Annotated in this window: 51 protein-coding genes and 1 riboswitch (1 of these 52 running past the window's edge); of the genes, 28 read left to right on the top strand and 23 right to left on the bottom strand. The window is 62.2% G+C overall.

The window, feature by feature from the left end:
- Positions 1 to 8: 8 nt before the first annotated feature.
- Positions 9 to 785, bottom strand: coding sequence for a transporter substrate-binding domain-containing protein (locus GGR30_RS12075; protein WP_183486571.1), 777 nt, complete (start codon positions 783 to 785; stop codon positions 9 to 11).
- Between the two features lie 55 nt (positions 786 to 840).
- Entirely contained in the window at positions 841 to 1,638 is a 798-nt protein-coding gene (locus GGR30_RS12070) for an ABC transporter ATP-binding protein (RefSeq protein WP_183486569.1), read from the bottom strand.
- 184 nt (positions 1,639 to 1,822) lie between these two features.
- Here GGR30_RS12070 and GGR30_RS12065 point away from each other — a divergent pair, with 184 nt between their 5' ends.
- The 4 genes from GGR30_RS12065 to GGR30_RS12050 are packed head-to-tail and all read left to right on the top strand — an operon-like array spanning position 1,823 to position 6,096.
- Positions 1,823 to 2,671, top strand: coding sequence for a dimethylarginine dimethylaminohydrolase family protein (locus tag GGR30_RS12065; RefSeq protein ID WP_246413795.1), 849 nt, complete (start codon positions 1,823 to 1,825; stop codon positions 2,669 to 2,671).
- Between the two features lies 1 nt (position 2,672).
- Positions 2,673 to 3,308, top strand: a complete 636-nt coding sequence (locus tag GGR30_RS12060; protein WP_183486565.1) for a TetR/AcrR family transcriptional regulator — start codon at positions 2,673 to 2,675, stop codon at positions 3,306 to 3,308.
- 5 nt (positions 3,309 to 3,313) lie between these two features.
- On the top strand, positions 3,314 to 4,510 hold the full coding sequence (locus GGR30_RS12055) for a pyridoxal phosphate-dependent aminotransferase (RefSeq protein ID WP_183486563.1): 1,197 nt from the start codon (positions 3,314 to 3,316) through the stop codon (positions 4,508 to 4,510).
- Positions 4,507 to 6,096, top strand: coding sequence for a 5-guanidino-2-oxopentanoate decarboxylase (locus GGR30_RS12050; RefSeq protein ID WP_183486561.1), 1,590 nt, complete (start codon positions 4,507 to 4,509; stop codon positions 6,094 to 6,096). The genes GGR30_RS12055 and GGR30_RS12050 overlap by 4 nt, the downstream gene beginning before the upstream one ends.
- Positions 6,097 to 6,197: 101 nt before the next feature.
- Here GGR30_RS12050 and GGR30_RS12045 read toward each other — a convergent pair whose 3' ends face one another.
- The 4 genes from GGR30_RS12045 to fabA all read right to left on the bottom strand — a co-directional run bounded on the left by GGR30_RS12045 (position 6,198) and on the right by fabA (position 10,349).
- Positions 6,198 to 7,268, bottom strand: a complete 1,071-nt coding sequence (locus GGR30_RS12045; RefSeq protein ID WP_183486559.1) for a porin — start codon at positions 7,266 to 7,268, stop codon at positions 6,198 to 6,200.
- Positions 7,269 to 7,745: 477 nt separating this feature from the next.
- Positions 7,746 to 8,555, bottom strand: a complete 810-nt coding sequence (gene fabI / locus GGR30_RS12040) for an enoyl-ACP reductase FabI (protein WP_183486557.1) — start codon at positions 8,553 to 8,555, stop codon at positions 7,746 to 7,748.
- A gap of 7 nt (positions 8,556 to 8,562) precedes the next feature.
- On the bottom strand, positions 8,563 to 9,783 hold the full coding sequence (gene fabB / locus GGR30_RS12035) for a beta-ketoacyl-ACP synthase I (RefSeq protein ID WP_183486555.1): 1,221 nt from the start codon (positions 9,781 to 9,783) through the stop codon (positions 8,563 to 8,565).
- A gap of 56 nt (positions 9,784 to 9,839) precedes the next feature.
- Positions 9,840 to 10,349 (bottom strand): 3-hydroxyacyl-[acyl-carrier-protein] dehydratase FabA, encoded by a 510-nt coding sequence (fabA, locus tag GGR30_RS12030; RefSeq protein ID WP_183486553.1) that lies wholly within the window; start codon positions 10,347 to 10,349, stop codon positions 9,840 to 9,842.
- Between the two features lie 304 nt (positions 10,350 to 10,653).
- Here fabA and irrA point away from each other — a divergent pair, with 304 nt between their 5' ends.
- The gene (gene irrA, locus GGR30_RS12025; protein WP_183486551.1) at positions 10,654 to 11,070 is read left to right on the top strand and encodes an iron response transcriptional regulator IrrA; all 417 of its coding nucleotides are present in this window, start codon (positions 10,654 to 10,656) and stop codon (positions 11,068 to 11,070) included.
- Positions 11,071 to 11,165: 95 nt separating this feature from the next.
- On the opposite strand, the gene GGR30_RS12020 is transcribed toward irrA, so the two are convergent.
- Positions 11,166 to 11,957, bottom strand: coding sequence for a crotonase/enoyl-CoA hydratase family protein (locus GGR30_RS12020; protein WP_183486549.1), 792 nt, complete (start codon positions 11,955 to 11,957; stop codon positions 11,166 to 11,168).
- 94 nt (positions 11,958 to 12,051) lie between these two features.
- On the opposite strand from GGR30_RS12020, the gene GGR30_RS12015 reads away from it, so the two are divergent.
- Positions 12,052 to 12,651: a TetR/AcrR family transcriptional regulator gene (locus GGR30_RS12015; RefSeq protein WP_183486547.1), complete on the top strand. Its 600-nt coding sequence runs from the start codon at positions 12,052 to 12,054 to the stop codon at positions 12,649 to 12,651.
- A gap of 97 nt (positions 12,652 to 12,748) precedes the next feature.
- Here the strand turns inward: GGR30_RS12015 and GGR30_RS12010 are convergent, their stop codons facing one another.
- The 4 genes from GGR30_RS12010 to GGR30_RS11995 all read right to left on the bottom strand — a co-directional run bounded on the left by GGR30_RS12010 (position 12,749) and on the right by GGR30_RS11995 (position 16,525).
- On the bottom strand, positions 12,749 to 13,546 hold the full coding sequence (locus GGR30_RS12010; RefSeq protein WP_183486545.1) for a YdcF family protein: 798 nt from the start codon (positions 13,544 to 13,546) through the stop codon (positions 12,749 to 12,751).
- Between the two features lie 27 nt (positions 13,547 to 13,573).
- Positions 13,574 to 14,596: an aldose epimerase family protein gene (locus GGR30_RS12005; protein ID WP_183486544.1), complete on the bottom strand. Its 1,023-nt coding sequence runs from the start codon at positions 14,594 to 14,596 to the stop codon at positions 13,574 to 13,576.
- Between the two features lie 67 nt (positions 14,597 to 14,663).
- Entirely contained in the window at positions 14,664 to 15,596 is a 933-nt protein-coding gene (locus tag GGR30_RS12000; RefSeq protein ID WP_183486543.1) for a homoserine O-succinyltransferase, read from the bottom strand.
- A 67-nt stretch (positions 15,597 to 15,663) separates the two neighbouring features.
- A riboswitch (SAM riboswitch) is annotated at positions 15,664 to 15,741 on the bottom strand.
- A gap of 148 nt (positions 15,742 to 15,889) precedes the next feature.
- Entirely contained in the window at positions 15,890 to 16,525 is a 636-nt protein-coding gene (locus GGR30_RS11995; protein ID WP_183486542.1) for a LysE family transporter, read from the bottom strand.
- Positions 16,526 to 16,689: 164 nt separating this feature from the next.
- Here GGR30_RS11995 and GGR30_RS11990 point away from each other — a divergent pair, with 164 nt between their 5' ends.
- The 3 genes from GGR30_RS11990 to adhE all read left to right on the top strand — a co-directional run bounded on the left by GGR30_RS11990 (position 16,690) and on the right by adhE (position 22,449).
- Positions 16,690 to 16,899 (top strand): heavy-metal-associated domain-containing protein, encoded by a 210-nt coding sequence (locus GGR30_RS11990; protein WP_183486541.1) that lies wholly within the window; start codon positions 16,690 to 16,692, stop codon positions 16,897 to 16,899.
- Positions 16,900 to 16,938: 39 nt separating this feature from the next.
- Positions 16,939 to 19,416, top strand: coding sequence for a heavy metal translocating P-type ATPase (locus GGR30_RS11985; protein WP_183486540.1), 2,478 nt, complete (start codon positions 16,939 to 16,941; stop codon positions 19,414 to 19,416).
- Between the two features lie 366 nt (positions 19,417 to 19,782).
- The gene (gene adhE, locus GGR30_RS11980) at positions 19,783 to 22,449 is read left to right on the top strand and encodes a bifunctional acetaldehyde-CoA/alcohol dehydrogenase (RefSeq protein ID WP_183486539.1); all 2,667 of its coding nucleotides are present in this window, start codon (positions 19,783 to 19,785) and stop codon (positions 22,447 to 22,449) included.
- Positions 22,450 to 22,512: 63 nt separating this feature from the next.
- Here the strand turns inward: adhE and GGR30_RS11975 are convergent, their stop codons facing one another.
- Positions 22,513 to 23,373: a C40 family peptidase gene (locus tag GGR30_RS11975; protein WP_183486702.1), complete on the bottom strand. Its 861-nt coding sequence runs from the start codon at positions 23,371 to 23,373 to the stop codon at positions 22,513 to 22,515.
- 5 nt (positions 23,374 to 23,378) lie between these two features.
- On the bottom strand, positions 23,379 to 24,764 hold the full coding sequence (locus tag GGR30_RS11970; protein ID WP_183486538.1) for a leucyl aminopeptidase family protein: 1,386 nt from the start codon (positions 24,762 to 24,764) through the stop codon (positions 23,379 to 23,381).
- A 129-nt stretch (positions 24,765 to 24,893) separates the two neighbouring features.
- On the opposite strand from GGR30_RS11970, the gene GGR30_RS11965 reads away from it, so the two are divergent.
- Complete coding sequence (locus GGR30_RS11965; RefSeq protein WP_183486537.1) at positions 24,894 to 25,697, top strand: tetratricopeptide repeat protein; 804 nt, start codon at positions 24,894 to 24,896, stop codon at positions 25,695 to 25,697.
- 117 nt (positions 25,698 to 25,814) lie between these two features.
- On the opposite strand, the gene GGR30_RS11960 is transcribed toward GGR30_RS11965, so the two are convergent.
- Positions 25,815 to 26,381 (bottom strand): nuclear transport factor 2 family protein, encoded by a 567-nt coding sequence (locus tag GGR30_RS11960; RefSeq protein WP_183486536.1) that lies wholly within the window; start codon positions 26,379 to 26,381, stop codon positions 25,815 to 25,817.
- 110 nt (positions 26,382 to 26,491) lie between these two features.
- On the opposite strand from GGR30_RS11960, the gene GGR30_RS11955 reads away from it, so the two are divergent.
- Entirely contained in the window at positions 26,492 to 26,944 is a 453-nt protein-coding gene (locus GGR30_RS11955; protein ID WP_183486535.1) for a MarR family winged helix-turn-helix transcriptional regulator, read from the top strand.
- Positions 26,945 to 27,007: 63 nt separating this feature from the next.
- Here GGR30_RS11955 and GGR30_RS11950 read toward each other — a convergent pair whose 3' ends face one another.
- Positions 27,008 to 27,367 (bottom strand): hypothetical protein, encoded by a 360-nt coding sequence (locus GGR30_RS11950; RefSeq protein WP_138747434.1) that lies wholly within the window; start codon positions 27,365 to 27,367, stop codon positions 27,008 to 27,010.
- Between the two features lie 619 nt (positions 27,368 to 27,986).
- On the opposite strand from GGR30_RS11950, the gene GGR30_RS11945 reads away from it, so the two are divergent.
- From GGR30_RS11945 to GGR30_RS11890, 12 genes are all read left to right on the top strand, one after another.
- The gene (locus tag GGR30_RS11945) at positions 27,987 to 29,045 is read left to right on the top strand and encodes a TRAP transporter substrate-binding protein (protein ID WP_246413792.1); all 1,059 of its coding nucleotides are present in this window, start codon (positions 27,987 to 27,989) and stop codon (positions 29,043 to 29,045) included.
- Entirely contained in the window at positions 29,045 to 29,560 is a 516-nt protein-coding gene (locus tag GGR30_RS11940) for a TRAP transporter small permease (protein ID WP_183486534.1), read from the top strand. Before GGR30_RS11945 ends, GGR30_RS11940 begins: the two co-directional genes overlap by 1 nt.
- The gene (locus tag GGR30_RS11935) at positions 29,557 to 30,846 is read left to right on the top strand and encodes a TRAP transporter large permease (protein WP_183486533.1); all 1,290 of its coding nucleotides are present in this window, start codon (positions 29,557 to 29,559) and stop codon (positions 30,844 to 30,846) included. The genes GGR30_RS11940 and GGR30_RS11935 overlap by 4 nt, the downstream gene beginning before the upstream one ends.
- A 150-nt stretch (positions 30,847 to 30,996) precedes the next feature.
- The gene (locus GGR30_RS11930; protein WP_183486532.1) at positions 30,997 to 32,169 is read left to right on the top strand and encodes an amidase; all 1,173 of its coding nucleotides are present in this window, start codon (positions 30,997 to 30,999) and stop codon (positions 32,167 to 32,169) included.
- Positions 32,159 to 33,307: an acyl-CoA dehydrogenase family protein gene (locus GGR30_RS11925; RefSeq protein WP_183486531.1), complete on the top strand. Its 1,149-nt coding sequence runs from the start codon at positions 32,159 to 32,161 to the stop codon at positions 33,305 to 33,307. The genes GGR30_RS11930 and GGR30_RS11925 overlap by 11 nt, the downstream gene beginning before the upstream one ends.
- Positions 33,308 to 33,353: 46 nt before the next feature.
- Positions 33,354 to 34,622 carry an aromatic ring-hydroxylating oxygenase subunit alpha gene (locus GGR30_RS11920; RefSeq protein ID WP_183486530.1) on the top strand — a complete coding sequence of 423 codons (1,269 nt, stop codon included), beginning with the start codon at positions 33,354 to 33,356 and terminating at the stop codon, positions 34,620 to 34,622.
- A complete protein-coding gene (locus GGR30_RS11915) occupies positions 34,619 to 35,116 on the top strand; it encodes an aromatic-ring-hydroxylating dioxygenase subunit beta (RefSeq protein ID WP_183486528.1) in 498 nt (165 codons plus the stop codon). The genes GGR30_RS11920 and GGR30_RS11915 overlap by 4 nt, the downstream gene beginning before the upstream one ends.
- The gene (locus GGR30_RS11910; protein WP_183486526.1) at positions 35,116 to 35,877 is read left to right on the top strand and encodes an SDR family NAD(P)-dependent oxidoreductase; all 762 of its coding nucleotides are present in this window, start codon (positions 35,116 to 35,118) and stop codon (positions 35,875 to 35,877) included. Before GGR30_RS11915 ends, GGR30_RS11910 begins: the two co-directional genes overlap by 1 nt.
- A 17-nt stretch (positions 35,878 to 35,894) precedes the next feature.
- Positions 35,895 to 36,854, top strand: a complete 960-nt coding sequence (locus tag GGR30_RS11905; protein WP_183486524.1) for a PDR/VanB family oxidoreductase — start codon at positions 35,895 to 35,897, stop codon at positions 36,852 to 36,854.
- Positions 36,855 to 36,869: 15 nt separating this feature from the next.
- Entirely contained in the window at positions 36,870 to 37,370 is a 501-nt protein-coding gene (locus tag GGR30_RS11900; RefSeq protein WP_183486522.1) for a flavin reductase, read from the top strand.
- 86 nt (positions 37,371 to 37,456) lie between these two features.
- A complete protein-coding gene (locus GGR30_RS11895) occupies positions 37,457 to 38,533 on the top strand; it encodes an NAD/NADP-dependent octopine/nopaline dehydrogenase family protein (RefSeq protein ID WP_183486520.1) in 1,077 nt (358 codons plus the stop codon).
- Positions 38,533 to 39,552, top strand: a complete 1,020-nt coding sequence (locus tag GGR30_RS11890; RefSeq protein ID WP_246413789.1) for a 3-hydroxybutyryl-CoA dehydrogenase — start codon at positions 38,533 to 38,535, stop codon at positions 39,550 to 39,552. The genes GGR30_RS11895 and GGR30_RS11890 overlap by 1 nt, the downstream gene beginning before the upstream one ends.
- A gap of 29 nt (positions 39,553 to 39,581) precedes the next feature.
- On the opposite strand, the gene GGR30_RS11885 is transcribed toward GGR30_RS11890, so the two are convergent.
- The 8 genes from GGR30_RS11885 to GGR30_RS11850 all read right to left on the bottom strand — a co-directional run bounded on the left by GGR30_RS11885 (position 39,582) and on the right by GGR30_RS11850 (position 51,647).
- Complete coding sequence (locus tag GGR30_RS11885) at positions 39,582 to 41,690, bottom strand: beta-galactosidase (RefSeq protein WP_183486696.1); 2,109 nt, start codon at positions 41,688 to 41,690, stop codon at positions 39,582 to 39,584.
- Between the two features lie 189 nt (positions 41,691 to 41,879).
- Complete coding sequence (locus GGR30_RS11880; RefSeq protein WP_183486518.1) at positions 41,880 to 42,749, bottom strand: 2-hydroxy-3-oxopropionate reductase; 870 nt, start codon at positions 42,747 to 42,749, stop codon at positions 41,880 to 41,882.
- A complete protein-coding gene (hyi, locus tag GGR30_RS11875; RefSeq protein WP_183486516.1) occupies positions 42,746 to 43,537 on the bottom strand; it encodes a hydroxypyruvate isomerase in 792 nt (263 codons plus the stop codon). The genes GGR30_RS11880 and hyi overlap by 4 nt, the downstream gene beginning before the upstream one ends.
- 10 nt (positions 43,538 to 43,547) lie before the next feature.
- Positions 43,548 to 45,269 carry an ABC transporter ATP-binding protein gene (locus GGR30_RS11870; protein WP_183486514.1) on the bottom strand — a complete coding sequence of 574 codons (1,722 nt, stop codon included), beginning with the start codon at positions 45,267 to 45,269 and terminating at the stop codon, positions 43,548 to 43,550.
- Between the two features lie 12 nt (positions 45,270 to 45,281).
- Complete coding sequence (locus tag GGR30_RS11865) at positions 45,282 to 46,454, bottom strand: ABC transporter permease (RefSeq protein ID WP_425488358.1); 1,173 nt, start codon at positions 46,452 to 46,454, stop codon at positions 45,282 to 45,284.
- A 23-nt stretch (positions 46,455 to 46,477) separates the two neighbouring features.
- Entirely contained in the window at positions 46,478 to 47,467 is a 990-nt protein-coding gene (locus tag GGR30_RS11860) for an ABC transporter permease (protein ID WP_183486510.1), read from the bottom strand.
- A 16-nt stretch (positions 47,468 to 47,483) separates the two neighbouring features.
- On the bottom strand, positions 47,484 to 49,622 hold the full coding sequence (locus GGR30_RS11855; RefSeq protein ID WP_183486508.1) for an alpha-amylase family protein: 2,139 nt from the start codon (positions 49,620 to 49,622) through the stop codon (positions 47,484 to 47,486).
- Positions 49,623 to 49,721: 99 nt separating this feature from the next.
- Positions 49,722 to 51,647: an ABC transporter substrate-binding protein gene (locus GGR30_RS11850; RefSeq protein ID WP_183486506.1), complete on the bottom strand. Its 1,926-nt coding sequence runs from the start codon at positions 51,645 to 51,647 to the stop codon at positions 49,722 to 49,724.
- 179 nt (positions 51,648 to 51,826) lie between these two features.
- Between GGR30_RS11850 and GGR30_RS11845 the strand changes: the two genes are divergently transcribed.
- The 5 genes from GGR30_RS11845 to GGR30_RS11825 form a co-directional block, all read left to right on the top strand.
- Positions 51,827 to 52,801 (top strand): substrate-binding domain-containing protein, encoded by a 975-nt coding sequence (locus tag GGR30_RS11845; RefSeq protein WP_183486504.1) that lies wholly within the window; start codon positions 51,827 to 51,829, stop codon positions 52,799 to 52,801.
- Positions 52,802 to 52,938: 137 nt separating this feature from the next.
- On the top strand, positions 52,939 to 53,940 hold the full coding sequence (locus GGR30_RS11840) for an alpha/beta hydrolase (protein ID WP_183486502.1): 1,002 nt from the start codon (positions 52,939 to 52,941) through the stop codon (positions 53,938 to 53,940).
- A gap of 134 nt (positions 53,941 to 54,074) precedes the next feature.
- Positions 54,075 to 55,031: a tripartite tricarboxylate transporter substrate binding protein gene (locus GGR30_RS11835; protein ID WP_183486500.1), complete on the top strand. Its 957-nt coding sequence runs from the start codon at positions 54,075 to 54,077 to the stop codon at positions 55,029 to 55,031.
- A gap of 24 nt (positions 55,032 to 55,055) precedes the next feature.
- Positions 55,056 to 55,484, top strand: a complete 429-nt coding sequence (locus GGR30_RS11830; protein ID WP_183486498.1) for a tripartite tricarboxylate transporter TctB family protein — start codon at positions 55,056 to 55,058, stop codon at positions 55,482 to 55,484.
- 10 nt (positions 55,485 to 55,494) lie between these two features.
- Positions 55,495 to 56,605, top strand: the 5' portion of a protein-coding gene (locus GGR30_RS11825) for a tripartite tricarboxylate transporter permease (RefSeq protein ID WP_183486496.1). The gene runs 410 nt beyond the window's last position; only the first 1,111 of its 1,521 coding nucleotides appear in the window; it begins with the start codon at positions 55,495 to 55,497; its stop codon lies beyond the right edge, outside the window.

Here is a 56,605-nt window from a genome sequence, read left to right as displayed (position 1 = left end):
TGCCTTGATCAATCGCCGTAGATGTCGAAGTCGAAATACTTCTTCGAGATCTCTGCATAGGTGCCGTCTTCACGAACGGCGGCGATCGCGGCGTTGAACTTCTCAAGCAGTTCGGTGTCGCCCTTGCGCAGGCCGACGCCGATGCCGGGGCCGTAGATCTGGACATCCTGCGCGACAGTGCCGACCATTTCGCAGCAGGCCTTGCCATTGTCGCTTTCCAGGAAGGGCTGCAGGGTCACGAGATCGGCGATTTCCGCGTCGATGCGGCCGGCATAAAGGTCCTGGTTGACCTCGTCCTGGGTCTGGTAGGTCTTGATCTTCGCATCAGGGAAATGCTTTTCGGCATAGGCCTGGTTGGTGGTCGAGACCTGGACGCCGAGCACCTTGCCCGACAGGCTTTCATTGGTCGGCTTGATGTCGGAGCCGGCCTCGGCAACGATGGCGCCGGGCGTGCTGTAATATTTGTTTGAGAAAGCGATTTCCTTTTCCCGCTCCGGCGTGATCGACATGGACGACATGATCGCGTCGATCTTGCCAGCGGTCAGGGCCGGGATGATGCCGTCCCAGGCAATCGGGGTGACAACGCAGTCAAGCTCGGCCTTGTCGCAGACGGCGTTCATGAAATCGATTTCCCAGCCGGTCCAGTTGCCCGAAGCGTCCGGCACGGTAAAGGGCGGATAAGGCTCGGCTGCAACGCCAACCTTCACGGTTTCAGCCGATGCCGCGCCGGCCATCAGCGTGAAGCAGGCGGCGGCGCCGAAAAGTGCGGATGTCAGTTTCTTCATGTTTGCGGTTCCCTCTTTGTTGGGTCTGGCCGGCTCGGGATGCTTCCCGTTCGGCCTATTGGACGGAGCTGATGAATTTCCTCAGCCGATCGGATTCCGGATTGTCGAAGACGGTTGCGGGCGCGCCTTGTTCCTCCACGCGTCCATCATGCAGAAAGACGATTTCGCTGGCGACCTCGCGGGCAAAGCCCATCTCATGGGTGACGAGCAGCATGGTGCGGCCTTCCTCGGCCAGGTCGCGGATCACGGTCAGCACCTCGCCGACAAGTTCGGGGTCGAGGGCGGATGTCGGTTCATCGAACAGCATGGCTTCCGGCTGGATGGCAAGCGCTCTGGCGATCGCCGCGCGCTGCTGCTGCCCGCCGGACAAGAAGGCGGGATAGGCTTCGCGTTTCTCGTAGAGCCCGACGCGACGCAGGAGCGTTTCGGCCTCGGCGATCGCCTCGTCGCGCTTCACGCCGAGAACGTGGACCGGCACTTCGATGACATTCTGCATCAGCGTCATGTGCTGCCAGAGATTGAAGCTCTGAAACACCATGGCAAGACGGGTTCGGATGCGTTGGATCTGCTTGCGGTTGGCCGGCATCAGCCCGCCATGGCCATCGGCCTTCATGGCGATTTCCTCGCCATGCACGCAGATGCGGCCGCGTGTCGGCCATTCAAGCATATTGATGCATCGCAAAAGTGTGGATTTGCCCGAGCCGGATCCACCGATGATGGCGATGACCTCGCCCTGGCGGGCCTTGAGCGACACGCCCTTCAGCACTTCGAAATCCCCGAAGGATTTATGAAGATCGTCGATGGTGACCGCTTCTGCGAGGTCGCCATCCTGCGGATTGTTTTCAGCCTTCATTAAAACGCTTTGCCGTTCCCGGTGTGCCGGCGCTCATGCACTTCTTCCGGTGCGATCAAGCCGACGATCAAAAATCGTTCCTTGTGTTCATTACTACACTTGCGAGCTTATTATGCAAGTGTATAACTAGCAAAGATTTCGCATAAGCGTGGAGATGAATGGAATGAGTTTCGGAGCGCAAACCATGGCGCAGCCCATCAAACGGGTGATCATGCGCCAGCCCGGTGAAAGCCTGCTCAAGGCCGAGCCCGCCATCTGGCATTACGGCAAGACCTTCGATGCCAAACGCGCGATCGACCAGTATGCGGCCTTTGCCGATCTGGTGGCCGCTTCCGGGGCCGAGATCCTCTGGTATGAGGACAAGGGGGACGGGCTCGCCGACGCGATGTTTACCCATGATCCTTCGCTTGTCGCTGACAGCGGCGCCATCCTGCTCAACATGGGCAAGCCCTTGCGCAAGGGCGAGGTCGACGGTCACGAGGCGATCTACCGTGAAGCCGGCATTCCGATTCTTGGACGGCTTTCCGGTTCGGGCACGGTAGAAGGCGGAGATTGCGTCTGGGTCGACGAGCGCACGCTCTGCATCGGCCGCGGCGTGCGCTCCAACGCTGAAGGCATTGATCAGGTGCGCAGGCTTTTGGCCCCGCATGGCATTTCTGTCCTGAGCTTCGATCTGCCGCTGTGGCAGGGCGAGGAGGCCTGCCTGCATCTGATGAGCGTGATCTCGCCCTTGGCCGACAAGCTGGCGCTGGTCTATGCGCCGCTTCTGCCCGCGCCGTTCTATCAGTTGCTGAAGGAAAAGGGCTATAGGCTGGTGGAGGCGCCGGAGGACGAATTCATGGCGTCCAACGGCCTCAATCTCAACGTGCTTCCGACGAAGCCGCTCGACGTGATCGCCGTTGCTGGTTTTGACAAGACAAAGGCAGCGATGGAAAAAGCCGGTTGCACCGTCGCGACATTCGAGGCCGATGCGCTCTGCATCGCCTGCGAGGGCGGACCGACCTGCCTGACGCGGCCGATCCTTCGAGGCTGAGATGAGCCGCAAGCCCTTCCGTCGCGCCTCCGACGCCGAACGGCGTGCCGATCTTATCGAGGCGATGCTGGACTGCATCGCCGAGGGCGGCATCCAGAACGCGACGGTTCGCGAGGTGGCGGATCGGGCAGGCGTCTCCGGCGGGTTGATCCGCCATTATTTCGCGACCAAGGAACAGCTTCTGCACGCCGCCTATCGCCAGACCATGGCGGCGATGACAGAGATATCCGCAGAGGCGGGCATGGCGGACGGCAAGAGCGCCCGGCAGAAGCTCGCCGGTTTCGTCGCCGCCTGCCTGATGCCGCCGATGATCGACGCAAGGCGACTGTCGCTCTGGGCGGCCTTCATCGCCATGGCGCGGATCGACCCGGCCATGGGGGCGATCCACCGGGAAAGCTATCTCGAATACCGGACGCTGATCGAACGCCTTCTCGCCGGCGCCTTTCATGAAGCGGGCCGGAACGTCGATGACGCAGACATCCGGCGGCTGGCGATCGAGATCAACGCCGTTCTCGACGGGCTCTGGCTCGAGGGCTCGCTTGCCGGCGACATTTTCGAAGACAGGGAATTGCTGAAAGCGGGGCTGCATTCGGTGGGATCGATCACCGGCCTCCGGCTTGATGACATTGAAGGATGACAGACATGCATTACGCCAGGATTTCCAACCGCCTCGGCGGGCTCGGCTCCGACAAATGGGCCGTGCACCTGAAGGCGCGTGCGATGAAGGAAGCCGGTACGCCGATCCTGGAACTGACGATCGGTGAGCCCGACGTCGATCCCGACCCCGTGCTGGCGGATGTCGTTGCCAGGGCCCTGTCGGAAGGCCGGATCGGCTATTCCAACGGGCGCGGCGAGCCGCCGCTTCTGAAGGCGCTTTCCAGGCGCTACACTCGGCGCACGGGCCGGGCGATCGGGGAAGAGAATATTGTCTGTTTTCCGGGCACCCAGACAGCGCTCTTTGCCGTGATGCTGACTTTGGCGGAAGAGGGCGATGCCGTGCTTGTCGGCGACCCGCTTTATGCCACCTATGAAGGCGTGATCCGCGCTACGGGGGCCGAGATGGTGCCGGTGCCGCTCAGGCCCGAGGACGGATTCCACATGCGCGCCGAAATTCTCGAACAGGCGATCACGGAAAATGCCCGCGTGCTCCTGCTCAACACGCCGCATAACCCGACCGGCGCTGTGCTGACGGCGGAGGAACTTGCGGCGATCGGCGCTGTCTGCCGCAGGCACGACCTCTGGATCATCGCCGACGAGGTCTATGAGGAACTGATTTTCGGCGGCGAATTCGCCTCGCCGCTCGACAATGCGGATCTGGCCGAACGCACGATCGCCGTCTCCTCGATCTCCAAATCCCATGCCGCCCCCGGTTTCCGTTCGGGCTGGGCAATCGGACCGGCGGAATTCTGCGAGCGGCTTTTGCCTGTCGCAGAAACCATGCTGTTCGGAAACCAGCCCTTCATCGCCGACGCGACGGCTGCGGCGATCGAGCGGCCCAGTGGCGTTTCCGCCATGCTGAGGGCTTCGCTCAAGCGCAGGGCAATGCTGTTGGTCGAGGCTCTTTCTGCGGCGCCCGGCATTGCCTGCGCCATGCCCGAAGCGGGCATGTTCGCGTTTGCCGACGTCTCGGCTACCGGCCTTGCCGGCGAAGCCTTCGCGCTGGGCTTGCTTGAGGTCGAGCACCTGGCGGTCATGCCCGGCTCGTCCTTCGGCGTTGAGGCGGATGGCTTTATCCGCGTCAGCCTGACCGTTCCGGACGAAGACATCGTCGAGGCGGCGCGGCGGATCGCCCGGTTCGCAGCAAGCCTGACTGCTGAGAAGAAGGTTGCCCGCGCATGAGCGACGCACAGACAATGACTGTCGGCGAGGCACTTGTCCGACTGCTCGAGATCCATGGCGTCGAGGTGGTTTTCGGCATTCCCGGCGTTCATACGGCTGAACTCTACCGCGGGCTTGCCGCCTCGAAGATCCGTCACGTCACGCCACGTCACGAACAGGGCGCGGGCTTCATGGCTGATGGTTATGCCCGCGTCACCGGCAAACCAGGTGTGGCCTTCGTTATCACCGGGCCGGGACTGACCAACACGATCACGGCGATGGCGCAGGCGCGCGCCGACAGCGTGCCCATGCTTGTGATCTCCGGCGTCAACGCCCGCAAGACGCTTGGCAAGGGGGAGGGGTGCCTGCACGAACTGCCGGACCAGCAGGCACTTATGCGAAGCTTTGCCAAGGAATCCGTCACGCTGATGCGGGGTGGAGAACTTTCCGGGACGCTCGCTCGCTGCCTGGCGCTTGCCATATGCGGCCGTCCGGGGCCTGTGCATCTGGAGATTCCGACCGATGTCATGATTGAGAAAATCGTCCTACCCGAGACGACGGCCTTGTCCGAGGCGTTGCCGGATACTGACGAAGACGCGCTTGAGAGATCAGCGGCGCTGGTCGACGCGGCAAAGGCGCCGGTCATTCTGGCGGGCGGCGGCGCATCTGGCGCGGATCAGGCCTTGCGGGGCTTCGCCGAGCGTCTGGATGCTCCCGTCGTGCTGACGGCAAACGCGCGCGGATTGTTGGCGGGCCATCCCTTGCTGGTTCCCGCCAGCGCCAGCCTCAAGCCTGTGCGTGATCTGATCGCTCAGAGCGATCTTGTGATCGCCGTTGGAACAGAGTTTGGGCAGACCGATTATGACGTCTATGTCGATGGCGGATTTCCGCCATTGCCCCGGCTCGTCCGCATCGATCTCGACAGCGAGGGAATTGCCTTGGGCCCGCCCGCCGATGCGGCGATCTTGGCAGACAGCGCTGTGGCGCTTGTGCGCTTGTCCGCTCTTTTCCAGGCGCGGAAAAATGATGGAGCGCGGCGTGCCAAAGCGGTGCGGGAAGAGGCCTGGGCCGGGCTTTCGGACAAGATCAGAGACGAGGTCTCGCTTCTGCACCGCCTGCGCGACAGGGTGCCCGGCGGACGCTTCGTCGGCGATTCGACTCAGCTCGTCTATGCAGCCAACCTCTATTTGGAGGCAGAGGAGCCAAAGCGCTGGTTCAATTCCGCCACCGGCTACGGCGCGCTTGGCTATGTGCCGCCGGGAGCCATAGGCGCGGCGATCGGCGACCCATCGCGTCCCGTCATCGCCATTGTCGGCGATGGAGGCCTGCAGTTCTCGCTTTCCGAGCTTGGGACGGCCGCCGACGAGAAGGCGAATATCGTCTTCCTCGTCTGGAACAATCGCGGCTACCGCGAGATCGAGACCTATATGGAAGATGCCGGCATCGTGCCGGAGGGCGTGAAGCCGACGCCGCCTGACATGGAGAAGATCGCCGCAGCCTATGGGCTCGGCTTTTCAACAACGGCGGATGAAGATGCGCTCGTTGCGGCGGTCGCGACGGCGGCTTTGAGCGGCGGACCCCATCTGGTCGAGTTCCGCACCGACTGAAGCCGTCGTGCGCAAAAAAAAAGCCCGGGATCCGGCAAGAAGCCGCATTCCGGGCGAAGAAAAAGAGGCCCGTTTCGGGGCCTCTTCTCGGGCAACTTGGATTAGAAGTCGCGCTGCAGGCGGAACCAGCCAGCCCAGTAATCGTCGTCCGAATAGCTGTCAGGCAGGTCGGTGTAGCCAACATTGACCTTGGCGCTCAGGCCGTCGACGATGGTGTAGTCGAACAGGACGCCTGCCGACCAGAAGTCTTCGTTGTCGGCGCCCGGAACCTTGGCAGAGGTCCACTGGTAAGCCGGCGTGATCGAGAACTTCTCGGTAACGTCGAGCTGGTAACCGGCGGCAAGAGCCCATTCAGCGTAGACGCCCGGAACAGCCGACGGGGTTGCCAGCGAGTAGTCGTAGAACTCATTGCCGAAGGTGTTGGCATATGCGTTCCAGCCGCTGGAGTAGTTCGCACCGAGGTCCAGAGTGCCCGGGCCGATTGCGAACGAGGTCATGAGCCGCAGCGAAGCTTCTTCGTTGTAGGTGTCGTATGCAGCGTCAAACTTGGCGCCAACGCCACCGGCCTGGAAGCCGATACGACCGGATACGCCGAGCTTCGGCATGTCGTCGTTGGAAAGGCCAACCATGTCGGCTTCAAGAGCGTCCAGCGAGAGGCCTGCTACGAAGCCGTCACCGGCGAAGACGTAGCGCATGGAGTTGAAGCGGGTGTTGCCTGCCAGGTCGTCGATTTCGCCGATGAGACCTTCATCCCAGTAGCTGTAGAAACGACCGGCCTGGAAACCGCCGAGGCCGAGATAGGCTTCGTTGATGTAGGTCGTGGTGGAGCCGTCGTTGGAATAGGCTTCGCTACGCAGCGAGATCAGGCCCGTGACCGTGCCGAGCTCGGAATCGGTCTTCGAGGAGATGTCGAGCTGACCGCGGGTGAAGACGTTCCATGCGTCCGGAACATTGCCGCCGTTGGAGCCGTCAACCTGGAAACGGATGTAACCGCCGACGTTCAGGCAGGTCTCGGTACCGGGAATGTAGAAGTAGCCGGCCCCGAAAGCGTCACAAACTTCGACATAGTTGTTCTGAACCGGTTCGATGACGACGACCGGGTCGGCCGCTTGCGCGCCGGTTGTGGCTGCAAGCGCAGCAGCAGAGCCAAGAAAGAGGCTTTTGAGGTTCATGAAGATAACTCCTCGTTGAATTAAACGGGGGCAGTAGGTCTTGCCCTGGGCTGGAAGCAGTTCGTTGCGTTGCATCCATCCGCATCAAACCCGCAGAGACCGTTTCGAACAATAAACCTTCGGTGGAATTCTAAATCAATCGACTGATTAATAATGCCGTGTTGCGGTTCTGCAACGATAATGCCTTGTGAATCAACGGTAAAAACGCAGTGAACTGACGGATCCCGAGCACGCTCCACCGTCCTTTTCGGCGGTAGTCGGACGGTATAACTTAATAGAATCAATCGTTTGATTAATTTAATTTTGGCAGTTATGACCCTTCGCGGGAGCGAAATCCGGCGTCGGCGACGTCATAGTCCTGCCGGCCCTGTTTTTTGTCGGAGCGCCGTTGCATACGTCAAAACAAAAGGCGCAGCCGAATATCTGGCCGCGCCTTTATCTATTTCTGGTTGTGTTATCCCGATTGAGGAAAAACCGTCAGGTTTCGGGGTCGCCCCTGCGCATCATTTCCGGGATCGGCATGGAGAGAATATTGTAGCCGTTGTCGACGAAATGAATTTCGCCGGTGACGCCGGAGGCGAGGTCGGAGAGCAAATAGAGCGCCGAGCCACCGACATCCTCGATCGTGGTGGATCGGCGCAGCGGCGCGTTGCGCTGCTGCCAGGCATAGACGAGGCGGGCATCGCCGACGCCAGAGCCGGCAAGCGTGCGCACGGGACCGGCCGAGATGGCGTTGACGCGGATGCCGCGTGGACCGTAATCGCCGGCGAGATAGCGCATTGAGGCCTCAAGGCCTGCCTTTGCCACGCCCATGACGTTGTAGTTCGGCACGACCGCCGTGGAACCGCCATAGGTCAGCGTCAACATTGATCCGCCATCGGGCATCAGATCGGCTGCGCGCTTGGCGATCTCGGTGAAGGAAAAGCAGGAGATCACCATGGTGCGGACGAAGTTTTCCCGCGTGGTGTTCGCGTAAAGACCCTTGAGCTCGCTCTTGTCGGAAAAACCGACGGCGTGGACGACGAAATCGAGCTTGCCCCAGCGCTGCCTGATGGCGTCGAACACGCCGTCGACGCTCTCGATATCCTCGACATCGCAGGGAACGACGAAATCCGAGCCGACCTCCGCCGCCAGGGGATGAACCCGCCGTCCGAGCGCCTCGCCCTGATAGGTGAAGGCAAGCTCGGCACCTTCGGCATGAACCGCCTTGGCGATGCCCCAGGCAATCGAGTGATTGTTGGCAACGCCCATGATCAGGCCGCGTTTGCCCTGCATAAGTCCGGTCATCTGCACATTATCCATTGTAACGCTGGAAGACCAGCGTGGCGTTCGTGCCGCCGAAGCCGAACGAGTTTGAAAGAACTGTGTCGATCTTGGCGTTGTCGATGCGCTCGCGCACGATCGGCACGCCCTCGAATTCGGGATCGAGAAGGTCGATATGGGCGCTCTCGCCGATAAATCCTTCCTGCATCATCAGAAGCGAATAGATCGATTCCTGAACGCCGGCCGCGCCGAGCGAATGGCCGGTAAGCGATTTCGTCGACTGGATATGAGGGATCTTGTCGCCGAAGACTTCGCGGATCGCACCGATTTCGCGGCTGTCGCCGACCGGCGTCGACGTGCCATGCGTGTTGATATAGTCGATATCACCCTCGATATCGGCAAGCGCCTGGCGCATACAACGCACCGCGCCTTCGCCAGAAGGCGCGACCATGTCATAGCCGTCGGAGGTTGCGCCATAGCCGATGATCTCGCCGTAGATCTTGGCACCGCGGGCCTTGGCATGCTCCAGCTCTTCCAGAATGACGACGCCGGCGCCGCCGGCAATGACGAAGCCGTCGCGGGCAGCGTCATAGGCGCGCGAGGCGCGCGGCGCATCCTCGTTGAAATCGCTGGTCATCGCGCCCATGGCGTCGAACAGGTTCGACATGGTCCAGTCGAGGTCTTCATGGCCGCCGGCAAACATCACGTCCTGCTTGCCCCACTGGATGAGCTCGGCGGCATTGCCGATGCAGTGCGCCGAAGTCGAGCAGGCCGACGAGATCGAATAGTTGACGCCGTGGATCTTGAACCAGGTCGCAAGCGTGGCGGAAGCCGTCGAGGACATTGCCTTCGGCACGGCAAAGGGCCCGATCCGCTTCGGCGAACCGTTCTTCTCTGTCGTCAGCGCGGCTTCGACGATCGTGCGGGTCGAGGGGCCGCCGGAGCCCATGACGATGCCGGTGCGCTCATTGGTGATATCGCCCTCTTCGAGGCCCGAATCGGCAATGGCCTGTTTCATGGCGACATGGTTCCAGGCCCCGCCCTGCGACAGAAAGCGCATGGCGCGGCGGTCGACCTGATCGGTCGGGTCTAGCGTCGGCTTGCCCCAGACCTGGCACTTGAAGCCGTGCTCGGCGAAATCCGGCGAGAAAGAGATGCCTGATTTTGCTTCGCGCAGCGAAGCGGTGACTTCGGCGGCATCGTTTCCGATCGAGGATACGATTCCCAATCCCGTAACGACAACACGTCTCATGTTCGATCCTTCTCTTTCTCCTCCGTGTCCCGCCGGTCAGCCGGCGCGACCACGCCTTACTGTTCCTTGAACAGGCCGACCCTGAGATCGGAGGCCTTGTAGATTACTTCGCCATCGGCCTTGACCCAGCCATCGGCAATGCCGAGAACCAGACGGCCGCGCATCACGCGCTTGAAGTCGACGCCATATTCAACAAGCTTGTTCTTCGGCGTGACCATGCCGGAGAATTTTACTTCGCCGGTGGAAATAGCGCGGCCCTTGCCGGGTTCGCCAAGCCAGCCGAGATAGAACCCGGTGAGCTGCCAAAGCGCGTCAAGTCCCAGGCAACCCGGCATGACGGGGTCGCCCTTGAAGTGGCAATCGAAAAACCAGAGGTCGGGCGTGATGTCAAATTCGGCGCGGGCATGGCCCTTGCCGTTGGCGCCGCCATCCTCGGAAATTTCGGTGATGCGGTTGAACATCAGCATAGGAGGCATCGGAAGCTGCGCATTGCCGGGGCCGAAAAGCTCGCCCTCGGCGCACTTGATGATGTCCTCGTAATCGAAATGCGATTGTCTCGTGCTCATTAAAACTCTGCTTCCCTTCGTTCAGCGAGGGGTTTCCGGTATCCGGCTCAAGATAGGGGCGTATGCCTTCCGCAGCAATGCGCCCTTATGTCAGTTGGGCCGGAAAACCCGAAAATCAATTGTCATTCCGTTCACCGAGGCCATACAGGAAGCCGACTTCCGCGACCAGAGCGAAACGCGTTTCTGGGGGCTATTTGCAGTTTAATTTCAATCCCCGCAAGCCCTCGTCCTATTGAAAGCGATTCTCAATGCCGTTATACGATGCTATATTTGCATTTTGTTAGATGACGCCTTGAAAGTGGATATGACAGCGGGAAATCGCATTTCGGAAGAAAAGCTTCGATCAAGCGGCCTCAGGCCGACACGGCAGCGCGTGGCGCTGGCCGATCTGCTGTTTGCCAAGGGCGACCGCCATGTGACCGTGGAGGAACTGCATGGCGAGGCGCAGGATGCCGGCGTTCCGGTTTCCCTTGCCACCGTCTATAATACGCTGCACCAGTTCACCAATGCCGGCATGATCCGCGTTCTCGCGGTTGAGGGCGCGAAGACCTATTTCGACACCAACACTTCCGATCATCATCATTTCTTTATCGAGGGTGAAAACGAAGTGCTCGACATGCCCGCCGACGGCATCTCGCTGAACGGTCTGCCGACGCCGCCCGAGGGCATGGAAATCGCCCACATCGACGTGGTCGTCCGCCTGCGCCAGAAAAAATTCTGAGCTGCTGAGATCTCGGATCGTTCCGCCACCCCGGAGCTTTATCATCCAGGATTTGATACGGTGACAAAAATGCAGAGCCGCGCGGGCAGTTTGCGCTACCTTCCCGCATAGTGCGGCGTACGCCGCGCGATCCAGGCGTCGAGCCCTATTTGCACATCCTCGGTCGTGCACATCCGCGCGAATTGCTCGCGTTCGATCAGCAGGCCTTCCTCGATCGTCGTATTAATGCCGCGTGTGACGGCGGCGATGATGCGGGCTGCCGCCAGCGGCGAATGTCGCAAAATGCGATTGGCCAGATCGAACGCTGTTGGCAAGAGTTCCTCTCTTGGCACCACTTTGTTCACCAGGCCCATTTCGTAGGCGCGCATGGGCCCGAAGGTGTCTCCGGTCAAGAGCAATTCCAGTGCCCGCTTGCGTCCGGCCAGCCGCGGCAGGCGTTGCGTGCCTCCGAATGTCGGTGGGATGCCGATTTTGATCTCGGGCTTGGCAAAGATGGCATCTTCAGATGCGACCGCCAGATGCACGGACTCAGTGATTTCGCAGCCACCGCCAAAGGCTATGCCGTTGACAGCCGCGATCACCGGTTTGGGAAAGGCCTCGAAACGCGCCGTCATCCGCTGCCCGCGGCGGCAAAACGCCCGAAGCGCCTCCTCGGTCCCGCGTTTGATGCTTTCGGTAAATTCGTGAATGTCACCTCCGGCGGAGAAGGCCCTGTCCCCGGCTCCTGTCAGGATGACGGCGCCGATCTCGGCGTCTGCCTCTATCTGATCGAGCAGCGCAAGCAGCCGGTCGTTTGTTGCGTAATCGAGCGCATTGAGCTTCTCCGGTCTGTTGAGGGTCAGAAGCGCGATGCGGTCTTTTTTCTCCAATAGGACAGTATCCTGCATGTTGTAACCTTTCTGTTTGCGTTGACAGGAAGGCTAGCCTCAACCACACTTCAAGCAAACTCACTGGTTAGTATACATAGATCGGAATTCTGGAATGACCGTTGCCGCCAGCAAGGCCAAGCCGGCCCGCGAACGGATTATCGATGCCGCGAGCACATTGTTTTATCAGGAAGGCATTCGCACCGTCAGCGTAGACGCGGTCGTCGAGAAAGCGGGCGTCACCAAGAAGACTCTCTACTATCACTTCAAAAGCAAGGACGACCTCGTTGCCGAGTATCTCAGTGTCCGCGATCAACCTAACCTGAAGCTGTTCGAAACGTGGTTTGAAAGCGCAGAAGGCGACGCGGCCGACAAGGTTGAAGCAATCTTTCTGGGTCTGGCAAAGTCCGCCCGTCACCCCAAATGGAAGGGCTGTGGGTTCTTGCGCACGGCTGCAGAGCTTGCCAATCTTCCCGGCCACCCGGCAATGAAGATCGGATCGGGGCACAAGAAGAAATTCGAAGACTGGCTTGCAAAACAGTTTGGGGAAAAGCGAATCGCCGATCCAGCAGCCATCGCGCGTCAGGTCGTTCTCCTGATGGACGGCGCCTTTTCTACCATGCTCATTCACCGCGACGCAGCATATGCGGAGGAAGCAGGCCGTGCCGCAAAGTCGATTGTCCGCGCGTGCCTCGGAACTGAGCCTCGGCGCTAGATCATCGGGCGGTTGATCTGAACCGCCCGACGGTCCAGCTCTTTGTTTCGAGACATCAGGCGGCCGAAAAGCCGGATTCCGTTGTTTGGCTGAGACTCTAGCTATCCTGTCTCGGCGTAAGCCTTGTCGTCTGGCCGCGCAGACGCGCCGTCAGAAGGCCGGCCCATTCACGCAATGCGGTGGTGAGCATCGCCGCATTGGTCATCGGTCGGTCGAGGCTTGCCGAAAGGCGCGGTCGGCCCTCGGTGCGATAGTCGGCCGGCCAGGCCACAACGGCGATCCCCGTCTTTTCGAAAAGCGCGACCGCGCGCGGCATGTGATAGGCTGATGTCACCAGAAGACACGGCCCGGTGACGGCTCGATCCTTCAAAAGCGCAGCCGTGTTGGCGGCGTTTTCCGCCGTGTTGCGGGCATCCGGCTCATAGAGCAGGCGCTCGGACGGAATGCCGTGATCGGCAAAGAAACGGGCGGCGGGCTCGGCCTCGCCGAATTTCGCCCCGGTCATGGCATTGTCGCCGCCGGTCACCAGAATGACCATCTTCGGATAAAGCCGTGCCAGGCGAAGCGCCTCGATATAGCGATCAGCCGCGCGGGTAAAGACATAGGTGCCGCGCCGCGCCGAGGCCCCGGTATTGATGCCGCCGCCGAGCACGATGGCGCAGCCCGGCGGCTCGGCAAGAACCGGCCGCCGAAAGCGGGTTTCGAGGTTGGCCAGAAGAACGGCCCCCAGATTGGTGAAACTGGTGACCCCGAGCGTAAGCGCGGCAAGCGCGGCAAAGAGCGCCGCCGCGTCGGCTTTGGAAAGGACCAGAGAGACCAGCACGGCGAGCATAGAGAGGAAGGCAAGGGCCAGCGGCTGGAAGATGAGCCAGAACAGCTTTGACAGAATGAACATCACGCCTCCCGGCTGGCCTGAAGCGCCTCAACCCTTGCGGAAAACGTATTCGGTTTCCTGGCGCAACGTCTCGCCGGGCATGAGGATGGCGTTGGGAAAGCCTTGTTGGTTGATGGCGTCGGGCCAGACCTGGGTTTCGAGGCAGAAGCCAGCAAAGGGACCGTAGGGAAAGCCGTTGAGGCCTTCCGGCGTCTCGTCCAGTTTGAAGGCAGTGTAGAGCTGCACGCCCGGCTCAGTCGTCAGCACATCCATGGTCACCTTCGAGGACGGCGCATAGGCGCTGATGACCGGGCGCTTTTCCGTCCGTCCGGGTGAGAGACAGAAATTGTGGTCGAACAGCACCTGCCGGCCATTCTCGTCCTCGCGCTTCAGCGGATGCGGTTTGCGGAAATCGAAGGGCGTGCCGGCGACCGACCTGATCTCGCCGGTCGGAATCTGCCGCTCATCGGTCGGCAGATAGTGATCGGCGGCAATCATCAGCGTGTGTTCCAGCGTATCCGTGCCGTTGCCGAGGTTGAAATAGGAATGGTTGCACATATTGGCGACCGTCGGCTTGTCGGTCGTCGCCTCGTAGACGATCGAAAACACGCCGCGCGGCTTCAGCCGGAAATGCGCGCGGATCTCGCAATTGCCGGGGAAGCCGCCGCGCCCGTCCTTGTCGACGATCTTCAGCGTCACCCGGTCTTCGGCAATCTCCTCGAACTCCCACAGGCTGACGCCGATGCCGTCGCTGCCGCCGTGAAGATTGGTGATGCCGTTTTCATTGCAATCGACCTGGTATTCCGTCCCGTCGATCGTAAAACGGCCATTGGCGATGCGGTTGGAGGAGCGGCCCGGCGTCGCGCCGAAATAGGGAGAGTGGTCCGGATAGGGTTCGAAACTGTCGAAGCCGAGGACCAGCGCATGGTCGTGGCCCTCAAGGCGCAGATCCTGCACGACTGCGCCCCAGTTGATGATCTTCGCGGTCAGGCCGCCGCCTGTGATCGTGACCCGGCTGACGGTCTTGCCGTCCTTTGTCTGGCCGAAGGCTTCCGGTTGTGGCGCACCCATTGTTTTTGTCCTCCGCATCTAGAATGTTACATTGCGGGCCGGATATTGCGCCGGAATGGCGGGCGCTTCAAGCGCCCGTCCGTCCGTCGCCGATTTCTTCCAGGTGATAGGGCGTCGTCTGGTAAACCTCGTTGATCCAGTTGCCGAACAGAAGATGGGCATGCGAGCGCCAGCGGTTGAGCGGCGTGCGGCCGGGATCATCGGCCGGGAAATAGTTGAACGGCAGATCGACCGGAACATTGGCGTCGACATCGCGCCGATACTCGTCGCCGAGCGAGACCGAATCATATTCGATATGGTTGAACATGTAGAGCCGGTTGGCGAAGCTTTCCTGCGCCAGGCAGGGGCCGACCTCGTCGGAATCCATCAGGAGCTCCATGCCCGGCACTTGCTCCAGATCCTCGCGGCGCACCTCCGTCCAGCGCGACACCGGGATCTGGAAGTCGTCGGAAAAGCCGTTGAGATAGACGGACGCCGGCTTCAGGTTGCGGTGACGGTAGACGCCGAACGCCTTCTTGTTCAGAAGATGCTTCTCCACGCCGTGGAAATGATAGGCCGCCGCCATCGCTCCCCAGCAGATGTTCATCGTCGAATGGCAATGGGTCGTCGTCCAGTCGAGGATGTCCTTCAACTCGTCCCAATAGGTGACTTCCTCGAAATCGAGCGTCTCCACCGGCGCGCCGGTGATGATGAAGCCGTCGAACTTCCGCTCTGCCACCTCGTCCCAGGTCTGGTAGAAGGAGAGCAGATGGTCGATCGGCGTGTTCTTCGCCTTGTGGCCGCCAACGCGCACCAGCGAAAGCTCGATCTGCAGCGGCGATGCGCCCAGAAGACGGGCGAACTGCAGCTCGGTCTTGATCTTGTTCGGCATGAGATTGAGAAGGGCAAACTGCAGCGGGCGGATATCCTGCCGCTCGGCAACCGTTTCCGTCTTGACCCGCACGCCCTCGGAAAGAAGCGTTTCATAGGCGGGCAGCGTATCAGGAATCTTGATAGGCATGTCTCATTCCAATCCCGAACAGAAACCGGCCGTCGTCAACACGCAGCCGGTCCGAATGGGCAGGAGTTTTCCGCTCGCTTCGGCCCTTTAGCGAGTTGTTTTACGTGGCTGCAAGCCGGCCGGCCAAATCACCACAAGGAAAAGCTAGATACCGCCGCAATTGCTGGACGTCAATCTCGGCGCGAAAGGCAACATTTGGCCAATGCGCGGCTCCGGGCAGAAAATGTCCTCGGTTTCGGCCCGAAAGCGGAAACTCTGTGCCCGGTCCCGGCCACTTCTTTGGCACTGTCGTTCTACTGTGACGCTGCCCGTCTCAGCGCCGCCGTCGTGACGCCCATGGCGACCAGTGCGCCGCCACCAAGACGCGGCATCAACACGGTCGCCGTGGCGGACGACAGCCTTGTGCGAAGCCGGTCGGCCATCAGGGCGTAGGCCAGGGCATTGATGGCGGCCAGCCCGACGAAGGTGGCCGTGAGGATCGCAAACTGCGGAAAGAGTGGCTCTGCCGGCACGATGAACTGCGGCACGAAGGCGATGAAAAAGGCAATCGATTTCGGGTTCAGCGCGGTAACCGCCATGGCATGAAAGAAAACCCGCTGCGCCGCAAGAGGGGGCTGGGCGGAGGAATTCAGGGTGCTTCCCGCCCCGGCGCTTCTGAAAAGCCGGATGCCGAGATAGACGAGATAGGCCGCGCCGACCCATTTGAGGACGACAAACAGTTTGGCCGACGTCAGGACAAGCGCGCCGAGACCGGCAAGCGAGGCGCTCATGGCGATGAGATCGCCGAGCGCGACGCCGGCGACGGTGGCTAGCGCCACGCGCCGCCCCTGGCTCAGCGCGTAGCTCAGCACGAGAAGAACAGTTGGGCCGGGAATGAGGAGCAGTGCCGTCGATGCCGCCACGAAGGCGAGCCAGAGATGGAAATCCACGTTTATGTCCTTGGATGCCTCGCGTTTTCACCAGCAAAGACAGGTTCTGCAGCCTTCGGCAAGGGGGCCGTAGATCAAAAATGCGAAAACCGCTTGACCTTCCAGTGACTGGAAACCCTATCTCCTTCGTCAGCATCAAAGCCAATGCAACAAGGAGCATGACGATGGCCGAGAAAGTGACGCTGAAGATCGAAGGCATGGGCTGCAGTAAGTGCAGCGACAAGGTGACGAAGGCGCTTGGCAGCATTGACGGGATTTCCGATGTCGCCGTCAGCCTGGACGACAACGCCGCCTCGTTTGAGCTTGCCGCGCCTGCCAGCCGCGATCAGGCGGTCGAGGCTGTCGAGGACGCCGGCTACGACGTCGTGGCCTGAGGCTGCCGAAGGGCAATCAACTTCCAAAAGGCGTTACCTATGGAACAGACGATCTCTACCAGTCGCAGGGCGCAAACCCTCTCCGTGCCGGTGACAGGCATGACCTGCGCATCCTGCGTGCGCAGCGTCGAGCGCGTTGTCGGCAAGGTCGAGGGGGTCGAGGCCGTCGCCGTCAATCTGGCGACTGAAACCGCCGAGGTGACGCTTTCCGACAAAAAGGCCACCGGTGCGGTGGTCGCGGCGATCGAGAAGGGCGGTTATGGCGTACCGCTTTCAACCGTCGAACTCGGCATTGGCGGCATGCATTGCGCGTCCTGTGTCGCAAGCGTCCAGCGTGCGCTGTCGCGGGTGCCCGGCGTCGTCTCCGTCCATGTCAATCTAGCGAATGAACGGGCAACGCTGTCCGTTCTACCCTCCCTCGACACTGCCGTTCTGGAAGGCGCGGTTGAAAAGGCCGGCTTCGAGCCGCACCGCATCGAGGATCGGCGCGCCGAAAGCGAAAGCCATGAGGATCGCAGGGCGAAAGAGCAGGCGGCGCTCAAGCGTGATCTGATCACCGCCTTCGCCTTCACCCTGCCGCTTTTCGTTTTGGAAATGGGGTCGCATTTCATTCCTGCTTTTGGCCATCGGGTGATGGCGACGGTCGGCGTGTTTCCGCTGCATGTCTTCTATTTCGTGCTGGCGACGATCGTGCAGTTCGGCCCGGGCCGCCGGTTCTACAGCCACGGCCTCGCTTCTTTCCGAAGGCTTTCGCCGGACATGAATGCGCTGGTGATGCTGGGGTCAACGGCGGCCTGGGCCTATTCCACGGTCGCGACCTTCCTGCCGCAGGTCTTCCCGGCGGGCGCCGCGCAGGTCTATTTCGAAAGCTCCGCCGTTATTATCACGCTGATCCTGCTCGGCCGTTTTCTCGAGGCCAAGGCCAAGGGGCGGACGTCCGCCGCCATTACCCATCTGATGGGCCTGCAGCCGAAGACCGCCCGCGTCGAACGAAATGGCGCGGCGGTCGACATCCCGATCGATGAAGTCAGGCGCGGCGATCTGGTGATCGTGCGTCCCGGCGAGAAGATCGCCGTCGACGGTATCGTCGTTTCCGGCTCTTCGCATGTGGACGAGGCGATGATTTCGGGCGAGCCGCTTCCGGTGAAGAAGGGCGAGGGCGACGCCGTCACCGGCGGCACCATCAACAAGACCGGTTCCTTCACCTTCCGGGCCACGGCGATCGGCGCGGACACCGTGCTGGCGCGCATCGTCAAGATGGTCGAGACCGCGCAAGGGGCGAAACTGCCCGTGCAGGCCATGGTCGACAAGGTGACGGCATGGTTCGTGCCGGCCGTGCTGACGGCTGCCGCGATCACCTTCCTCATTTGGCTCTTCATCGGGCCGACGCCTGCCTTCTCCTTCGCCCTGGTCAATGCGGTGGCGGTGCTGATCATCGCCTGCCCCTGCGCCATGGGGCTTGCCACGCCAACCTCCATCATGGTCGGCACGGGCAGGGCGGCGGAAACCGGCGTGCTGTTCAGGAATGGCGAGGCGCTGCAGACCTTGCGCGATACCGCCATTGTCGCCTTCGACAAGACCGGCACGCTGACAGAGGGTCGCCCCGAGGTCACCGACATCATTGCCGCTGACGGGTTTGACGAAGAGACGCTGATCGCCCTTGCCGCCGCGGTGGAGACCGGTTCGGAGCACCCGCTTGCCGAGGCGGTGGCAGGATATGCCGCGGCGAAGACGATCACCGTGAGCGAGGCGGACGGCTTCGAGGCCGTCCCCGGTTTCGGTGTGACGGCGAATGTCGATGGCAGGACGGTCGCTGTCGGCGCGCGCCGGTTCATGGAGGCGCTTGGCGCGGATACCGCGATGCTGGATGAAACCGCCGAAGCGCTTTCCGCAAAGGCGCGTTCGCTTCTGTTCATTGCCGTCGATGGCAGGTCTGCCGGCATCATCGGCGTTGCCGATCCGGTCAAGCCGTCGGCGAAGGCGGCGATTGCGGCGCTTCATGCGGCAGGACTCAAGACCGCGATGATTTCCGGCGACAACCGCAAGACGGCCGAAGCCATTGCTGCGGACGTCGGGATCGATACGGTGGTCGCCGATGTCCTGCCGGACGGCAAGGTCGAGGCGCTTGAGGCGCTCAGAAAACAGCACGGCGCCATCGCCTTTGCCGGCGACGGCATCAATGACGCCCCGGCGCTGGCTGCTGCCGATACAGGCATCGCCATCGGCACGGGCACCGATATTGCCATCGAGACGGCGGATGTGGTGCTGATGTCGGGCGCGCTGTCGGGCGTCGTCAACGCCATTGCGCTTTCGCGGGCGGTCATGCGCAATATCGCGCAGAACCTGTTCTGGGCCTTTGCCTATAATGCGGTGCTCATCCCGGTCGCCGCCGGCATTCTCTATCCCGTCAACGGTACGCTTCTGTCGCCCATGCTGGCGGCTGCCGCCATGGGTCTTTCGAGCGTCTTCGTCCTGTCGAATGCACTCAGGCTGAAGCGGTTCCGGCCGCTTGCCTGAGCAAACAAGAAAGCCTTTCGCCGGTCGACGCAAATCAAACGCGCCGACCGGCTTTCCATTCCACGCCTATCGTCCTATTCTTCGTTTCAGCCGCTCGCAGTTGGCGCCAAGGGAATTCCGAGATTCCCCGGCCCTTTGATCACGATCAATACAAACCGATTTAAAGCGGCCTAAATCTGCCCCCGGTGAGATTGGACGGTCTTCTTCCGGATAGTTTTCTAAGCCCCGACCGGGTGTCATACCCGTGACGAAATGTGGCGCGAAACTCTTCCGCACGACCGCCGGGCCGCCCCCAAGACCGGCCCATCCCGTCCGCCAACCACAGCAACCGCCGGACATTCCGGCGAATAGCGCAGGAGTAGTCCCATGCCGGCCACCAGCACGACCGAACTTGACCAGCTTGTTGCCCGGACGAAGGCAGCGCAGCAGAAGTTTGCGACCTATACCCAGGAACAGGTCGACTTCATTTTCCGTTCCGCCGCCCTTGCCGCGGCAGATGCCCGCATTCCTCTTGCCCGTATGGCGCATGAGGAAACCGGAATGGGCGTCATGGAAGACAAGGTGGTCAAGAACCACTTCGCCTCGGAATACATCTACAACAAATACAAGGACGACAAGACCTGCGGCATCCTCTCGGAGGAACCGGAATACGGCATCTTCACGGTTGCCGAGCCTGTCGGCCTGATTTGCGCCATCGTCCCGACCACCAACCCGACCTCGACCGCCATCTTCAAGGCGCTGATCAGCCTGAAGACCCGCAACGGGGTCATCTTCTCGCCGCATCCGCGCGCCAAGCGCTCGACCTGCGAGGCTGCCCGCGTGGTGCTTGAAGCCGCCGTCAAGGCCGGCGCACCGAAGGACATCATCGGCTGGATCGATGAACCCTCGGTCGAGCTGTCGAACGCGCTGATGCACCATGAGGACATCAACCTCATCCTCGCCACCGGCGGCCCCGGCATGGTGAAGGCCGCCTATTCGTCGGGCAAGCCGGCAATCGGCGTCGGCGCCGGCAACACGCCTGCCGTCATCGACGAATATGCCGATATCAAGCGTGCGGTTGCCTCGATCCTGATGTCGAAGACCTTCGACAATGGCGTCATCTGCGCCTCGGAACAGTCGGTGATTGCCGTCGACAAGGTCTATGACAAGGTGCGCGAGCGCTTCATCAGCCATGGCGGTTATGTTCTGTCGGGCAATGAGGCCGGCGCCGTTCGTGATATCATCATGAACAAGAAGGGCACGCTGAACGCCGAGATCGTCGGCCAGTCGGCCGTCAAGATCGCGGCCATGGCCGGCATCGAGGTGCCGCCGCGCACCAAGGTTCTGATTGCCGAGGTCGAAAGCACGGGCGAGGAAGAAGTCTTTGCCCATGAAAAGCTGTCGCCGACGCTTGCCATGTACAAGGCCAAGAATTTTGACCATGCCGGCCGTATCGCTGCCGACCTGGTGGCCCTTGGCGGCATCGGCCACACCTCGGTGCTCTACACCGACCAGGACCTGCAGCCCGAACGCGTCACCGCCTTCGGCGAAAAGATGAAGACGGCCCGCGTCCTGATCAATACGCCTGCCTCGCAGGGCGGTATCGGCGACCTTTACAACTTCCGCCTGGCGCCGTCGCTGACGCTTGGCTGCGGTTCGTGGGGCGGCAACTCGATCTCGGAAAACGTTGGCCCGCAGCACCTGATCAACAAGAAAACGGTCGCCAAGAGGGCAGAAAACATGCTGTGGCACAAGCTTCCCCCGTCGATCTATTTCCGTCGCGGTTCGCTTCCCTTCGCTCTGGAAGAACTGAAGGGCCACAAGCGTTGCCTGATCGTCACCGACCGTTTCCTCTTCGAAAACGGCTATGTGAACGACACGGTTCGCGTGCTGAAGGGCCTTGGCATGGAAGTCGAAACCTTCTTCGACGTGCAGGCCGACCCGACGCTCGCCGTCGTGCGCAAGGGCTGGGAACTGGCCCGCTCGTTCGAGCCGGACATCATCCTGGCCCAGGGCGGCGGCTCGCCGATGGATGCGGCCAAGATCATGTGGGTGATGTACGAGCATCCGGACGTCGAGTTCGCCGATCTGGCGCTGCGCTTCATGGATATCCGCAAGCGCATCTATCACTTCCCCAAGCTCGGCATCAAAGCCAAGTTCGTCGCCGTGCCCACGACCTCGGGCACCGGTTCGGAAGTCACCCCGTTCGCCGTCGTGACCGACGAGAAGACCGGCGTGAAATATCCGATCGCCGACTACGAACTGACGCCGACCATGGCCATCGTCGATCCCGACCTCGTCATGAACATGCCGAAGTCGCTGACCGCCCATGGCGGCATCGATGCGGTGACCCATGCTCTGGAAGCCTATGTCTCGATCATGGCGAACGAGTATTCGGACGGTCAGGCGCTTCAGGCCCTGAAGCTGCTGAAGGAATATCTGCCCTCGGCCTACAAGAACGGCGCTGCCGATCCCAAGGCCCGCGAGCAGGTTCACAACGCCGCAACGATCGCCGGCATGGCCTTCGCCAACGCCTTCCTCGGCGTCTGCCACTCGATGGCGCACAAGATCGGCGCGCAGTTCCACCTGCCGCACGGCCTGTCGAATGCCCTGCTGCTGGCCAATGTGGTTCGCTACAACGCGGTCGACAACCCGACCAAGCAGGCAACCTTCAGCCAGTATGACCGGCCGAAGGCGCTGTGCCGCTATGCCGAGATTGCCCGCCACCTCGATCTTGGCGGCAAGACGGACGAACAGTCGGTCGAAAATCTGGTCAAGTGGATCGAAAGCCTGAACAAGGCCTGCGATATCCCGGAATCGATCCAGGCGGCCGGCGTCGGCGAAGCCGACTTCCTCGACCATCTCGATGAAGTCGCCGAAAAGGCCTTCGATGACCAGTGCACCGGCGCCAACCCGCGCTACCCGCTGATCTCGGAGATCCGCCAGGTCCTGCTCGACACCTATTATGGCCGCGCCTACGAAGAAGGCGTCGTCAACGAGCCGGCAGCAGCCGAAGACAAAGGTTCGGTCGTGCCGCTCAGCGCCCGCAAGTAATTGCTGGCATTGAACAGCATGAGAGAAAACGCCGCCTCACCAGTGCGGCGTTTTCGTTTCATACTATCCTGCCCGCTGTAGCCTCAGATAGGAAGTCGGGTTGCCATAGACCGGCGCGATGCGGGTGATCGCGTGGTCAAGGTTTTCACGCGTGACCCGCATGGTCGCGCCATTGGCATGGATGAGGGTCTTGGCATCTTCCATGATGCCGACATGGCCTTTCCAGAAGACGAGATCGCCGCGTTTCAGCGCCCGGCGCTTCACCGGCTCGCCCTCCATCAATTCCTGCATGTCGGAATCGCGCGGCACGGCTGCGCCCGCCATCATCATCGCCAATTGTACCAGCGCCGAGCAGTCGAGGCCGAAGCCCGACCGTCCGCCCCAGAGGTAGGGCGTTTCCAGAAAACGCAGCGCCGTCTTCACCGGATCGCGCTCGAAGGGACGGCCGAGGGGAAAGCAGTGATCGGCAAAAACCGCCGTGCCGTCCGAGCAAAGATAATAGCGGCTGCCGCGCGTTTCCGCCTCGTCGACGAAGGTCAGCCGGCAGCCCATGGAAAGCGCGCAGACCGGCCCGGCCTTGAGCTCGGCCTCGGGATAGAGGAAGGTTCGGGGGACCGAGATGACATGGGAGGCCTGGCGCTCGCCTTCGGCCACCATCGCCTCGGGCAGGTAGCCGACATAACCGTCAAAGCGCGATTGCACCCAGGCCCAGCCGGATCGGCGTTCGAAGATGTCGACGGTTTCGCCGAAAAGAAGCTGACTGTCGATGAAGGCGGCTTCCGAGGGCTTCGGCCGCAAGGGCGCGACGGGCGCGATGATCTGGGCCGGCGTCGGCACGGCGAAGCGATCCGCATGGACGATGCCGGAAAGCCGGGCATCGGCTAGATCGGGGCGGAAGGCATGCAGCCTTCGGTCGAGTTCCATCACCATCAGTTCGTCCGGATCGTTTCGAAGAGGGCGCGGATCGCCTGCGCCTCGCCGCCGGCAGGGCCGAAATCGCGATCGGCCGGGGCGTGCCCATAGATGTCGAAATGCGCCCACGTTCGCGCCCGACCGACAAAGCGCTTCAGGAAGAGCGCCGCGGTGATCGCGCCGGCCATGCCGCCAGCCGGGGCGTTGGTGAGGTCGGCGATCGCGGTTTTCAGCCTGGCGTCATAGCCGGCAAAAAGCGGCATGCGCCAGAGCGGGTCGGAAAGCCGTTCGCCGTTCGCGGAGAGCTTCTCGGCAAGCGCGTCGCTGTCGGTGAAGAACGGCGCGATATCGGGGCCGAGCGCCACGCGGGCAGCGCCCGTCAGCGTCGCCATGTCGATCAGCAGATCGGGGAGCTCCTCATCGGCATAGGTCAGCGCGTCGGCGAGGATGAGCCGTCCCTCCGCGTCGGTGTTGTCGATCTGCACCGTCAGCCCCTTGCGCGAGCGGTATATGTCACCCGGGCGGAAGGCATTGCCGGCGATCGCGTTCTCGACGCTCGGGACGATGACGCGCAGGTCGACGTCCAGGCCGGCATCCATGATCATCAGCGCGAGCGCCATGACATTGGCGGCTCCGCCCATATCCTTCTTCATCAGCCCCATGCCGGCCGCCGACTTTATGTCGAGGCCGCCCGTATCGAAACATACGCCCTTGCCGACAAGCGTGATGGTTCGCGCGCCCTTGCGGCCCCATCGCATTTCCATGAGCCTTGGCGCTTTCTCGCCGGCGCGTCCGACCGCATGAATCAGCGGGAAGCCGGCTTTCAGCAATTCGTCGCCGCGGATCGCGCCGAAGGTCGCGCCATAGTGACCGGCCAGGCTCTCGAAGACCTGCTCCAGATGGTCCGGCTGCATGTCGTTTGCCGGGGTGTTGATCAGGTCGCGGGCAAGGAAGATGGCGGCAACGGTCCGTTCGATTGCCGCTGCGTCGCAGCTGTCAGGAATGGCGAGACGGACCTGGGTGGCCGAAGAAGGCTTGAGATAGCGTTCGAAGCGATAGCCTCCGGCCGCAAAGCCGATCAGCGCCTGGGCCACATCGCCGTCGAAGCGCGCGAGCGCCCAGTCGCCGGCCGGAAGGAGCCGCGAAAGCCGCCCGGCGGCAAAAGGTGCGCCTTTCTGCCCGAGCCCGAACAACGCGCCGCCGATGCCTCCGTCGCCGGAGGGCGCGATGAGGAGTTCGCCTTCGCGCGCGGAAAAACCTGCCGCACGGGCAAACCGCCGGAAGCTATCCGGCAGCGCGTCCGGCTTGTCGATGTCGGATGGCGTTACCGCATAGAGCTGCTTCGTGTCGGAACCGGGTCCGCAAAAGCGGGAAGGGCGGTCGAAAATCTGGAAACTGGGCATCTGTCTTCGCTTGTCACTGTCGTCCCGCCTACTTTCGCGGGAAAAAACTTTCTGTAAAGTGGCAGAAAGCCTCGGAACTGATTCCTTACGCTGATCGGGGCGGCCAGAACAGACGGAGATTGCCTTAAAATGACCAATCGCACCGGGCTTTCGGGAAAGGCGGCGCTGGCGCTCGTCATCGCGGCAATTGCGGTTTCAGGCTGCGCCAGCGTGCGCAGGCCGATGACCACGGCGCAATATATGTCGGCCGAGGAGATTGCCAGCCTTTCCCCATCACAGCGACAGATGGCGCGCTATCGGCTTGAAACCGCCTATCTTTCAAGGCCCGGCAACGTCAAGTCGGGTATCGCCTGGTCCGAGTTTCTGAAGGCGGAGGGCCGTTACGGCGAGGCCAATCAGGTGATGCGAGAGGTTGCCGCCCGCAACCCCGATTCCGGCGATGCGTTGCTCCACTATGCCGAAACCCAGGCAGCGCTGGGCTATTACCCCGATGCGCTGCGCACGATTCGCAATGCCGAGAATGTTGCGCCGCGCGACTGGCGGACCTTCTCGCAGGAGGGACTGATTCTCGACCAGATGGGCAAGCCGATGGAGGCGCGCATGCGCTACCGTCAGGCGCTCACGCTGTCGCCGAAGAACCCGGAAGTGCTATCCAACATGGCGGTTTCCTACGTTCTCACCCATGATCTGACGACGGCGGAGAACTATCTGCGCGAGGCGATTGTCCAACGCGGCGCGAGCCCCGAGGTTCGCATCAACCTGGCTCTTGTCCTCGCGCTTCAGGGCAAGCAGCAGGAGGCCGAGCGCGTCGCCACTGCGGGCGTTTCGGCCGAAGAGGCGCAGCAGAATCTCGCCGCCCTTCAGGCCGCGACGGCGCCCGGAGGCGCCTGGGAACAGTTCGCCGTGAGTGCAGGCCAACAGTCCGCCATGTAACGGGGCGGTCATCCGCTGGAGCAATTCCGCCTTTCGTGGAAACCTGGATCTGTTCTATCTATCTGTTTTAAAGGTTTTTTTCGGATATAAAATGTTGCCACCTGACTGCGAAACGCTCTAGGGTCGCATCAACACCGAATGTCGCGGGTAGTCGCTGGCGAAATTGTCTCTGAGCGGAGTAATGAACACGTTTTCGGTGCGGGTCCGGCTGATCTTCCACGCGCCATCGATCCTGACGAAGGCGTTGTTCAGCCGGCTGGAGCGCAGGAGCGCCGTGCCGTCGGCATAGAGCCATGGCTGGCAGTGCACCCACTGGCCTTCGGCACAGTCGCCGTCCACATGGATCTGCTCCGATGTCAGATAGTGGACATTCAGCACCAGTTTCGGCTCGCGCTCCGGGCTCCAGAACTTTTCGAAATGGGCGCGGATTTCGGCCTTTCCGGTACAGCGGCCGAACTGGCCGTCATAATATTCACCGACGCCCTCCCAGATCGCATCTTCGGCGTAAAGCGCGAGGATGGCGTCGATGCGTTGGGCGTCGTTTGCGACGGCATAATCAGGGCAGGGCGTGTCGCACAGAAACATGTAGCGGGCCTGCAGCCGGCGGATTTCGGCCTCCGCCTCCAGCCTTTCGACGCGGGCCGTCAGCAGGGCCAGCCTGTCCGCATCCGTCGGGGTGTTCATCGTTGCTTTCCTGTCATTTCCGTTCATAAGCTGTTTGCCTTCTGCCACCGCTGCAATTATGCAGTGCGAACCTCCCGATCCGCAGCGCTCAACTGACTGAAGATAGCCAGATGGAAAACTCAGATAAGCCGACACTTCCATTCCAATCGAAGGCGGAATGGCCGTTTTACTGGATTACCCGTGTCAGCGCGCGCTACACGTTCGAAATGGACCGCCTGCTGAAGCAGCAGGGGCTCGATGTCTCGCGCTGGCGCGTCCTGTCCTCGTTGCGCGAGCATGGAAACCTCAGCGTTTCGGAGATCGCTGAATTCTGCATCCTCAAGCTCAACACGACGACCAAGATCGTCCAGCGCATGGCCGCCGAGGGTCTGGTCAAGACCCGCGTCTCCCCCAGCGATGCCCGGGTGACCGAGGTCAGCCTGACGGAAGCCGGGGCCGAGGCCGGGTTGAAGGCCGCGAAGACGGCAAGCCGCGTGTTTGAAAGAACCTTCACGGATATCAGCGAGGACGACCTTCGCCGCGTCAATCAGGTTCTTGAAGAGATTTTCGAGCGTCTTGCCTGAGTCGCGCGGCGCTCCAGCGGGCTTGTCAAATGACAAGCCGGCCGGAATGCTTCTGGCTTTTCGTCAAAGCGCGGGAATTTCCAGCGCGCGCCCCATCCGGGCCTCGATGCGCATGTAGCGCCACAACCGGTACTCGCCGACCTCGATCGTGCGGAACAGGTTGCAGGCGGCCTTGACGCTGTCGCGATCCGGGCAGTCGGCGAGGATATAGCAGGTCCACGGAAAGCCGTCCGGCGAAGTGCCGACCATGGTTTCGTCGTCATCCATCGTGCCGAGCACGGTGACGCCGGGAAGATCGGCGACGCCGCGCAGGAACGCCGAAAACCCCTTCCAGACCAGGCCGATATCGCTGAACGGCAGGTCGAAAAAGTTTTGATGCACTGCAATGCAGAACAACGTTCTCAGTGGCTTTTGTTCACTCATTTCAGTTCCCCATTTCTGTTGATCCGAACGGCCTTCGACCGTGGCGCGCGAAGGCCTGAGAGCCTCTTTCGAAAGCCCTTTCGAGGCTGCTCGCGACGTCGCTGATGGCCGGTTCGTCTGTGAAAGGTGGCTGAAAAAAGGTGAAAAATAAAGTGAAAAATATCATAAATTTGAGACGAAAGCCGGAATGCTTGCATTGGCAGAGTTGACAACCTACAATTTTACGGTAATTTTCATCTAAATCAAAAACACGGGAACAGCATCGCAACAGCAGAAGGAATTGCCTCCCGGCGTGAGAGACGTCACTTCCAGACATTGAGCGACAGGGCCGGATGACGGCACCGGAGCGGACGCAGGCGCCGCTTGCGGATAAGGATGGCTTGCGTCTTCGCAGATGCGAACAAGTGAGCCTTGTCCGGCAATGCGCGCTGACTTCGGCCGCTCTTGCCGAAAGACGTCCGCAACAGACAGTCGCAGATGAAAGATCCGGAGACCTGATCCGGCCTCACCGACCACAGCATTGCTGGGGCGGGACGGTGAAGCTGTGCCCGAATGAGAGCGGATGAACCAGGTTTCGCTCTTGAAATGCGTCCGGTTCGCCGGGCGGACGAAGAAATAAATGACGATCGTGACAACGAGAAGGGGAATGATGGTGAAAACGCTTTTGAAATTCTGTCGTGGGGCCGTGGTCGCGGCCGTGGCGCTGGCCGGGTCCTCAGCCCTTGCCGCCGAGACGCTGACCATGTCGGTCTGGCTGCCGCCGGCGCATCCGCTGGTCAGCGACGTGCTGATGCCGATGGTCAAGGAGATCGAAACCGCCACGGACGGCGATGTCACGGTCAAGGTTCTGCCGGCGCCGCTCGGGCCGCCCGGCGCGCATTATGACCTTGCCGCAAACGGCGTTGCCGACATCGTCATGGGCGTCCAGAACTATACTGCAGGCCGGTTCCGCACCTCCGAACTTGCCGAGATGCCGTTTCTCGGCGATGACACGGTGGCCCGTTCGCTGGCCTATTGGAAGGTCTTCAACGATACGCTGAGCAAGGCGAACGAGTATGACCGGGTCAAGGTTCTGGCCGTCTTCACCCACGGTCCGGGCGAAGCCTTCTCCAAGGAAAAGCCGCTGACGGCGAGCGACGCTTTCGACGGCATGAAGATCCGCGTCGGCGGCGGCATGGCGCATGATGTCGCCGTCGCGGTTGGCGGGGTTCCGATCGAGGGTCCGGCCTCCAAGGCCTACGAACTCCTGTCCCAGGGCGTTGCCGACGGCCTGTTCTTCCCGTTTGAATCGGTCGAGTCCTTCGGTCTCATGCCGCTGATGCACAAGGGCATGACCGTTCCCGGCGGCCTTTACAGCACCTCGATGTTCATCGTCATGAACAAGGCAAAGTGGGATCGTCTTTCGCCTAAGGATCAGGCCGCGATCGAAAGCGTCACCGGTGAGCACCTGGTCACGCGCGCCGGCGAGATGTGGGAGCGCGTCGACGATCAGGCCCGCGAGGCGATGAAGGGCAAGATCGACGTCAGCGCGGCAACGCCCGAGCAGATGGAGTTCCTCCATTCCCGGCTTGATCCGCTGATCGAGAAGAAGCTCGCCGATATTTCTGAGGCGACCGGCATTGACGCCAAGGCGGCCTATGCCGAGATGCAGGCCGAGATCGCAGCAGCGGCCAAATAATGAACCGGGCCGTCGAAAGTCATGGAAAACCGGGCGCGCGCCAATACGCGCGCCTCTCGCTGGCGGTCGTCTGCGCGCTGCTACTGGTCACGATCATGATGATTACCGTTGTCGACGTGATCGGCCGCTACGTTCTGAATGCGCCGCTGATGGGCGCGACGGAACTGACGGAACTGTTGCTGTGCGCCGTCATCTTCCTGGGTCTGCCCGCAGTCTGTCTGGATGACGCCCATATCCGCGTCGACATCCTGCTCTCCCGCGTGCCGCCTGCGTTGGAGCCGCTGCGCAAGATCGCCGTAAGCCTGGTCTCCGCGATTGTGCTCGGGCTCATCGCCTGGCGGCTGTGGGGTCATGCCGGCAATCTGGCAGGCTATGCCCAGAGCACCAATACCCTGAAGATCCCGGTTGCCCCGCTTGCCTATCTGACCTCAGTCGCCGTCGCGGTCTCCGCCGTGATCACAGTCGTCAACGGCATTACCGGCGGCGATGACAAGACCGGAGAGGCGGGATTATGATAAGCTGGCCTGTTGGCGTCTTCATCCTACTCGTGATGCTGCTTTCGGGGCTGCCGATCGCCTTCTCGCTGACGCTGGTCGGCTTTGTCGGAACCCTCTCGATCATCGGCTGGCAGCCGGCATTGTCGCTGCTTGGCCAGACCTTCTTTGATAATTCGCTGAGCTATTCGCTTTCGATCGTGCCGCTGTTCCTGATGATGGGCAATTTCGTGGTGCTGTCCGGCGTGGCCCAGGAAATGTACGAGGCTGCCCATGCCTGGATGCGGCATCGTCGCGGCGGGCTTGCGATCGCCACCGTTGTGGCGAGCGGCGGCTTCTCCTCCGTCTGCGGTTCCTCGCTGGCAACCGCTGCCACCATGGCGAAAATCTCCATGCCGTCGATGCGCCGCTTCGGCTATCCTGATGCGCTGTCGACCGCATCGATCGCCGCCGGCGGCACGCTCGGCATCCTGATCCCGCCGTCGATCATCCTGGTGCTCTATGGCATCATGACGCAGAGCGATATCGGCAAATTGTTCCTTGCGGGGATCGTGCCCGGCATTATCGGCATCATCGGCTACTGTCTTGCGGTGGTGCTGTCGCTGATGATCTCGGGCCAGAAGCTTCCCGTGATGGATCGTCTGCCGCTTGCAAAACGGTTTGCGGCGATGAAGGGCACGTTCGGCGCGGGCGCGCTGTTCATCTTCGTCATGGGCGGTATCTATTTCGGCGTCTTCACCCCGACCGAAAGCGCGGCCATGGGGGCCTTTGGCGCCTTTCTTCTGGTCCTGGCCAAACGGCGGTTCTCCGTCCAGTCCGTGCTGATGTCGCTGTTTGAAAGCGCGAAGACCAGCGCGATGATGTTCTTCATCCTGTTCGGTGCGCTGACCTTCACCAATTACGTCAATCTCTCGGGTATGTCGGCCGATATCCAGTCGCTGCTGACGGTCTTCGGCGATTCGAGAATCAGCATCCTGCTGGTGATCATGGCGATCTATCTGGTGCTTGGCTGCCTGCTGGAAGGCATGGCGATGATCACGCTGACCGTGCCGATGTTCTATCCCGTCGTCGCGGCCAACGGGATCGATCTGATCTGGTTCGGCATCTTCGTCGTCGTCGTCACCGAGATCAGCTACATCACGCCGCCGGTCGGGCTGAATGCCTTTGTGCTCCGGGCCGTGGTGCGCGACGTCAATCTGGCGACGATCTTCCGCGGGCTGGGTCCGTTTCTGCTGATGGATGTCATCAGGGTGCTGCTGCTCATCGCCTTTCCCGCGCTCGTTCTGCTGGTGCCTTACTCGATGTAGGGCGTGAGCTACCGGGAAGTCTGCCCAGGAAAAAAACGAAAGCAACGGGTTCATTCTTGACTTATGTGAAAAATAACGGTAATATTACTGTAATAGCGAACGACAAGAAAAAGCCGAAGGCCCGGTTCGCGACAAGGGAACAGGAATAAGATGCATTCAGCTCAACCGGCCGATGCCGCGTTGTCGCGCCCTCTCTCTATGGGCGGCGATGGCCCGCAGGTGGCGATCAAGGAATGCCTGGCGATCAAGGGGATCGTTACCCGCTGCGGGTCGCGCGCCCTTGCGGAAGGCCCCGTCGCAGATGAGAACGCCGCCGTGGTCGGTGCCCTTCTCGCCAGGGGCTGCCACATCATCGGCACGGCAAACATGCACGAGCTGGCCTTCGGCGTCACCGGCGTCAACGCCTTTCTCGGCACCCCTATCAACGCCAAATGGCCGGACAGGATCCCCGGGGGGTCGTCTTCGGGCTCGGCGGCTCTGATGGCGGCCGGGCGCTGCGACTTCGCGGTGGGCACGGATACGGGCGGCTCGGTGCGCATGCCGGCCTGCTGTTGCGGCGTTTTCGGCATGAAGCCGACCTATGGCCGCATCTCCCGCGCCGGCGCCATTCCGGCGGAAAGTTCGCTGGATTGCATTGGTCCCTTTGCCGCCACGACCGAAATGCTGACAAAGGCCATGAGTCTGATGGACCCGGGTTTTGTCGCGTGTCCGCCCGCCACCGAATTCCGCCTTGGTCGGGTCGTGGTTTCCGCCGAAGCGGAGATCGTCGCGGCCTTCGACAAGGCGCTTGCCTGTGTCCGCGCTGCGGAAATCACGCTTGAGTATTTCGAAGCGGCCTACGAGGCCGGCCTTGTCATCATCAATGCCGAGGCGGCGGACGCCTTTGCCGCGCTCGCACATGAAGACAACGGCATGGACGAAACGGTGCGCGCGCGCATTCTTGCCGCGGAGGCCGGCCGGTTGGGTGCCGACATCAGCCGCGCGGAAGAGATCCGCCGAATGTTCCGGAGCGAGGTCGACCGCGCACTGGAAGACTGCGACGCCCTGGTTCTGCCGACCATGCCTGTCGTGCCGCCGCTTCTCGCCGATGCCGGCGACATGCGGGCGCTCATTCCGCTGACCGCGCTGGTGCGGCCCTTCAACCTGAGCGGCCACCCGGCGATCACCATTCCCATTCTCACGGAAGACGGCCTGCCTGCGGGCATCCAGCTTGTTGGCCGGATCGGCGGGGATGAGGCGCTCTGCGCCATCGCCGAGGGCCTAGCAGCCACAATCGACATCAATCCCGAAGCATTTGCCGGAGACAAACGCAATGGACACTAGAAGCCAGGTCGCCGCCGCGCCTGCGGTGACCCTCACATCGGTTCTCGAGGAGATCAGGGAGCGGCGCGCCGAATTCGAGAAGCTCACCTATGTGCCGCTCGACATGGTCGAGAAGCTGCAGGCTGTCGGCGCCTATCGCGCTTTCGTGCCGAAATCGCTCGGCGGCGATGAAGTCACGCCGGCCGCCTTTCTCGAACTGATCGAGACGCTCTCGACCGCCGATGCCTCGACCGGCTGGGTGGCAAGCTTCGGCGTGTCGTCGACCTATCTTGCGGCGCTTCCGCCGGAAACCTTCGCGGCGATCTATGGCAAGGATCCCGATACCGTCTTTGCCGGCGCGATCTTTCCGCCGCAGCCGGCCGAACGCGTGGCGGGCGGATTTTCCGTCAAGGGCCGCTGGCCCTACTGTTCCGGCTGCATGGGTGCGTCCCTGATCGGCGCCGGCATCAAGGTCGACGACAAGGGGACGGGCGGCCTGCCGCGCATGGCGGTGATGAAGCGCGAGGACGTTTCGATCAAGCATAGCTGGGATACGCTCGGCCTGACGGCGACCGGCAGCCATGACATCGTCACCGAGGACGTGATCGTGCCGGAGGAATGGACCTTCGTGCGCGGTTCGCCCGCCAAGCGCGACGAACCGGCCTTCCGCTATCCGCCCATGGCGCTCGCCGCGCAAGTTCTGGCCGTTGTCGGCCTCGGCACGGCGCGCGAGGCGCTCGACTGGATCCGCGCCGAGGCGCTCGAAACACCCTCGATCACAGGCGCGCCGACGCTTGGCGCCCGCGCCTATATCCAGGCCGAATATGGCAAGGCGGAAGCACGGCTGAAAAGCGCGCGCGCCTATTTCTACGAAGCGACCGAGAAGGCCTGGGAGAGTGTGGTCAGCGGCGATGCCGTCGATAAGGCGGGCGTGATCGAACTGCGCATGGCGGCAAGCCATGCCGCAAGCGAAGGGGCTGCCGTCGCGCATATGGCCTTCCGCATGGCCGGCACGCGGGCGCTGGCCCGCGGTCACGTTCTCGGCCGTTGCCTGATCGATGCCAATGCCGTTGCCCAGCACGCCTTTCTCGGCCTTGGAACATGGACATCGGCGGGCGCTGCGATGTTCGAGCAACAGACCCCGCCCGGTTATCCGTGAGCGTCGCCCCGCCCGCCGGAAGCCTTTTGTAACAGGAGACAGAAAGATGGATGTCGCAGTAGAAAAGACCAAGACCGCCTATGCCGATCTTGTGCGCGACGATCGCGTCGCAACGCAGATGTACACCGACCCCGACCTCTTCGAGGTCGAGATGGACGAGATTTTCGGCAAGACCTGGGTGTGGGTCGGCCATACCTCGGAAGTGCCGGAAAAGGGCAGTTTCAAGCGCTCATGGGTCGGCCGTCAGCCCGTCATCATCTCGCGCGACCGGAAGAACGAGATTCATGTCCTGATCAACCGCTGCCGCCACCGCGCCGCTACCGTGTGCGAGCACAACAAGGGCAAGACCAGTTCCTTCCAGTGCCCCTATCACGGCTGGGGTTATGCGCTCGACGGCTCGCTGCGCGGCCTGCCCTATGCCGAGGGCTATCACGAGAGCTTCGACAAGAAGGAATTCGGCCTGCCGAAGCTCAAGGTCGGCATCTATAACGGCATGATCTTCGCCTCGCTCAATGACGAGGTCGAGCCGATCGAGGACTTCCTCGGCAATGCCAAACCGTGGATCGACCTGTTCATGAAGCAGGGCGGCGGCTTTCCGGTAAAGGTTCTGGGCGAGCACCAGTTCTCGTTTCCCGGCAACTGGAAGATCCAGCTCGAAAACACCACCGACGCCTATCACTTCCCGGTGGTGCACAAGCCCTTCCTGCAGTCGCTCGATTCCGAGACGGAGGATCTGTTCTCCTTCCTCGATGGCGATGGTTTTGTGGAAGACCTCGGCAATGGCCATTCGGTGATGGTGATGATGCCGTCGCTGATCGATCTCGACGAGGACAATGGCTGGGAAATCCCCGCCCGCTTCGCCGAGCTCGCCGAAAGCCTGCGTGAGCGCTACAGCGAGGAGCAGGTGCGCCGCATCGTCAAGGCGGTCGGCGGCACGGGCTTCAACCTCAACCTTTTCCCCAATGCGGCCTGCTCGCTTTCCTTCTTCCGTATCATGCGGCCGGTCTCCGTCGACGAGACCCATATCCGCCACATCGCCATCGGCATGGATGGCGGGCCGGAGGAGGCCAACCGCATGCGCCTTCGCTTGCATGAGCATTTCCAGGGGCCGATGGGTTTCGGCAGCCCGGATGATGCCGAGGTCTGGGAACGCGTCCAGCGCGGAACCGCCGGCGGTCCCGAACTCGACATCATGGTCAACCGCGACAAGGGGCTGGAAAAGGACGGGCCGAACGGCCTGCCGCGCGGGACCGTGAGCTCCGAGACCGGCATGCGCGCCGCCTACAACATGTGGAAAAGGATGATGAGCCGATGAGCGATACGATGACCACCGAAACCGGGATCACGCTTGCCGAAGCGCAGCAGTTCATCTGGCTTGAGGCCGATATTCTCGACCGCGCCGACTACGAGGCCTGGCTGAAGCTCTGGACCGAGGATGGCCACTACGTCATCCCGGTCGAGCATGACACGACGAATTTCCGCGACAATCTCAACATCGTCTTCGATGATGCCAAGATGCGGAAAATGCGCGTCGAGCGGCTGCAGGGCGGCTTCGCCATTTCGGCCACGCCTGCCGCGCGCACGGTGCGGCTTTCGTCGCGCTTCGTCGTCACCGAGGCATTGCCGGGCTCGCTGAAGGTGCGCTCCGCCATGCATCTGACCGAGGACAAGTTCGGTCGTCAGCGCACGTTTCTCGCCGATGTCGAGCATCACCTCGTGCGCCGCGACGGCCAGTTGCTGATCCACGACAAGGTCGTTCGCCTGATCAATTCCGAGGGAGTGCTGACGTCGATCAGCTATCTGTTCTGATGCCGGCGCCGCTTCCGATCGAGACCCAGACCGCCGTCGTCACCGGTGCCGCCCGCGGCGTCGGCGCCGCCATTGCCCGCGCGCTGCATGCGTCCGGCTACCGGGTGATCCTCGCCGACATCGACGAAAAGGCCTGCGATGCGCTGGCCGAGGAACTGGACCTTGCCTCCGAAACGGCTCTGACGGCCAAGCTCGACATCGCGCGGCCGGAGGATTTCGAGCATGTCCTGGAAAAATGCGTTGCCCGCTGGGGCAGCGTCGAGGTTCTGGTCAACAATGCCGCCGTGACCCGTGCCGAGCCGGTACTCGATATCGACACCGAAACCTTCAACGCGATCATGGCCGTCAATGCCGGCGGCACCTTCACCGGATGCAAGATCTTTGGCCGGCATTTCAAGGAACGCGGCTATGGCCGGATCGTCAACATGGCCTCGCTTGCGGGCCAGAACGGCGGCACGGCGACGGGCGCGCATTATGCCGCCTCCAAGGGCGCGATCCTGACGCTGACCAAGGTGTTTGCCCGTGATCTCGCCCCCTTCGGCGTCACAGTCAACGCGATTTCGCCCGGGCCGATGGATACGCCGATGGTGCGCGATATCGTGCCGGAGGCAGCGTTTGCCGGGTTCCTGAAGAACATTCCCGTCGGCAAGCTTGGCGATGCGGAGTTTATCGGCGAGATGGCCGCCTTCCTGGCCTCGCCGAAGGCCTTCTTCGTCAACGGCGCCTGCTGGGACGTCAATGGCGGGCTCTATGTCCGCTGACAAGGATTGAACGGAACATGACCGACCAGAAGCTTTCCCTGAAGGTCGTCGAGCGGATCGATGACCGGGGCGATATCATCCGGCTCGTTCTGCAGGATGCCGAGGGCAAACCGCTTCCGTCCTTCGAGGCCGGAGCGCATCTTGCGATCGAGGTTCGCGATGGCGAGACGGTGTTTCATCGCCAGTATTCGCTCTGTGGTTCGCCATCGGAGACCGGTTGTTATCGGCTCGGCATTCTGAAGGATGCGGCAAGCCGGGGCGGGTCGGCTGCCATTCACAGGCAGGCAAGGCCCGGTGCGGTGTTTGTTGCGGATGCGCCGGCAAATCTCTTTCCGCTGGCAGAAGGCGCAAGGCGCTCGATCCTCTTCGGCGGCGGCATCGGCATCACGCCGATGATCGCCATGGCGCATGCCCTGGAGGCCAGGGGTGGCGAATATGAGATCCATTACTGCACCCGCTCGAAATCCGTAACCGCCTTTGCCGATGTGATCGAGACGGCAGCCTTTGCCGGCCGTGTTCACTTTCATCATGATGATGACGGCACGGCGCTGTCGCCTGAGGAATTTCCGGCCTATGAGGCGGGCACCCATCTTTATGTCTGCGGCCCGGAAGGCTTCATGGACTGGATCATCGGCCTTGCCGCAAAGGCCGGCTTTCCCGCCGACAGCATTCATCGCGAATATTTCACCGTCGATGTCGATGTTTCCGGCGAAAGCTTCGAGGTCGAGGCGCGCGCCTCCGGCGTCACCGTCACCGTCGGGCCGGACGACACCATCGCCAAGGCGCTGAAGAGCGCGGGCGTTGATGTCGAGGTCAAATGCGAAGAGGGCATTTGCGGCACCTGCATCACCGAAATTCTTGAGGGTGAAGCCGATCATCGCGACAAATTCCTTACGGACGAGGAAAAGGCGGAGAATTTCGAGATGGCGCTCTGCTGCTCGCGCGCCAAGGGCAAGAAGCTGGTCCTCGATATCTGAGTGAAGGAGACCACCATGAACGACACCGCGACGATTTTCCGCGAGGGCATGAGCCGGCTTGGGGCCGCGGTCAATCTGGTCACGACCGACGGGCCGGAAGGTCGCCACGGCATGACGGCGTCTGCCGTCTGCTCGATCACCGATCAGCCGCCGACGCTTCTGGTCTGCGTCAACCGGCAGAACCGTTCGCATGACCGGTTCAACGCCAATGGCAAGCTCTGCGTCAATGTGCTGGCCGGTCGCCACGAGGCGCTGGCCACCGCCTTTGCCAGTCGGGGCAGCGAGGACCGTTTTTCTGGCGACACCTGGATCCGGCTTGCGACCGGCGCGCCGGTGCTGGAAAGCGCCGTGGTCGCCTTTGACTGCAGGATCGTGGAGCGCAAGGTGATCGGCACCCATTCGGTGTTTTACGCCCAGGTCGAGGCAACCCGGCTGGGCGCAGAGCCGGCAGAGGCGCTTGTCTGGTTCGACCGGCGCTTCCATCCGCTGACGGCGCGCATGCCGGAGAAGGTTTAGCTCGCCTTTCGGCGGACACTGCGTTTCCGCCGGAGAGATCGGGTGTGCAGCGATTTTATTGAACAAAAACAAGGGAACAATGCGAAATGAAGATCACGGTTCTGGGCGGCGGCAATGGTTCATATGCCGCGGTGGCTGATTTTGTCGAGGCGGGGCATGATGTGCGCTGGTGGCGGCGCGACCGCGCGCGCTTTGCTGAAATCACCGAGGCCGGCGGCATTACCGTCACCGACTTCAACGGCACGCGCCCGGTTGCGATTGCGCCGACCGATGATCTGGAAGCCGCGCTCGACGGCGCCGAGCTGATCGTTTCGCCGACGCCCGCCAATGCCCAGGAGGATCTGGCGGCAAGGCTTGCCCCGCACATGCGCGACGGGCAGGTGATCTATCTGCCGCCGGGCACGTTCGGCTCCTATATCATGGCGAAGATCATGCGCGATGCGGGCTGCACCGCCGACTTCTCCATCGCCGAGACCGGAACGCTGCCCTGGCTGACGCGCAAGCAGAGCGAAACCGAGGTGCGCATCACCACCCGCGCCTCGCGCCTGCCGACCGGGGTTTTCCCGGCGCGCAACACCGAGAGTGCGCTCGCCGTCATCGGCGCGGCCTTTCCCGGGGCCATCGAGAAGTCCGAGGATGCGCTTTCCGGCGCGCTGATGAATGCCGGGCCGATCATCCATCCGCCGCTGATCCTGATGAATGCCGGGCCGATCGAGCATTTCGATCAGTGGGACATCCACAACGAGGGTACCCAGCCGTCGATCCGCCGCGTCCATACCGCGCTCGACAATGAGCGTATCGCGATCCGCGAGGCGCTCGGCTACGACGCGCCGCATTTTCCGCTTGCCGATCATTACGAGACCAGCGACTGGATGTATGGCAATCTCGCCCATGACAAGCTGGTGGGCTCAGGCGACTGGCATGAGCACCTCGATCTTCAGTCCCACCGCTATATGCGCGAGGATACCGGGCTCGGTCTAGCCTTTCTGGTTTCCGTCGGCGAATGGGCGGGCGTGCCGTGCCCGGTCGCGGCCGGGCTGCTGTCGGTTGCCGGCGCGGTTGCCGGCGACGATTTCCGCGCCGATGGCCGGACATTTGAACGGCTCGGCCTTGCGGGCATGACCGTGGGCGATGTGCAGACCATGCTGAAGGACGGGATCTGATGACGAAGCCCATGACCCAAGCCAAGACCCAAGCCATGACATTGGCCTCCATCGGGGCAGGGCGGATGGGCCGGGGCATTGCCCAGTGCGTGGCCTATCATGGCCACCGGGTGTGCCTCATCGATGCCAAGACGCGCTCCGGCGAGGCCTTCGCGGAACTCGAGGAAAGCGCCATTGCCGAGATCGAACGCGATCTGACGCTGATGGCCGAGCTTGGCGCCTTCGACAAGACCGCCGTGCCCGCCATCATGGCGCGCATCAGCGTGGTGGCGCTTGAGGATGCCGGCGCAGCCCTTTGCGAGGCTTCGATCGTGTTCGAGGCCGTGCCGGAAGTGCGCGCGGCCAAGGAACAGGCCTTCGCGCTGTTCGACCGCTTTGCCGGCAACGGAGCGATCCTCGCCTCGACCACGTCGACAATGCTCTCATCCGACCTCGTCGCACTGACCGAGAACAAGACCCGTTTCCTGAACGCGCACTGGCTGAACCCCGCCTTTCTCGTGCCCCTCATCGAGCTCTCGCCCGCCGATGAAACCGCGCCGGAAACGACGCAAACGCTGAAGCGCTTTCTCGAAGACATCGGCAAGGTGCCCGTCGTCTGCAGGGCCTCGCCCGGCTATATCGTGCCGCGCATTCAGGCGCTGGCGATGAACGAGGCGGCGCGGCTGGTGGAAGAGGGCGTCGCCAGCGCGGAGGATGTGGACAAGGCCGTGCTGTACGGTTTCGGCCTGCGCTTTGCCGTGCTCGGCCTCCTGGAATTCGTCGACTGGGGCGGCGGCGACATCCTCTATTACGCCAGCCGCTACCTGCAGGGCGCGCTTGAAACCGACCGTTTCGAAGCGCCGGAGATCGTTCAGCGCAACATGGAAGAAGGTCGGATTGGCATGAAAACCGGCCAGGGCTTCTACGACTATGGCGAGATGGATGTCGACGCCTACCGAAAGGATCGGCTGAAAGCCTTCATCCAGGCTGTCGATCGCGCGGGCCTGAAGCGGGATCCCGTTCTGCCCGAGAGGGGCTGAGGCGTAACCATGCGACCATCAGCCTCCGGTTAGGCAAGTCGAACGATCAGAGCATCGCGCGCCGGCACGGCAAGGCGGCCATCCTTCAACGATGCACCGTCGCCCGCCCAGAAGTGTTCGACGCCGTTCAATGCCTGGCCAGCGCCGTCCGTCAGTTCCGCCGTCTGGTGCTGACGCGTGGCATTGATGACCCAGAGATAGCGGTCGGCGCCACCCCCATGGACGCGCACCTGCAGCGCCGGATTCGAGCAGATCGTATGCCGAACCTTGCCGGTGAAGGCGAAGTAGTCGTTGAAATAGCGCCGGCCGGTCTCCGTCTGATCGCGGTAGTAGCCGATCGAAGGGTGCGTGCCGACAAGACGCGTTCGGCCCTTTCCGAAGTTGTTTTCGACGATTGCGAGCCTGCCGTCATCGAAATTCGCCAATGCCCGGCCCACCGTCGTCCGGTAGGACTGCAGGAAGCCGCCGCCTGCGGTCTCCACGCCGTCAAGCGCAAAGCGGATGCGATCGCCGATATCCGGCATGAATTCCACGTCTTCTTCGCGCGCGCCGAAGACGGCATCGAGCCCGTTGTTCGGCTGCACCGTGCCGACCTTGCCGCGATCGCCGAAATAGCCGGGGCAGGCCTCGGAGATCAGCGTGCCGCCCGCTGCGACCCAGTCGGCGAGCCTTCTGGCATTTTCACCGGTCAGCATGATCGGGTAGGGGAAGTAGAGCGCGTCATAGGCTTCGATATCGTCGATATGCACCCAGTCGGCCTGGATGCCATTGTCGAAGAAGCCGCGATAGGCGCCGAACATGGCTTCCCGGTAGGTATCGTAATTGCCCTCGCGGCTGAGAAGATAATCCCAGGCCTGCGCTTCCGGCGCGATGACAATACCGATCTCGCCCTTGACCGGCTTCGCCGCCATCAGCGCCTTCTGTTCCGGTGCATTCGCCCAGCGCGCAATCTTCGCCGCCATGTCCGAACGCGGGGTCCGCGCGCCGTCCATGCCGTAGGAGCCGAAGGCGCCGAACAGCGGCCCGTCCAGAAGCGGCCGGTAGCGCAGGTTCAGCATGCCGCGCGCGCCGCCGGCAAAGGAGGTCAGCGACCAGACGCGGATATCCTCCGGCTCGGCGACCCGGCCGTCCTCCTTGTCGCGACCGACGACCTGCGGCTGCATCCACAAAGGGCCGCCCTGCCGTTCGGCATGCCAGAAGGTCTTGCCGCGCGCCGCGGCGCGGTTGAGATCGGCGGCATGAAAGCTCCGCCAGGACTGGTTGCCCTTGCGCGCCTGGATCCAGGTATAGCCGTAGACCTCGACCTTGGAGGCGGCAAGCCAGTCATCCGAACCGCGCGCGGCCATGTCGGGTATGGCGCCGGCCACGCCGTGGGCTGCAATCAGGCAATCGCTGTCGATGGCGCGGACCGTGTCGATGCGGAACTGCATCTGGTCGTAGAAATTGTCCCGCTTGAAGGCGAGCCAGTCGAGGCATTCCGGATAAGGCGCGATCTGGTGCGGCGGCTCGATATCGTCCCATTCGGCATAGGAGTAGCGGTACCAGGCCTGCGCCAGCGTCTCGAGGTCACCGTATTTCTGTCGAAGCCAGTCGCGAAAGGCAGCCTTGGTGAAGGGGTTGTAGTCGACCGAGGGCGAGTAGTTGCATTCGTTCCAGACATCATAGCCAAGCAGGCCGGGGTGACCCTTGTAACGGTTCGCAAGGGCTGACAGGAACGCTCCCGCCGCTTCCTTCACCTCCGGGCAGTTCATCGTCAGCGAGCCCGCTCCGCCGCCATTCAGCGCAAACCCGCCGGTCGCCGCCGAAACGCCCATGATGGGGGCAAGCTCCGTGCCGTCGGCGCGCATCTGCCGGGCGTGGGCATATTTGCGCCAGGCCCAGTCCGGCACGGTATGGGTCAGCTCGGCGATGATCGTCTTGATCCCGTTTTTTGCGGCAAGCTCCATCTGCCGGTCATACTCTTCCCAGTCATAGAAGCCCGGCCGGCGTTCGATGGCGCTCCACATGAACCAGTGGCGGAAGACATTGAGGCCGTCTTCGGCGGCGACGGCGTAATCGCGCTCCCAGTCCTCGCGCGGCGGGTTCGACTTGCGGAAATAGACCGCCCCGAAGGGAACTTGCATCGGTATTTTCGTCATCATGTCCTCACACAAATTTTAGAAAGAGCCTGCGGTTTCGTTCCGGCTTCTGCCACCCCGACTTGCGTCATCCTCGGGTCAAGCCCGAGGATGACGCCGAGTGGGAGGAAAGGTCGGTTTCCGAGACCCAGAATTGGCGCGCGGTTCGTTGTTCAATGCGACTGTTCCGCCGATCAGTCGGAATAGCTTTCAAAGCCCCGCCAGCGCCGCGAGCGTCCTGATCAGCGCCGAATGATCCCTGTCGCCGTCGCCGCGAGCGATCGCCGCGTTCATCAACTGCTCGGTTGAGGCCGTGTTCGGCAGCGAAAGGCCGATCTCGCGCGCGGCATTGATCGCAAGCGCCAGATCCTTGCGGTGCAGGCGGATGCGGAAGCCGGGGTCGAATGTCTCCGCGATCATCCGCTCGCCGTGGATCTTCATGATGGTCGAACCGGCGAAGCCGCCCATCAGGGCCTCGCGCACCTTCGCCGGGTCCGCGCCCGCCTTTTTCGCAAACAGCAGTCCCTCGGCCACCGCCTCGATTGTCAATCCGACGATGATCTGGTTTGCGACCTTCGCCGTCTGGCCGTCGCCGACGGGTCCGACATGGGTGATGGTCTTGCCCATCGCCGCGAACAGCGGTTCTCCACGGGCGAAATCCTCGTCCGAACCGCCGACCATGATCGTCAGCGCCGCGTTCTTCGCGCCGACCTCGCCGCCGGAAACCGGCGCATCGAGATAACCGCAACCCTTTTCCGCGATCCTCTCGGCAAACGTCTTGGTTTCCACCGGCGAGATCGAGCTCATGTCGATCACCAGCTTGCCTTCGGCAAGTCCTTCCGCAACGCCATTGTCACCGAACAGCACGGTCTCCACGTCCGGCGTATCCGGCACGATGGTGATGATGATGTCCGCGGCCTCCGCGACCGCTTTCGCCGTGTCGCAGGCGGTCGCGCCCTTTTCGACGAGGAATTGCGAGACCGGCTTCACCCGGTTGATGAAGAGGTCGTGGCCGGCGTCGATCAGATGCGCCGCCATCGGACGTCCCATAAGGCCGAGGCCGATAAATCCGATTTTCATGTCGCTGCTCCTTCAAGCCAGGGCTTCATCCAGCCGAGGCCTTCGCTTGTGCCAGCGGCGGGCTTGTATTCGCAGCCGATGAAGCCGTCATAGCCTTCCGCGTCCAGCATGTTGAAAAGAAAGGGATAGTTGATCTCGCCCGTTCCCGGTTCATGGCGGCCGGGATTGTCGGCGAGCTGGATATGGGCGATCTTGCCCTTCAGCCGCCGGTAGGTCTCGGCCAGATCGCCCTGCATGATCTGGGTGTGATAGATGTCGTACTGGATGAAGAGATTGTCGGAGCCGACGGCATCCAGGATCCGTTCGGCATGGTCCGTGGTCGACACGAAGAAGCCCGGAATGTCGCGCAGGTTGATCGGCTCGAGCAATAATTTGACGCCGGCTTCCGCCAGGCGCGGCGCGGCGTATTTCAGGTTTTCGACAAGCGTCGCCTCGAGCCGTTCTGTGGGAATACCCTTCGGCGCGATGCCGGCAAGGCAGTTGATCTTTGGGCAGCCGAGCGCTCTGGCATAGGAGATTGCCACATCCACGCCGTCGCGGAATTCCGTCACCCGGTCCGGCAGGCAGCCGATGCCGCGTTCGCCGCCGGCCCAGTCTCCGGCGGGCAGGTTGAAGAGCGCCTGCTGCACCCCTGCGGCATCAAGCGCGGCCTTGACCTCCGCCTCTGGAAAATCATAGGGGCCGACATATTCGACCGCCGGGAAGCCATCCTTCGCTGCCGCCGCGATGCGTTCGAGAAACGGCAGATCGGCGTAGAGAAACGAGAGATTGGCGGCAAATTTCGGCATTGAAACCTCCTCAGGCAACAAATTTCGTTCGGTGAAGCATGCGCTTGTTGCGCGGGTCGGGGTTTGGCACGGCGGAGATCAGGCTCTTGGTGTAGTCCTCGCGCGGTGCGGTGCAGATCTGTTCGGCGCTGCCGAGCTCGACCAGCCGTCCCCTGTGCATCACCGCCACCCGGTCGCAGAAGTAGCGGACCACCGAAATATCGTGAGCGATGAAGATGTAGGAGAGATCGAGGCGCTTCTGCAGATCGAGAAGCAGGTCGAGGATCTGCGCCCGGATCGAGACATCAAGCGCCGACGTGGCCTCGTCGGCGATGATCACCTTCGGGTCGAGCGCAAGCGCGCGGGCGATGCCGATGCGCTGGCGCTGACCGCCGGAGAAGGCATGCGGATAACGCTCCATCGCCGAGCGCTCCAGGCCCACGAGCTCAAGCAGCGAGGCGACCTTCTCCTCGATCTCGCGGCCGGAAAGCCGCCCTTCGACCACCAGAGGGTCGCCGACCACCTGCTTGACGGTCATGCGCGGATTGAGCGAGGCGAACGGGTCCTGGAAGACGAGCCGCACCCGACGGTGAAAGGAACGTAGTGTGCGCTTGTCGAGCGTGGTCACCTCCGTCTGCGTGCCGTCTCCCGGCCGGTAGACGACCGAGCCGGAGGTCGGTTCCAGCACGCGCAGGATCAGCCTGCCCGCCGTCGTCTTGCCTGAGCCGCTCTCGCCGACGATGCCGAGGTTTTCCCCGCGTTTGAGGTCGAAGGAGACGTCATCCACGGCCTTCAGAATAAAGCCCTTCTTGCCGGCGCCCGCGCCGAAGACTTTCGAGAGATTGCGCACCGAAAGCACAATATCGTCTTCGCCTGCCTCCGCAGTCCTGTCCGTGGCGCGCGGCTTTTCCAGCCGGACGGTCGAGGACAGGAGCTGGCGCGTATAGGGATGGCGGGCATCGTAGAAGATCGCGTCCACCGGTCCGCGTTCGACAATCGCGCCGAAGCGCATCACCGCTACCTCGTCGGCCACTTCGGCAACGACGCCGAGGTCGTGGGTGATCAGCAGCATGGCCATGCCGCGCTCCACTTGCAGGCGCTTGATCAGATCGAGGATTTCGGCCTGGGTCGTGACGTCGAGGGCCGTGGTCGGCTCGTCGGCAATCAGGATGTCCGGGTCGCAGGCGAGCGACATGGCGATCATCGCCCTTTGCCGCATGCCGCCGGAAAACTCGAACGTGTAGCGGTCGATCATCGCCTCCGGGTTCGGGATTTCCACCTGCGAGAGGAGGCTGATCGTTTCCGCCCGCGCTTCCGTCTTGCTCATGTTGCGATGAAGCCTGAGCGCCTCGATGATCTGGTCGCCGATCGTGTGGACGGGCGAGAGCGAACTCATCGGCTCCTGAAAGATCAGCGATATCCGGCCGCCACGGATGGCGCGGATTTCCTTGCCCTCGTCGGGCAAGTCGTGGATGTCTACCGGCTTTCCGTCTGTGTCGAGCACGATCGTGCCGCCGGTGACGCGTGCGGCGCGATCGACGATCTTCAAGAGCGCGCGTGCGGTCACCGATTTGCCCGAGCCGCTTTCGCCGACCAGCGCCAGCGTCTTGCCGCGATGCAGGTCGAAGGTGACGTCGCGCACGGCATGGAGAATGTGCTGGCGCAGGTGAAAGTCGATGGAAAGGTTCTTCACGGCCAGCACCGCGTCGCCGAAGCCCGCATGATCGTGAACGATGGTCTGTGGTATTGTCATCTGGCTCCCTCCTCAGCCGTCATAGGGGTCGGCGGCATCGCGCAGGCCGTCGCCGAGGAAATTGAAGGACAGCACCGCGATGACCACGGCGAGCGCCGGCCAGACCAGCAGCCAGGGCGCTGTCGAGATGGTGCGGATATTCTGCGCGTCCTGCAGCAGTACGCCCCAGGAGACGACCGGCGGCTTCAACCCGACGCCGAGGAAGGAAAGCGCGGTCTCCGCGACGATCATGGTCGGCAGCGCCAGGGTCACGACGGCAAGGATATGGCTTGTAAGCGACGGCAGGATGTGGCGGAAGATGATCCGCCGCTCGCCCGAACCGTCGAGCCGTGCCGCCGTGACGAAATCCTCGCCGCGCAGCGCGAAGAAGCGTCCGCGCACTTCGCGGGCAAGCGAGGTCCAGCCGAGCAGCGAGACGATCAGCGTGATCAGGAAATAGACCTTCAGCGGTGCCAGCGAGACGGGAATGGCGGCGGCAAGCCCGAGCCAGAGCGGAATGGTCGGCATGGCCGAAATGATCTCGATGATGCGCTGGATGAGAAGGTCGACCCAGCCGCCGTAATAGCCGGAAAGCGCGCCCATCACCACGCCGAGGACAAGGCTGATGCAGACGCCGATCAGGCCGATCGACATGGAAACGCGCGTGCCGTAGATCACCCGGCTGAACAGGTCGCGGCCGAGCTTGTCAGCGCCGAGAATATAGAAGGGGTCGTTCGCCTTCTTCGGGCCGACGAGATGCAGGTTCGACGGGAACAGACCCCACATCCTGTATTCCGGGCCATGCACGAAGAAGCCGATCGGCACCACCTTGCTGTCATCGACGACGAAGAACCGGCGGAGCGACGCCTGGTCGATGGTGACGCTGTAGCCCTTCACATGCGGCAGGAATGTCCGGTCGCCGTTCTCATCCCGGACAAAAAACGAGATCGTCTGCGGCGGCGCATAGGAATATTGCGGGCGCGCCGACTGGGCGAGATTGGGCGCCAGGAACTCCGCGAAGATGCCGATCAGGTAAAGGCAGAGGATGACGATACCGGCGAAGATCGCGAGCTTGTCCTTGGCGAATTTGTGCCAGATCAGCGTCCACTGGCCGGCCGCCGCATCGGCTTCGCTGGTCACGCCCTTTTTCAGCGGCGTGATCGCGGGACGGTCGAGCCCGTCGCCTTCCGGCGGCTCGTGGAGCATGGTTTCCTGATAGATGTTGTCGCTCATCGGTCAAACCTTATCCTTGGGTCGAGCATGGCGAGCAGCAGGTCCGAGATCAGCATGCCGATCAGGGTGAGAACGCCCATGAGGAGGATGAAGGAGCCCGCGAGATACATGTCCTGCGAGATCAGCGCGCGCAGAAGCAGCGGGCCGGCGGTCGGCAGGTTGAGCACGATGGCGGTGATGGTGACGCCCGAGATCAGGTTCGGCAGGACCCAGCCGATCGCCGAGACGAACGGGTTGAGGGCGATGCGCACCGGATATTTGATGAGCGCCTTGGTCGGATGCAGGCCCTTGGCGCGGGCCGTGATGTAATAGGGCTTGTTGAGTTCGTCGGTCAGATTGGCGCGCAGGATGCGGATCAGCGAGGCGGTGCCGGCGGTGCCGATGACGATCACGGGGATCCACAGATGCGCCAGAAGGTCGGTGAACTTGGCGAAGGACCACGGCGCATGGGCATATTCGGGCGAAAACAGGCCGCCGACGCTCTGTCCGAGCACCTTGTAGGAAAAATACATCAGCGTCAGCGCCAGGATGAAGTTCGGGATGGCGAGGCCGAGAAAACCGAAAAAGGTGAAGACATGGTCGCCCAGCGAATGGCGCTTGACCGCCGAATAGATGCCGATCGGCAGGGATACGGCCCAGACGAACAGCAGCGAGGCGACGGAGACGGAGAGCGTCGCGCCCATCCGCTCCCAGATCAGTTCGCTGACCGGGCGTTTCCACTCGAAGGACTGGCCGAAATCGCCGTGCAGCAGGATGCCCGAGATCCATTTGTAATACTGGACATAGATCGGGTCGTCGAAACCGTAGATCTCCCTCAATCTTGCAATTTCGGCGGGATCAAAGGCCTGTCCGCTGTCGCTCATCGAGGCGATCAGCGAGGTCACATAGTCGCCTGGCGGCAACTGGATGATGATGAAGGCAATGATCGAAATGCCGAAAAGCGTGGGGATCATGTAGATGATCCGCATGATGACATAGCGCAGCATCAGCGTTCCTCCCTTCTCATCGCCCGAAGTGGCGTTTTCGAGATGCCCATGACCAGTGCACCTCGACGGCTTCCATCAGCGCGATTGCGGGAACATCCACTTCGACCTTGCCGTCCGCGATCCGGTAGTTGGCGGTTTGGCCGGAAATCAGCAGCCGGACGTCTGCGACGGAGCGGCCCTCGGGCATGACGATCGACACGCTGTGCGCGCCGACCGGAAAGAATTCGCGCGTCGGTCCCTTCAGCATCATCGGATTGGTGAGGTTGAAGAGCAACACGGCAAATGTGTCGGCGCTTTGCCGCGCGGCGATATCGAGTACGGAGTGACCGGAGACGCTGACGCGCGGGCGAGCGCCGAGTGCCCAGCGCACTGCGTTCTCGATCAGGCGCTGGTGGTCGGCAGCCAGAACCTCCCAGAAGATGCCGCCGATATTCCAGGGGATATAGACGGTGCGTCCGCCCGCTTCGGTCTCGCGCGTGATTACGGCGGCGCCTCTCGGCTCCTCGCGCGGATAGACCTCTTCCATCGGCAGGTCGGGGAAATCGGGAATGGAGATGAACGGCGTTTCTGTTCCGGCAAGGGTCTCGACCTCGGCAAGCTTCGTGCCGCCGATAATGCGCGCCGCGCCCTCATAGCCGGCACTGACCGGATGCTCTCCGGAAAGGGCGATATAGGTGTTCTTCACCGGCCCGCGGGAAAGGGCTGTGCGCCTGACGCCAAACAGGCTGCCAAGCGCGAAGGCCTCGCGCGCATTGCCGCCTTCGTCGCGCATCGCCGTCTCATGGGCGGCGATCAGGCTGCCGCCGCGTGCGGCATACCCCTGCAGAAGCGCGCATTGGGCGTCGGAGAGGTTGGTGGCGTTGGCAAGGATCACCAGCCTGTAGCGGGCGAGGCTTTCCGCCGTCATCGCCTCGTCGGAGAGGAACTCGAAGGGCAGTTTCGCCTCGATCAGCGCGTGATAGAAGCCGAGATCGTCGCCTTCGGCTTGACGGCGGGTATCGCGCGACCAGTTCTTCAGCGTCGTGGTCGGATCGATAATGGCGATTTCGGCGGTCGGCGAGGTTTCCGCGAGCATCGCCTGTAGCTTCACGTGATGTTCGAAACCGACGGCCACCGGCTCGACCCATCGTTCATCCGGCACCACGCCGTTGAACTTGGTGACCCAGGGCAGCATGCCGTGGGTCACGCCGTTTGCGATCCAGCTCTCGATTTCCGCGCCGGTTGTGACGGAATCCTTCCAGCGGTGTTCTTCCTCCGGGCCGATCGAGGTGATCAGCACCACGGGCCGCTCGTGAAAGGTGGCGCGCATGCGCTTGGCATTGCGGCCGGCAAACCAGACGGGCTCCAGCCCGCGTCGCCCCTGGTGATCGACAACGAGGAAGGGGCAGTGTTTCTCGATCAGGCCGATGTCGAATTCCATCAGGGATTCACCGCCCATATTGGGGATGAAGCTTGCATGCGGGCGGATCGCTTTCACGTCCTTGTCCCAGGCAATGACCATCCGGGTCAGCACATCGCGCCGCCAGCCCGACCATGCCCGCCATGCTGGGTCATCGACATCGTTCGTCATCGGCAGGTCAAAACCGGTGGCGTCCCTGAAACGGGTCTTGCAGCTTTCGCAATAGCAGACCCCGTGGCCTTGCCAGCGATTGGCGAAGATCGCGTCGATATCGTAGTCGCGGGTGATCTCCCGCACGATTTCGGGCATGAAGACATTGTTGTAATCGCCATAGGCGCAGGTGACCCAGACGTCGGGAAAGGCCCAGTGGCGGCGCGGCTTGCCATTTTTGTCCACCGCGATCCATTCGGGATGGGCATCGGCGGCGTTCTGATGGATGGCGTGCGGGTCGACGCGGGCCATGACATGCATGCCGAGACTGCGCGCCCCGTCCACAAGGCGGCCGAAGGGATCGGTGTCGCCCAGATATTTACTCACATAGTGAAGCGGAACCTTTGAGGGATAAAACCCGATATAGCCGCCGGCCGACAGGCAGGCCGCGTTGGAGCGGGTACGCTTGAACACGTCGATCCAGAAATCCGGATCGAATTTCACCGGGTCATTCTCGACAAGCGTGAGCTGGGTCCAGCGCGTCGCGGACTTGTACCATTCCGGCGTTCTGAGATTGGCGGCGGCAGTCGGGTCGATATGGGTCATGGGTCGGATTCCGTCAGGTAAGGCAGGGCCATGACCGGCCCGTTTCCTGAAAAAAACGGGCCGGTTTGGATCGCGCGCAAAGACAGGCTTTGCGGCCGGTCAGTTCTTGAAGAACTGCTCGGGAGCGGAGGGGCCGGGGGTCGGCCAGCCAAACGAGTTCGGCATGACCGGCATGGTGTTGACCATGTCGTTTTTGACGACCCCGTAGCCATCCGGCGGCAGGCTGACGCCGAAGACCAGGAACTGGTCGGCGGCGTTGTTCAGGATTTCGAGCATGATCTCATGCTGTTTCTCCTGGTCGCCGGTTGCCAGCAGCTTCTTGTAGAGGTCCTGCTGCGCCTTGACGTCGGCCGGCGGCTCGATCGCCGCGTCATTGTCCGGTCGCGCGAAGTGCAGCGCCCAACCCTGCGCGTAGAGCGCGTTGGTGTTGAACGGCACGAAGTAGCGCGGATCGAGCATGGCCGCGACGCCGCTGTTTGCGCCGAACTGGTGGGCCGTTGCATCAAATTCCCGGCCGTGACGCACGCGGGTCTCCCACAGCGAGCGGTCCATGGTGCGGATCTGCGCGTCGATGCCGACGTCCTTGAAATTCGGGATGGCTAGCTGGAACATGTCGAGGAAGGTGGTGCGCACCTGGTCGATCTCGAAAATGATCGTCACGCGACGGCCTTCCGAATCCAGCCTGTATCCCTCGCTGTCCTTCTCCGGAATGATCGTGTCGAGGATGGCGTTGGCCTTCTCCGGATCATATTCGGTGTACTGCTTGGCGAGTCGCTCGACATAGAGGGGATCGCCCTCGACGATTGACGGTTGCGCCGGCGAGCCCTGGCCGACAAAGACCGCGTCGATCATCGACTGGCGGTCGATGGCATGGGACAGCGCCACGCGGAAATCGCGATTGTTGTAGAGCGCGTTCTTGACCGGATCCGTGTGGTTCAGGTTGAGCTGGAAGACCATCACATTGGCCGCGGTTTCCTTCAGCGTATAGAAGTGGAAATCACCGCTTTCCTGCGCGTCGAACAGCACCGGCTTGTTGGCGGGTGTCGCGATATACTGGTCCATCATGTCGATCTCGCCCTGAAGCGTCTTCAAAAGAAGCACTTCCGGATCGCCGACCATCTGGTAGTAGATCTCGTCGAAATAGGGCAGTTGCGTGCCTTCGGTATCCACCTTCCAGTAATAGGGATTGCGCACGGCAACGGCGCGTTCGGTATCCTCACCCGGGGCGATGGTGAACATCCAGGCGTTCAGCGTCGGACGCTTGGAATTCTGGAAGAAGTCATTGTCCTGATGCACGCCGCATTCGCGCTGGAACAGGGCGACCCAGCTTTCAAAACCGCGTTCCTTGGCAAGCTCGTTGGCATTCGGGTTGTACTTGATGTGGAACTGTTTGAGGTAATGTTTCGGCGTGCGGGTGATCTGGTCCTGCTGCGCCCAGGCAAGCTGCTGGGCAAAGAAGCCGTTCGGCTGGGCGAACTTGACCTTGAACACCTGGTCATCGACCACTTCGAGTTCGGCCGGCGTGCCGTCGGTCGAATACCAGAAGGTCTGGTCGCCGATGGTGAGTTCCGGGTTCTGGAAGACGTCCTCATACCAGAACTTGACGTCATCCGTGGTGTAGGGTTCGCCGTCCGACCATTTCATCCCCTTGCGCAGGGTGAAGGTATATTCGGTGGAATCCTCGCTGACCGTGAAGGATTCGGCGACGTTCGGGGTCACGCCCGACCAGTCCGGCGTAAAGCGCACCGTCGGCTCGTAGCCCTGATAGCGCACCACCATGGAAAGCGATCCGCCGCCCACAAGAGCATGGTTCCAAGTGCCGCCCTGCTTGCCCGGTTCGTCACGCGGCGTCAGCACCAGCGGATTTTCCGGCAGGCGCTCGGCAACGGGCGGCAGGTCGCCTGCCTGAACGGCGGCTTCGAGATTGGGTGAGTGGTATGTCATGTCAGCCCAGGCGGGCAGCGCCAGGAGACCGGCAAACGCCGTCCCTGCCGCGAGAAAGGCTCTGCGGCTCAAATTCCTCATGAATGTTCTCCTCCTCATGTCGGCGCTTCGTTATCCTTCACCGACTAACAATTAGCTTGAAATAGAAGTTTTGTTATGTAAAGCGTTAGGTGAATATTTTTGCGAAAGAGCAATTCTCGACTGCAATCACGGTATCCGGACCGGGACCGAAGCAACGAGGACTGTCAGAAAGGTGCGATGTGGCGCGGGTAACCATCCAGACGATTGCAGAGGAGACGGGCCTCTCGAAATTCGCCGTTTCGCGCGCGCTCTCGGGCAAGAGCGGGGTCAGCGAGGCGACCCGGCTGAAGGTGGCGGAGACCGCCGACCGGCTCGGATACCGCAAGGCTGCCGCTTCATCCAAGCTTCTGGGTGTCGTTTTCGACGATAATGACGTGGCCAATACCGAATTGCATATGCAGATCCAGAACGGCGTGCAGCGCGAGGCCCAGATCCTGGGTTATGCCTTACGGATTCGCAGCACACGCAACGGAGTCGAGCTTGAAGCGCTGGCAGAGGAATGCAGCGGTATCCTGATCGTCGGGCTGCACAGCCAGGAGAACCTCAAGCGTCTGCACCATGCCGACATTCCAATCGTGCGCAACAGCTGGCTGGAGCCGCTGGAACCTGTCGATCAGGTTGGCGCGACCGACCACGAGGCCGGTTCCGCCGTCGGACGTTTCCTTCTGAAACTCGGTCATCGCCGGATCGTCTACGTCCATGGCGATCCGCGCTATCGCGGACGCATGGAGCGGCTCTACGGATTGCGCGAGGTCTGCGAGCGCGAGCCGGGCGTCGTTCTGCATGACCTCATTCCGGAAGAGGGGCGTGATTTCGGCGAAGCCTTCGACCGGCTGGCGGCGACGGTCGAAAAGCCCAGCGCCTTCTTCTGCGCCCATGACGGTCTGGCGCTGACGGTGATTTCCGAACTTCTGGCGCGCGGCTATCGCATCCCGCGCGATGCGTCGGTGGTCGGGTTCGGCGACTATTCCGCCGCCCAGCAGATCCTGCCGCAACTGACGACTGTGAAGGTGCCCGGCGTCGATATCGGCAGGATGGCGACGCGGGTCCTGCACCAGCGCATCACCAATCAGGATTTTCCGGATTGTCCGCTGCGCCTGCACGTTCCCTGCCGTATCATCGAGCGCCAGTCGACCGGTCCGGCCCCTGCCTGACGGTCCGGGCAACAATCGGCTTGTAATTTTGAACAACCGGCTGTTTCCGGCTGGCGAAACGGTGTGTCATGAAAGATGCGGAGCGGGCCCCGGCGCACCTAGATAGGCCGGCACCCAGTTTTTGCGGAGGAGAAGGCATGTCGGGGACAATCAGGCGCAGGGATTTTTTCGTGGAGACGCGCGACGGCGTGCGGATAGCGATCCGCGAGGTTTTCGACGAAGCGGCGGACCACGAGGCGCGGCCGATGATCTTGATGCACGGGACGCGGATCCCCGGGCTTTCGGAATATGATCTCGATGTCCCCCACGGTTCGCTCGCCGCCGATCTCGCCGCGCGCGGCCATCGCTGCTACATCGTCGATGCGCGCGGCTTTGGCCGCTCCGAGCGCCCGGCGGAGATGGACCTGCCGCCGGCGCCGACGAGGCCGCTTGTGCGCACGCTCGAGATCGTTCGCGATCTGGAGGCGGCGGTTGACCACCTCTGCGAGGCCTCCGGCTATTCCTCGGTCGGCCTGTTCGGCTGGGGCGTCGGCGGCACTTGCGTCATGGCCTTTGCGGCTCTGTGGCCGGAAAAGGCAAGCCACCTTGTTCTCTACAACATGATCTACGGCGCGGCCGGCGGGCATCCGAAGTTCTGCCATGGCTCGCAGTGGGAGGACCCGGCGCAGCCGGGCCGTTTCAACCGGCCGCATTTCGGCAATTACACATTCAACGCGGTCGACATGCTGACCCGAGACTGGGACCGGCAGATCCCGATCGAGGACAAGACCGCCTGGCGGGATCCGGCGATCGTCAAGGCCTTCGAACAGGCCCTGATCGACGGCGACCCGACGGCGAAAGATCGCGACCCGCCAACCTATCGCAGCCCCAACGGCATGCTGGAGGACCTTTTCCTGATGGGCATCGGCCATAAGCTCGTCAACGCCAACCAGGTCTATGCGCGGGTCATGATCGTCCGGCCGGAATTCGATACGCTCAGCCAGAAAGACGATATGGATGCTCTCGTCGGCGACCTGATCAATGCCGAGGAGGTTTTCTACTGGGAACCCGGCGACACCACGCATTATATTCTGTTCGACCGGCCCGAGCACGGGCGTGATGCCATGCTTGCGGAAATGGAGGCGTTTCTGGCGCGGTGAGGTTGATATTTCGTCAGGCGGAACGGAGGTCGCCTGACATTTCCATTGCATGTTGTGGTTGCTAGGCAAGGCTATCGGGAGAAGGCGGACCGGCGCGAGGGAGACAGGCCGGTTCGCGTAATTTGGAGGAAGACATGAAAACAACGGATCTTATTCTCGCAACGACCGTCATCGGGCTTTCGGCAGCGGTATCACCGCTTGCCGCGGCCGCCGCGACCTGCCCTGAAGGCTTTCCGGCCAAGCCGGTCCAGATGCTCGTCGGCTATGGCGCGGGCGGCGGCACGGACGCCATCGCGCGGGCGATCGCCGCCGAACTGGAGACGCAGCAGGGCTGGACCGTTGTCGTCGACAACAAGCCGGGCGCCGGCGGCGGCGTGATGTCGGCGACGCTCATGAACATGAAGCCCGACGGCTATTCCGTCGGCGTGGCGGCCACGGGCACGGTTGCCCTTAACCCCTACGAGAATTCGGACACGCCCTATACCTATGAAAGCTTCGACTATCTGGGGACGGCGATGCAGATCAATTACGGCCTGGTTTCGCTCGTCGACCGCCCCTACCAGACGCTGGACGAATTCATTGCCTATGCAAAAGACAATAACGGCGCGACGATTGCGGTCGGCGGCAAGAGCCAGGAGATCCTGGTCGACCAGCTGGCCAAGCATTACGACGTCGACCTGATTGCGGTACCGAGCAAGGGGGCGGCGGATGCGCTGCAGTCCGCGCTTGGCGGCCATGTGGATGCGACGACCCAGGGCACCCAGCATGTCCAGCAGATCAAGGCCGGGGCGATGAACCAACTCGCGTCGCTGACCGATGCCCGCACGCCCTATGCACCGGACTCCCCGACCCTGATCGAGGGTGGGCTCGACGCGACGATCGAGGGACAGACGATCTTCATGGTGCCCAAGGGTGTTGATCCGGCGATCAAGACCTGCCTGGAAGAAGCGCTGGACGAGGCCGTCAATTCCGATGGCTACAATGAACTGATGACGCGTCTCGAGAACGAGCCGCTGAACCTGGGTCCCAAGGGAACCACTGACAAGATCGCGAAAAGCGCCCAGTTCTACAAGGCGTATCTCGGCAAGTAACCAAGTGAAGAGGGGCGCTGTTCAATGTATTTTGAACGCCTGATCGGGGGAGCCAGCATATTGTTTGGTGGCTTCCTTCTTTTTTTCCTGATCCCGTATCAGGTCACAAGCCAGCCGGGGCCGATAGATCCCTCGCTGTTTCCGAAGATCGCCGCCTCGCTGTTCATTCTTCTCGGCCTCTTCCAGCTTCTCGCCAAGGCACAGCCCGCGAACTTCAGCTGGTATGAATTTGCGCGTCTCGCGGGGCTTGCCGTTGTGGTTCTCGTCGCAGCGCTTGCCATGCCGCTCGTGGGCTTCCTGCCGTCGGCCGTCCTGCTGATGGCAGCCGTCTGCGCCTTCATGTTCGAGCGCCGGTATATGTGGCTAGCCACGACGATTGTGCTGGTTCCGCTGGGAACATGGTTCGTTTTCGTGATCGTGATGGGTCGTCCATTGCCATCGCTTCCCTTCTGAAAGCAATGCTATGCCTGACTTTGCCACAATCATCGGTGGGCTGACGGACGCCATCACCCTCACCAACCTTCTCTACATCATTCTCGGCGTGGCCGTCGGCCAGATCGTCGGAGCGATCCCCGGCATGACGCTGCTGATGGCGCTGGCGATCGCCATTCCGCTCACCTACACGCTCGACACGCTGACGGCGCTTGCCTTTCTCATCAGCGTCAACAAGGGCGGAACGGTGGGCGGCGCCATCCCGGCGATCCTGATCAACACGCCCGGCACGCCGGAATCGGCAGCCACCGCGCTCGACGGCCACCCCATGGCCAAGAACGGCAAGCCGATGAAGGCGATGAAATACGCGCTTTACTACTCCGTCTTCGGCGATCTTTCGAGCGACATCGTGCTGATCACGATCTCGGCGCCGCTCGCGCTCGTGGCGCTGCGCATGGGGCCGATCGAGATCACCGCCTTGATGATCCTCGCCTTCACGGTCATTACCGGCCTCGTCGGTTCCTCGATGATCAAGGGGTTGATGGCAGCCGCGCTCGGTTTTCTGTTCGCCTCGGTGGGCATCGATCCGGCCATGGGCACGCCGCGCTTCACCTTCGGCATGCTCGATCTCTATGACGGCCTGCCGCTGACGGCGATGTCGATCGGGCTTCTCGCCGTATCGGAGATCTTCCGCCAGATAGCCGCCACCACGCGGGCTACGAGCACGGCGACGCCGATCCGCGTGCGTTCCGACGACCCCGAGGACAAGGGCGTGACGCTGAGCGAACTCATGGCCAACAAATATGTGGCAATCCGCGCCTGGGCGATCGGTACGGTCATTGGCGCCATACCGGGGCTTGGCTCGGCGACGGCCGGGTTCCTGTCCTATTCGGTCACCAAGCAGCAGGCCAAGGATCCGGAAAGCTTCGGCAAGGGCGATCCGCGCGGCATAGCGGCTTCGGAGGCGGCAAATTCGGCCGTCGTCGGCGCCAATCTCATTCCGCTTTTGACGCTCGGCATTCCGGGCAATATCGCCGCCGCCCTTCTGGTCAGCGCCTTCATCATCCATGGCGTGCAGCCCGGTCCGCTTCTGTTCGAGGAGCAGGGGCGACTGATTTACGGCCTGTTCGGCGCGATGCTGA

This window comes from Martelella radicis (assembly GCF_014196625.1).
Taxonomy (GTDB): Bacteria; Pseudomonadota; Alphaproteobacteria; order Rhizobiales; family Rhizobiaceae; genus Martelella; species Martelella radicis.
Note: the sequence above shows the minus strand (reverse complement) of the source record. Positions and strands in the feature narration are given on the sequence as shown.

Bases quoted from the DNA above. Each gene is read 5' to 3' on its own strand.
- GGR30_RS12075 (WP_183486571.1), bottom strand. From the start codon at position 785: ATGAAGAAACTGACATCCGCACTTTTCGGCGCCGCCGCCTGCTTCACG.
- GGR30_RS12070 (WP_183486569.1), bottom strand. From the start codon at position 1,638: ATGAAGGCTGAAAACAATCCGCAGGATGGCGACCTCGCAGAAGCGGTC.
- GGR30_RS12065 (WP_246413795.1), top strand. From the start codon at position 1,823: ATGGCGCAGCCCATCAAACGGGTGATCATGCGCCAGCCCGGTGAAAGC.
- GGR30_RS12060 (WP_183486565.1), top strand. From the start codon at position 2,673: ATGAGCCGCAAGCCCTTCCGTCGCGCCTCCGACGCCGAACGGCGTGCC.
- GGR30_RS12055 (WP_183486563.1), top strand. From the start codon at position 3,314: ATGCATTACGCCAGGATTTCCAACCGCCTCGGCGGGCTCGGCTCCGAC.
- GGR30_RS12050 (WP_183486561.1), top strand. From the start codon at position 4,507: ATGAGCGACGCACAGACAATGACTGTCGGCGAGGCACTTGTCCGACTG.
- GGR30_RS12045 (WP_183486559.1), bottom strand. From the start codon at position 7,268: ATGAACCTCAAAAGCCTCTTTCTTGGCTCTGCTGCTGCGCTTGCAGCC.
- fabI (WP_183486557.1), bottom strand. From the start codon at position 8,555: ATGACCGGACTTATGCAGGGCAAACGCGGCCTGATCATGGGCGTTGCC.
- fabB (WP_183486555.1), bottom strand. From the start codon at position 9,783: ATGAGACGTGTTGTCGTTACGGGATTGGGAATCGTATCCTCGATCGGA.
- fabA (WP_183486553.1), bottom strand. From the start codon at position 10,349: ATGAGCACGAGACAATCGCATTTCGATTACGAGGACATCATCAAGTGC.
- irrA (WP_183486551.1), top strand. From the start codon at position 10,654: ATGACAGCGGGAAATCGCATTTCGGAAGAAAAGCTTCGATCAAGCGGC.
- GGR30_RS12020 (WP_183486549.1), bottom strand. From the start codon at position 11,957: ATGCAGGATACTGTCCTATTGGAGAAAAAAGACCGCATCGCGCTTCTG.
- GGR30_RS12015 (WP_183486547.1), top strand. From the start codon at position 12,052: ATGACCGTTGCCGCCAGCAAGGCCAAGCCGGCCCGCGAACGGATTATC.
- GGR30_RS12010 (WP_183486545.1), bottom strand. From the start codon at position 13,546: ATGTTCATTCTGTCAAAGCTGTTCTGGCTCATCTTCCAGCCGCTGGCC.
- GGR30_RS12005 (WP_183486544.1), bottom strand. From the start codon at position 14,596: ATGGGTGCGCCACAACCGGAAGCCTTCGGCCAGACAAAGGACGGCAAG.
- GGR30_RS12000 (WP_183486543.1), bottom strand. From the start codon at position 15,596: ATGCCTATCAAGATTCCTGATACGCTGCCCGCCTATGAAACGCTTCTT.
- GGR30_RS11990 (WP_183486541.1), top strand. From the start codon at position 16,690: ATGGCCGAGAAAGTGACGCTGAAGATCGAAGGCATGGGCTGCAGTAAG.
- GGR30_RS11985 (WP_183486540.1), top strand. From the start codon at position 16,939: ATGGAACAGACGATCTCTACCAGTCGCAGGGCGCAAACCCTCTCCGTG.
- adhE (WP_183486539.1), top strand. From the start codon at position 19,783: ATGCCGGCCACCAGCACGACCGAACTTGACCAGCTTGTTGCCCGGACG.
- GGR30_RS11975 (WP_183486702.1), bottom strand. From the start codon at position 23,373: ATGGAACTCGACCGAAGGCTGCATGCCTTCCGCCCCGATCTAGCCGAT.
- GGR30_RS11970 (WP_183486538.1), bottom strand. From the start codon at position 24,764: ATGCCCAGTTTCCAGATTTTCGACCGCCCTTCCCGCTTTTGCGGACCC.
- GGR30_RS11965 (WP_183486537.1), top strand. From the start codon at position 24,894: ATGACCAATCGCACCGGGCTTTCGGGAAAGGCGGCGCTGGCGCTCGTC.
- GGR30_RS11960 (WP_183486536.1), bottom strand. From the start codon at position 26,381: ATGAACACCCCGACGGATGCGGACAGGCTGGCCCTGCTGACGGCCCGC.
- GGR30_RS11955 (WP_183486535.1), top strand. From the start codon at position 26,492: ATGGAAAACTCAGATAAGCCGACACTTCCATTCCAATCGAAGGCGGAA.
- GGR30_RS11950 (WP_138747434.1), bottom strand. From the start codon at position 27,367: ATGAGTGAACAAAAGCCACTGAGAACGTTGTTCTGCATTGCAGTGCAT.
- GGR30_RS11945 (WP_246413792.1), top strand. From the start codon at position 27,987: ATGACGATCGTGACAACGAGAAGGGGAATGATGGTGAAAACGCTTTTG.
- GGR30_RS11940 (WP_183486534.1), top strand. From the start codon at position 29,045: ATGAACCGGGCCGTCGAAAGTCATGGAAAACCGGGCGCGCGCCAATAC.
- GGR30_RS11935 (WP_183486533.1), top strand. From the start codon at position 29,557: ATGATAAGCTGGCCTGTTGGCGTCTTCATCCTACTCGTGATGCTGCTT.
- GGR30_RS11930 (WP_183486532.1), top strand. From the start codon at position 30,997: ATGCATTCAGCTCAACCGGCCGATGCCGCGTTGTCGCGCCCTCTCTCT.
- GGR30_RS11925 (WP_183486531.1), top strand. From the start codon at position 32,159: ATGGACACTAGAAGCCAGGTCGCCGCCGCGCCTGCGGTGACCCTCACA.
- GGR30_RS11920 (WP_183486530.1), top strand. From the start codon at position 33,354: ATGGATGTCGCAGTAGAAAAGACCAAGACCGCCTATGCCGATCTTGTG.
- GGR30_RS11915 (WP_183486528.1), top strand. From the start codon at position 34,619: ATGAGCGATACGATGACCACCGAAACCGGGATCACGCTTGCCGAAGCG.
- GGR30_RS11910 (WP_183486526.1), top strand. From the start codon at position 35,116: ATGCCGGCGCCGCTTCCGATCGAGACCCAGACCGCCGTCGTCACCGGT.
- GGR30_RS11905 (WP_183486524.1), top strand. From the start codon at position 35,895: ATGACCGACCAGAAGCTTTCCCTGAAGGTCGTCGAGCGGATCGATGAC.
- GGR30_RS11900 (WP_183486522.1), top strand. From the start codon at position 36,870: ATGAACGACACCGCGACGATTTTCCGCGAGGGCATGAGCCGGCTTGGG.
- GGR30_RS11895 (WP_183486520.1), top strand. From the start codon at position 37,457: ATGAAGATCACGGTTCTGGGCGGCGGCAATGGTTCATATGCCGCGGTG.
- GGR30_RS11890 (WP_246413789.1), top strand. From the start codon at position 38,533: ATGACGAAGCCCATGACCCAAGCCAAGACCCAAGCCATGACATTGGCC.
- GGR30_RS11885 (WP_183486696.1), bottom strand. From the start codon at position 41,690: ATGACGAAAATACCGATGCAAGTTCCCTTCGGGGCGGTCTATTTCCGC.
- GGR30_RS11880 (WP_183486518.1), bottom strand. From the start codon at position 42,749: ATGAAAATCGGATTTATCGGCCTCGGCCTTATGGGACGTCCGATGGCG.
- hyi (WP_183486516.1), bottom strand. From the start codon at position 43,537: ATGCCGAAATTTGCCGCCAATCTCTCGTTTCTCTACGCCGATCTGCCG.
- GGR30_RS11870 (WP_183486514.1), bottom strand. From the start codon at position 45,269: ATGACAATACCACAGACCATCGTTCACGATCATGCGGGCTTCGGCGAC.
- GGR30_RS11865 (WP_425488358.1), bottom strand. From the start codon at position 46,454: ATGCTCCACGAGCCGCCGGAAGGCGACGGGCTCGACCGTCCCGCGATC.
- GGR30_RS11860 (WP_183486510.1), bottom strand. From the start codon at position 47,467: ATGCTGCGCTATGTCATCATGCGGATCATCTACATGATCCCCACGCTT.
- GGR30_RS11855 (WP_183486508.1), bottom strand. From the start codon at position 49,622: ATGACCCATATCGACCCGACTGCCGCCGCCAATCTCAGAACGCCGGAA.
- GGR30_RS11850 (WP_183486506.1), bottom strand. From the start codon at position 51,647: ATGAGGAATTTGAGCCGCAGAGCCTTTCTCGCGGCAGGGACGGCGTTT.
- GGR30_RS11840 (WP_183486502.1), top strand. From the start codon at position 52,939: ATGTCGGGGACAATCAGGCGCAGGGATTTTTTCGTGGAGACGCGCGAC.
- GGR30_RS11835 (WP_183486500.1), top strand. From the start codon at position 54,075: ATGAAAACAACGGATCTTATTCTCGCAACGACCGTCATCGGGCTTTCG.
- GGR30_RS11830 (WP_183486498.1), top strand. From the start codon at position 55,056: ATGTATTTTGAACGCCTGATCGGGGGAGCCAGCATATTGTTTGGTGGC.